Source organism: Streptomyces sp. NPDC079141, from assembly GCF_040686775.1.
In the GTDB taxonomy this organism is placed as follows: Bacteria; Actinomycetota; Actinomycetes; order Streptomycetales; family Streptomycetaceae; genus Streptomyces.
Genome location: NZ_JBFBLP010000003.1, coordinates 559,447 through 615,103, shown reverse-complemented (window position 1 = coordinate 615,103; position 55,657 = coordinate 559,447). Strand labels below are relative to the sequence as shown.

The 55,657-nt window shown below is 71.5% G+C and carries 52 protein-coding genes and 1 pseudogene (2 of these 53 running past the window's edge); 28 read left to right on the top strand and 25 right to left on the bottom strand.

What is annotated here, in order from left to right; all coding sequences use genetic code 11:
• Both AB0Q90_RS12480 and AB0Q90_RS12475 read right to left on the bottom strand, forming a co-directional pair.
• A protein-coding gene (locus AB0Q90_RS12480; protein WP_363164164.1) for an aminotransferase crosses the window boundary here: on the bottom strand, positions 1–1,259 show its start. Its footprint begins 1,693 nt before the window's first position; only the first 1,259 of its 2,952 coding nucleotides appear in the window; its start codon is at positions 1,257–1,259; its stop codon lies beyond the left edge, outside the window.
• A gap of 64 nt (positions 1,260–1,323) precedes the next feature.
• Positions 1,324–1,764 (bottom strand): Lrp/AsnC family transcriptional regulator, encoded by a 441-nt coding sequence (locus tag AB0Q90_RS12475; protein WP_363164163.1) that lies wholly within the window; start codon positions 1,762–1,764, stop codon positions 1,324–1,326.
• Positions 1,765–2,050: 286 nt separating this feature from the next.
• On the opposite strand from AB0Q90_RS12475, the gene AB0Q90_RS12470 reads away from it, so the two are divergent.
• Complete coding sequence (locus AB0Q90_RS12470; protein ID WP_363164162.1) at positions 2,051–2,794, top strand: class I SAM-dependent methyltransferase; 744 nt, start codon at positions 2,051–2,053, stop codon at positions 2,792–2,794.
• Position 2,795: 1 nt separating this feature from the next.
• On the opposite strand, the gene AB0Q90_RS12465 is transcribed toward AB0Q90_RS12470, so the two are convergent.
• Positions 2,796–3,434 (bottom strand): HD domain-containing protein, encoded by a 639-nt coding sequence (locus AB0Q90_RS12465; RefSeq protein ID WP_363164161.1) that lies wholly within the window; start codon positions 3,432–3,434, stop codon positions 2,796–2,798.
• Positions 3,435–3,574: 140 nt separating this feature from the next.
• Here AB0Q90_RS12465 and AB0Q90_RS12460 point away from each other — a divergent pair, with 140 nt between their 5' ends.
• Complete coding sequence (locus AB0Q90_RS12460; RefSeq protein ID WP_363164159.1) at positions 3,575–4,564, top strand: DJ-1/PfpI family protein; 990 nt, start codon at positions 3,575–3,577, stop codon at positions 4,562–4,564.
• A 33-nt stretch (positions 4,565–4,597) separates the two neighbouring features.
• Here AB0Q90_RS12460 and AB0Q90_RS12455 read toward each other — a convergent pair whose 3' ends face one another.
• A complete protein-coding gene (locus AB0Q90_RS12455) occupies positions 4,598–5,227 on the bottom strand; it encodes a flavin reductase family protein (protein WP_363164158.1) in 630 nt (209 codons plus the stop codon).
• An 80-nt stretch (positions 5,228–5,307) separates the two neighbouring features.
• On the opposite strand from AB0Q90_RS12455, the gene AB0Q90_RS12450 reads away from it, so the two are divergent.
• The 3 genes from AB0Q90_RS12450 (at position 5,308) to AB0Q90_RS12440 (ending at position 7,691) form a co-directional block, all read left to right on the top strand.
• Positions 5,308–6,024: a helix-turn-helix domain-containing protein gene (locus AB0Q90_RS12450; RefSeq protein WP_363164277.1), complete on the top strand. Its 717-nt coding sequence runs from the start codon at positions 5,308–5,310 to the stop codon at positions 6,022–6,024.
• Positions 6,025–6,199: 175 nt separating this feature from the next.
• On the top strand, positions 6,200–7,396 hold the full coding sequence (locus AB0Q90_RS12445) for an FAD-dependent oxidoreductase (RefSeq protein ID WP_363164157.1): 1,197 nt from the start codon (positions 6,200–6,202) through the stop codon (positions 7,394–7,396).
• Positions 7,350–7,691: a DUF6223 family protein gene (locus AB0Q90_RS12440; RefSeq protein WP_363164156.1), complete on the top strand. Its 342-nt coding sequence runs from the start codon at positions 7,350–7,352 to the stop codon at positions 7,689–7,691. Before AB0Q90_RS12445 ends, AB0Q90_RS12440 begins: the two co-directional genes overlap by 47 nt.
• A 14-nt stretch (positions 7,692–7,705) precedes the next feature.
• Here AB0Q90_RS12440 and AB0Q90_RS12435 read toward each other — a convergent pair whose 3' ends face one another.
• Positions 7,706–8,005 (bottom strand): hypothetical protein, encoded by a 300-nt coding sequence (locus tag AB0Q90_RS12435; RefSeq protein WP_363164155.1) that lies wholly within the window; start codon positions 8,003–8,005, stop codon positions 7,706–7,708.
• A gap of 311 nt (positions 8,006–8,316) precedes the next feature.
• Here AB0Q90_RS12435 and AB0Q90_RS12430 point away from each other — a divergent pair, with 311 nt between their 5' ends.
• From AB0Q90_RS12430 to AB0Q90_RS12415, 4 genes are all read left to right on the top strand, one after another.
• Positions 8,317–8,835: a toxin-antitoxin system HicB family antitoxin gene (locus AB0Q90_RS12430; protein ID WP_363164276.1), complete on the top strand. Its 519-nt coding sequence runs from the start codon at positions 8,317–8,319 to the stop codon at positions 8,833–8,835.
• An 88-nt stretch (positions 8,836–8,923) separates the two neighbouring features.
• Positions 8,924–9,766, top strand: coding sequence for a DUF4097 family beta strand repeat-containing protein (locus tag AB0Q90_RS12425; RefSeq protein ID WP_363164154.1), 843 nt, complete (start codon positions 8,924–8,926; stop codon positions 9,764–9,766).
• Positions 9,767–9,838: 72 nt separating this feature from the next.
• The gene (locus tag AB0Q90_RS12420; protein ID WP_365733132.1) at positions 9,839–10,825 is read left to right on the top strand and encodes an ATP-binding cassette domain-containing protein; all 987 of its coding nucleotides are present in this window, start codon (positions 9,839–9,841) and stop codon (positions 10,823–10,825) included.
• Positions 10,822–11,607, top strand: coding sequence for an ABC transporter permease (locus AB0Q90_RS12415; RefSeq protein ID WP_363160651.1), 786 nt, complete (start codon positions 10,822–10,824; stop codon positions 11,605–11,607). The genes AB0Q90_RS12420 and AB0Q90_RS12415 overlap by 4 nt, the downstream gene beginning before the upstream one ends.
• Here AB0Q90_RS12415 and AB0Q90_RS12410 read toward each other — a convergent pair.
• Positions 11,604–12,575, bottom strand: a complete 972-nt coding sequence (locus AB0Q90_RS12410; RefSeq protein WP_363160650.1) for a LysR family transcriptional regulator — start codon at positions 12,573–12,575, stop codon at positions 11,604–11,606. The genes AB0Q90_RS12415 and AB0Q90_RS12410 overlap by 4 nt on opposite strands.
• Before the next feature lie 101 nt (positions 12,576–12,676).
• On the opposite strand from AB0Q90_RS12410, the gene AB0Q90_RS12405 reads away from it, so the two are divergent.
• The 3 genes from AB0Q90_RS12405 to AB0Q90_RS12395 are packed head-to-tail and all read left to right on the top strand — an operon-like array spanning position 12,677 to position 15,317.
• Complete coding sequence (locus AB0Q90_RS12405) at positions 12,677–13,597, top strand: zinc-binding dehydrogenase (RefSeq protein ID WP_363160649.1); 921 nt, start codon at positions 12,677–12,679, stop codon at positions 13,595–13,597.
• Entirely contained in the window at positions 13,594–14,574 is a 981-nt protein-coding gene (locus AB0Q90_RS12400) for an alpha/beta fold hydrolase (protein ID WP_363160648.1), read from the top strand. Before AB0Q90_RS12405 ends, AB0Q90_RS12400 begins: the two co-directional genes overlap by 4 nt.
• Positions 14,571–15,317, top strand: coding sequence for an SDR family oxidoreductase (locus AB0Q90_RS12395; RefSeq protein ID WP_363160647.1), 747 nt, complete (start codon positions 14,571–14,573; stop codon positions 15,315–15,317). Before AB0Q90_RS12400 ends, AB0Q90_RS12395 begins: the two co-directional genes overlap by 4 nt.
• A gap of 34 nt (positions 15,318–15,351) precedes the next feature.
• On the opposite strand, the gene AB0Q90_RS12390 is transcribed toward AB0Q90_RS12395, so the two are convergent.
• The 5 genes from AB0Q90_RS12390 to AB0Q90_RS12370 form a co-directional block, all read right to left on the bottom strand.
• Positions 15,352–17,088 (bottom strand): trehalase family glycosidase, encoded by a 1,737-nt coding sequence (locus AB0Q90_RS12390; protein WP_363160646.1) that lies wholly within the window; start codon positions 17,086–17,088, stop codon positions 15,352–15,354.
• Positions 17,089–17,138: 50 nt separating this feature from the next.
• On the bottom strand, positions 17,139–17,963 hold the full coding sequence (locus AB0Q90_RS12385) for a carbohydrate ABC transporter permease (protein ID WP_363160645.1): 825 nt from the start codon (positions 17,961–17,963) through the stop codon (positions 17,139–17,141).
• A complete protein-coding gene (locus AB0Q90_RS12380; protein WP_363160644.1) occupies positions 17,960–18,922 on the bottom strand; it encodes a sugar ABC transporter permease in 963 nt (320 codons plus the stop codon). The genes AB0Q90_RS12385 and AB0Q90_RS12380 overlap by 4 nt, the downstream gene beginning before the upstream one ends.
• A gap of 10 nt (positions 18,923–18,932) precedes the next feature.
• Positions 18,933–20,180 carry a sugar ABC transporter substrate-binding protein gene (locus tag AB0Q90_RS12375; RefSeq protein ID WP_363160643.1) on the bottom strand — a complete coding sequence of 416 codons (1,248 nt, stop codon included), beginning with the start codon at positions 20,178–20,180 and terminating at the stop codon, positions 18,933–18,935.
• 209 nt (positions 20,181–20,389) lie between these two features.
• Positions 20,390–21,403 (bottom strand): LacI family DNA-binding transcriptional regulator, encoded by a 1,014-nt coding sequence (locus AB0Q90_RS12370; RefSeq protein ID WP_363160642.1) that lies wholly within the window; start codon positions 21,401–21,403, stop codon positions 20,390–20,392.
• A gap of 444 nt (positions 21,404–21,847) precedes the next feature.
• On the opposite strand from AB0Q90_RS12370, the gene AB0Q90_RS12365 reads away from it, so the two are divergent.
• Both AB0Q90_RS12365 and AB0Q90_RS12360 read left to right on the top strand, forming a co-directional pair.
• Positions 21,848–25,516, top strand: a complete 3,669-nt coding sequence (locus AB0Q90_RS12365; RefSeq protein ID WP_363160641.1) for a LamG-like jellyroll fold domain-containing protein — start codon at positions 21,848–21,850, stop codon at positions 25,514–25,516.
• Between the two features lie 192 nt (positions 25,517–25,708).
• Positions 25,709–26,875 carry a serine hydrolase domain-containing protein gene (locus tag AB0Q90_RS12360; protein WP_363160640.1) on the top strand — a complete coding sequence of 389 codons (1,167 nt, stop codon included), beginning with the start codon at positions 25,709–25,711 and terminating at the stop codon, positions 26,873–26,875.
• Here AB0Q90_RS12360 and AB0Q90_RS12355 read toward each other — a convergent pair.
• From AB0Q90_RS12355 to AB0Q90_RS12340, 4 genes and pseudogenes are all read right to left on the bottom strand, one after another.
• Positions 26,872–27,298 (bottom strand): annotated as a pseudogene (locus tag AB0Q90_RS12355) (SDR family oxidoreductase). The gene AB0Q90_RS12360 and the pseudogene AB0Q90_RS12355 sit on opposite strands and share 4 nt — an antisense overlap.
• Positions 27,299–27,326: 28 nt before the next feature.
• Entirely contained in the window at positions 27,327–27,860 is a 534-nt protein-coding gene (locus AB0Q90_RS12350; protein WP_363160639.1) for a DinB family protein, read from the bottom strand.
• Positions 27,861–27,866: 6 nt separating this feature from the next.
• Positions 27,867–28,046 carry a hypothetical protein gene (locus AB0Q90_RS12345; RefSeq protein WP_363160638.1) on the bottom strand — a complete coding sequence of 60 codons (180 nt, stop codon included), beginning with the start codon at positions 28,044–28,046 and terminating at the stop codon, positions 27,867–27,869.
• Positions 28,047–28,175: 129 nt separating this feature from the next.
• Complete coding sequence (locus AB0Q90_RS12340) at positions 28,176–29,057, bottom strand: LysR family transcriptional regulator (RefSeq protein WP_363160637.1); 882 nt, start codon at positions 29,055–29,057, stop codon at positions 28,176–28,178.
• A gap of 132 nt (positions 29,058–29,189) precedes the next feature.
• Between AB0Q90_RS12340 and AB0Q90_RS12335 the strand changes: the two genes are divergently transcribed.
• The 3 genes from AB0Q90_RS12335 (at position 29,190) to AB0Q90_RS12325 (ending at position 32,918) form a co-directional block, all read left to right on the top strand.
• Positions 29,190–30,218 (top strand): alcohol dehydrogenase catalytic domain-containing protein, encoded by a 1,029-nt coding sequence (locus AB0Q90_RS12335; protein ID WP_363160636.1) that lies wholly within the window; start codon positions 29,190–29,192, stop codon positions 30,216–30,218.
• Between the two features lie 69 nt (positions 30,219–30,287).
• A complete protein-coding gene (locus AB0Q90_RS12330; protein WP_363160635.1) occupies positions 30,288–31,385 on the top strand; it encodes an FAD-dependent oxidoreductase in 1,098 nt (365 codons plus the stop codon).
• A 144-nt stretch (positions 31,386–31,529) separates the two neighbouring features.
• Positions 31,530–32,918 carry an MFS transporter gene (locus tag AB0Q90_RS12325; protein ID WP_363160634.1) on the top strand — a complete coding sequence of 463 codons (1,389 nt, stop codon included), beginning with the start codon at positions 31,530–31,532 and terminating at the stop codon, positions 32,916–32,918.
• Positions 32,919–32,964: 46 nt separating this feature from the next.
• On the opposite strand, the gene AB0Q90_RS12320 is transcribed toward AB0Q90_RS12325, so the two are convergent.
• From AB0Q90_RS12320 to lnt, 4 genes are all read right to left on the bottom strand, one after another.
• Positions 32,965–34,905 (bottom strand): GAF domain-containing protein, encoded by a 1,941-nt coding sequence (locus AB0Q90_RS12320; protein WP_363160633.1) that lies wholly within the window; start codon positions 34,903–34,905, stop codon positions 32,965–32,967.
• Positions 34,906–34,982: 77 nt separating this feature from the next.
• Positions 34,983–35,783: a 3-hydroxybutyrate dehydrogenase gene (locus AB0Q90_RS12315; RefSeq protein WP_363160632.1), complete on the bottom strand. Its 801-nt coding sequence runs from the start codon at positions 35,781–35,783 to the stop codon at positions 34,983–34,985.
• 54 nt (positions 35,784–35,837) lie between these two features.
• Complete coding sequence (locus AB0Q90_RS12310) at positions 35,838–36,317, bottom strand: NUDIX domain-containing protein (RefSeq protein ID WP_363160631.1); 480 nt, start codon at positions 36,315–36,317, stop codon at positions 35,838–35,840.
• Positions 36,318–36,327: 10 nt separating this feature from the next.
• A complete protein-coding gene (gene lnt, locus AB0Q90_RS12305; protein WP_363160630.1) occupies positions 36,328–37,938 on the bottom strand; it encodes an apolipoprotein N-acyltransferase in 1,611 nt (536 codons plus the stop codon).
• Positions 37,939–38,174: 236 nt separating this feature from the next.
• Here lnt and AB0Q90_RS12300 point away from each other — a divergent pair, with 236 nt between their 5' ends.
• Positions 38,175–39,242, top strand: a complete 1,068-nt coding sequence (locus AB0Q90_RS12300) for an O-antigen ligase family protein (protein ID WP_363160629.1) — start codon at positions 38,175–38,177, stop codon at positions 39,240–39,242.
• A 42-nt stretch (positions 39,243–39,284) separates the two neighbouring features.
• Here the strand turns inward: AB0Q90_RS12300 and AB0Q90_RS12295 are convergent, their stop codons facing one another.
• On the bottom strand, positions 39,285–39,830 hold the full coding sequence (locus AB0Q90_RS12295; protein ID WP_363160628.1) for a hypothetical protein: 546 nt from the start codon (positions 39,828–39,830) through the stop codon (positions 39,285–39,287).
• Between the two features lie 94 nt (positions 39,831–39,924).
• Complete coding sequence (locus tag AB0Q90_RS12290) at positions 39,925–40,710, bottom strand: aspartate/glutamate racemase family protein (RefSeq protein WP_363160627.1); 786 nt, start codon at positions 40,708–40,710, stop codon at positions 39,925–39,927.
• A 57-nt stretch (positions 40,711–40,767) separates the two neighbouring features.
• On the opposite strand from AB0Q90_RS12290, the gene AB0Q90_RS12285 reads away from it, so the two are divergent.
• On the top strand, positions 40,768–41,943 hold the full coding sequence (locus AB0Q90_RS12285) for a glycosyltransferase (RefSeq protein ID WP_363160626.1): 1,176 nt from the start codon (positions 40,768–40,770) through the stop codon (positions 41,941–41,943).
• 4 nt (positions 41,944–41,947) lie between these two features.
• Here AB0Q90_RS12285 and AB0Q90_RS12280 read toward each other — a convergent pair whose 3' ends face one another.
• Complete coding sequence (locus AB0Q90_RS12280) at positions 41,948–43,225, bottom strand: TerD family protein (protein WP_363160658.1); 1,278 nt, start codon at positions 43,223–43,225, stop codon at positions 41,948–41,950.
• Positions 43,226–43,523: 298 nt separating this feature from the next.
• Here AB0Q90_RS12280 and AB0Q90_RS12275 point away from each other — a divergent pair, with 298 nt between their 5' ends.
• The 5 genes from AB0Q90_RS12275 to AB0Q90_RS12255 all read left to right on the top strand — a co-directional run bounded on the left by AB0Q90_RS12275 (position 43,524) and on the right by AB0Q90_RS12255 (position 48,604).
• Positions 43,524–43,955: a DUF6643 family protein gene (locus tag AB0Q90_RS12275; RefSeq protein WP_363160625.1), complete on the top strand. Its 432-nt coding sequence runs from the start codon at positions 43,524–43,526 to the stop codon at positions 43,953–43,955.
• Between the two features lie 42 nt (positions 43,956–43,997).
• Complete coding sequence (locus tag AB0Q90_RS12270; RefSeq protein ID WP_363160623.1) at positions 43,998–44,825, top strand: MOSC N-terminal beta barrel domain-containing protein; 828 nt, start codon at positions 43,998–44,000, stop codon at positions 44,823–44,825.
• Positions 44,826–45,007: 182 nt separating this feature from the next.
• Positions 45,008–45,613, top strand: coding sequence for a hypothetical protein (locus AB0Q90_RS12265; RefSeq protein ID WP_363160622.1), 606 nt, complete (start codon positions 45,008–45,010; stop codon positions 45,611–45,613).
• Between the two features lie 108 nt (positions 45,614–45,721).
• Entirely contained in the window at positions 45,722–48,145 is a 2,424-nt protein-coding gene (locus AB0Q90_RS12260) for a right-handed parallel beta-helix repeat-containing protein (RefSeq protein WP_363160621.1), read from the top strand.
• Between the two features lie 72 nt (positions 48,146–48,217).
• The gene (locus tag AB0Q90_RS12255) at positions 48,218–48,604 is read left to right on the top strand and encodes a VOC family protein (RefSeq protein WP_363160620.1); all 387 of its coding nucleotides are present in this window, start codon (positions 48,218–48,220) and stop codon (positions 48,602–48,604) included.
• Between the two features lie 22 nt (positions 48,605–48,626).
• Here AB0Q90_RS12255 and AB0Q90_RS12250 read toward each other — a convergent pair whose 3' ends face one another.
• Positions 48,627–50,936, bottom strand: a complete 2,310-nt coding sequence (locus AB0Q90_RS12250; protein WP_363160619.1) for a hypothetical protein — start codon at positions 50,934–50,936, stop codon at positions 48,627–48,629.
• A 280-nt stretch (positions 50,937–51,216) separates the two neighbouring features.
• Between AB0Q90_RS12250 and AB0Q90_RS12245 the strand changes: the two genes are divergently transcribed.
• Positions 51,217–52,053, top strand: coding sequence for a DeoR/GlpR family DNA-binding transcription regulator (locus AB0Q90_RS12245; protein ID WP_363160618.1), 837 nt, complete (start codon positions 51,217–51,219; stop codon positions 52,051–52,053).
• 63 nt (positions 52,054–52,116) lie between these two features.
• Positions 52,117–52,593, top strand: coding sequence for an SRPBCC family protein (locus tag AB0Q90_RS12240; RefSeq protein ID WP_363160617.1), 477 nt, complete (start codon positions 52,117–52,119; stop codon positions 52,591–52,593).
• 36 nt (positions 52,594–52,629) lie between these two features.
• Here the strand turns inward: AB0Q90_RS12240 and AB0Q90_RS12235 are convergent, their stop codons facing one another.
• Positions 52,630–53,754 (bottom strand): PLP-dependent cysteine synthase family protein, encoded by a 1,125-nt coding sequence (locus AB0Q90_RS12235; protein ID WP_363160616.1) that lies wholly within the window; start codon positions 53,752–53,754, stop codon positions 52,630–52,632.
• Between the two features lie 332 nt (positions 53,755–54,086).
• Here AB0Q90_RS12235 and AB0Q90_RS12230 point away from each other — a divergent pair, with 332 nt between their 5' ends.
• Positions 54,087–54,410 carry a hypothetical protein gene (locus tag AB0Q90_RS12230; protein ID WP_363160615.1) on the top strand — a complete coding sequence of 108 codons (324 nt, stop codon included), beginning with the start codon at positions 54,087–54,089 and terminating at the stop codon, positions 54,408–54,410.
• A 188-nt stretch (positions 54,411–54,598) separates the two neighbouring features.
• Entirely contained in the window at positions 54,599–55,144 is a 546-nt protein-coding gene (locus AB0Q90_RS12225; RefSeq protein WP_363160614.1) for an ATP-binding protein, read from the top strand.
• Between the two features lie 221 nt (positions 55,145–55,365).
• Here AB0Q90_RS12225 and AB0Q90_RS12220 read toward each other — a convergent pair whose 3' ends face one another.
• Positions 55,366–55,657: the 3' portion of an ABC transporter permease gene (locus tag AB0Q90_RS12220; RefSeq protein WP_363160613.1), read on the bottom strand. 2,270 nt of this gene lie beyond the right edge of the window; only the last 292 of its 2,562 coding nucleotides appear in the window; the start codon falls outside the window, past its right edge — the gene reads right to left on this strand; the stop codon is at positions 55,366–55,368.

The following is a 55,657-nucleotide window of genomic DNA, read 5'->3' as shown; positions in this document are numbered from 1 at the left end:
CGGGTGGCCACCGCGGCGGCCCCGCCGCCGAGCGCGGATGCCACCAGCCGCTCCTCGACACCGGCTTCGAGCCAGACGCCGTCGTCCGTGGACTCGGCTCCGGTGGACAGGTCGAGGACGGTGATGTCGTCCGCGGCGAGGCCCCGCAGCAGGGGCTCCGACGGCATGTGGGCCCGGGCAGGCACGTCGTCCTGGCCGCTCGCCCGCTTGATGAGGTGGGTCATCACCGGCAGCGGCAGCTGGGTGGCCTGCTCGAATATGCGCCACTCACGGTCGAGCGCCGCCGTGGCGTAGGCGTTGTCTCCGTCGACGGCGGCCTGGTGGCGACCGCTGGCGACCAGGCCGGCGGCGCGCAGGACCACGAGCGGCCACACCGCCTCCGCCTCCTGCGGGGAGAGCGGCCGGACGGCGTGGAAGGCCCGGACAGCGGGCAGCACGTGGTGGGGCTCGACACCGTCGTGATGCAGCATCGAGGAGAGTGACACGGCGAGTTCGCCGACCGCCCAACTCACGGTGAGATCACCGAAGTCGATGACCCCGTCGGGCAGCGGCAGGCAGCCGTCGGGCGAGCGGATCAGATTGTCGTCGGTGAGGTCGAGGTGCACGGCCTGCGTCGGAAGCCCGGGGGCGAGCTGCTGGATCAGGGCCCATGCCTCGGCGGTCGCGGATTCGACGGCGGTGCGCCGGTCCGGCTCGCCGATGTACCCCGCAAGCTTGGCTACGACGCGCTCCGCGTGCCGCAGGTCCCACTGCAGGACGCGCTCAAGACCGGGGTGCCGGAAGTCGCGCAGGGTGGTGCTGACCTTTGCGACGACGGCTCCCATGGACGCGACCGTCCCGGGCGACAGGTGCCGCGGCCCGGAGAGCGGGCCGCCCGGCAGGTACCGCAGCAGCCGTACGACGGCCGGCCCGCCGCCGATGTCCACCACGGCGCGGCGGAGGGAGCCGTCGGGGCGGCGCAGGACGGTGGCGATGCGGAGTTCCGGGTGAGCGGCGGCGATCAGGTCGGCGGCGGTGTCCTGGGCTTCGATCTCCGCCGCGCCGAAGGCGGGATTGGCGACCTTGAGTACCGCCACGGCCGACCCGTCGTCGGCGCGCAGCAGGAAGTTGGCGTCCTGCTGGCTTCCCAGCGCCGTGGCGTGAGCGGAGACACCGAGATGCAGGGAAGCGATGCGCGCCGCCTCCGCCGGTGTCACCTGCGGGGCGGGAAGCGCCTCTTCGGTGAAGAAGTCGATGGTGCGGTACTCGTCGTGCGGCATGCGGGGTCCTCGGCGGGTGGGCGAAGCGGGGCATGGGCGGGCTGGGCGCGGCGGCCCTGATCCCTCAGTCGACTTCCCAGAGGAAGCGGTGGGTGTGGATCCCGAAGTAGGGGAAGCTCTCCACGGCCGCGACACCCTCGACGGCCCGTACGACGTCGTTGATGAAGTCCAGAAGGTCGCGGGGCTCGCCGCACACGACCTCGGCGAACAGATCGAAGCTGCCGGCGGTCAGGACCGTGTACACGACCTCTTCATGGCGGGCGAGAGCGTCGGCCACCGCCCGCGAATCGCCGTTGACGCGCAGGCCCAGGAGCGCCATCGTCTGCCGCCCCATGGTCATGGGGTCGGTCACCCCCACGACCTGGACGGCCTTCGAGTCGATCAGCCGCTGCAGCCGGAGTCTCGCGGCCGAGGGCGAGAGCCCCACCTTCGGCCCCAGATCGGCGTAGGGGATCCGACCGTCGACCTGTAGCTCCCGCAGGATGGCCCGGTCGATGTCGTCCATGATGCGCGCCTCTCTCTTCTTGAAACGGCGGGGCACACGCTCGCTTCAAGCACGATGACGCATATCGACGCTCGAATCAACAGCTGTAACGTCAGAATCGAGCGCATGCTCGTCGGCGTCCTCGGCCGGCCGGGCGCCGGTACGCAGTGGACGGCCGCGGTCCGAGGGTGTTGGTCGATACGAGCGCGCGCACCCAACTTCTTTGTGGCATCAGCCAGTACGGCTGCCGGACCGGGCGAGGCAAGACTCTCTGCCGTACACGACGAACCGATGAAGGGGGCGGCACGTGAGCGTGCAGCAGTACGACGAGATCGGCGAGGCTTTCGAGGGGTTCAAGTCCCTGCCGCTGATGCGTTACGGGGAGGTGCCGAGCTTCCTGGGCATGGTCGGGGACGTGAGCGGCAAGTCGGTGCTCGATCTGGCGTGCGGCACGGGTTTCTACAGCAGGGAGTTCAAGCGGCGCGGCGCCTCGGATGTCTTCGGTGTCGACATCTCGGGCGAGATGATCGCTGCCGCGCGGGAGATGGAGCAGCGTGAACCGCTGGGGGTGCGCTACGAGGTCGGTGACGTGATCGAACTCGGCGTTCTCGACCGGCGCTTCGACATCGCCCTGGGCGTGCAGTGTCTCAACTACGCCCAGGACATCGCGGAGATGGAGCGGATGTGCCGCAACATCCACCAAAGCCTGGTGCCGGGTGGGGAGTTCTTCGTGCTCGCCCAGAAGCCCGACTACGGGTTCGACTGCGCGTCCCTGGAAGCGTACGGGTTCCGCTGCGAGCCGGCCGGCGAGGAAATCGAGACGGGGCCGCGCGTGCGGGTCACGGCGCTCCTCGACCCGCAGCCGATCACCATCGTGAGCTCGGCTCCGAGCCGCGAGGTCTACGAGAAGTGTCTGCGGGCGGCCGGGTTCAGTGCGGTGGAGTGGGTGCCGTTGCAGGTGTCCGAGGCGGGTATCCGTGAGTTCGGCGAGGACTTCTGGGCGGACTTCTTCGCAAGCCCGCCGCTGGAGATGCTGCGCTGCCGCGCCTGAGTCACTCCGGCCACGCCGAGTTCTCGATCACCTCCACGAAGTCGGTCCGGACGAAGTCCGGCGTGAAGTGCGCCAGCACATCCGCCTTGACGTTGCCGAAGGTCGTCGCGGGCCGGTGCTCGATGCCCTCGGTGAAGGCCCGGAGGATGCGCCGCTTGAAGTCGGGCCGCGGATGCGCGGCCACGACGGCCGCTCGCACCTCGTCCGGCAGCGCGGCGTAGTCGATGCCCAGCACGTCGTACTCCACCCCGGCGGTCACCAGCGCGATCTCGGGCTCCATGCGCGACGGGATGCCGGGTGTGGTGTGCAGGGCGATGGCCGTCCATACGATCCGCGCGCTGTCCTGTGACAGGCCGTGCCGCAGGAGGAAGTCGCGGGCCGCGTCCGCGCCGTCCAGCTCGAACCGCTGGGTGGACTTCCGATGGGCGTCCGTGAGGCCGAGGTCGTGGAACATCGCGCCGACGTAGAGCAGTTCGGGGTCGTACGCCAGGCCCCGGAGTCCGCCCTGGAGCGCGCCGAAGAGGAAGACGCGGCGGGAGTGGTCGTAGAGGAGCGGGTCGGCGGTGTCGCGGACCAGTTGGGTGGCCTCCCGGGCGAGGGCGCTGTCGGGGATCTCGATGTCGGCGATGCGTTCGGGCATGGCGGTTCGGCTCCTTGTGATCGCTGATCGGTGGCGCGGTGGGCTGACATCGACTCTCCTCGGTCGGATGCCTGCCGCGCCATGTCCGTACGGACGGCCGCGCCACACATTCGGACATCGGTTCGCGATAGCGTGGCGGCATGCGTCAGGTCCCGAGAACCATCGCCGTCCTCGGCTACGAGGGCGTCCGGCTCATGGACGTGGCCGCGCCGCTCGAAGTGTTCGGTACGGCGGCCGGGTTCGGCGCCGGGTACACCGTCGTCGTCTGTTCGCGGGACGGTGGCCCGGTGACCACGTCGACCGGTACGCGGCTGCATGCGGACGTATCGGTGGAGGCGCTCGGCGAGCCGCCGCACACGCTCGTCGTGCCCGGCTCCGACGACCTCGCGCTACGGACCACTCCCCCGGAGCTCGTCGACGCCGTCACCGCGTTGGCGAGGGGCGCTGCTCGCGTCACCTCGGTGTGCACGGGTGCCTTCGCCCTGGCCGCCGCCGGACTCCTCGACGGCGTGCGGGCCACCACGCACTGGCGGCACGCGGCCGCGCTCGCCCTGCGCCATCCGCGTGTCGCCGTCGAGCCGGACTCGATCTTCGTCGCCGACGGCCGCACCTACACCTCGGCGGGCGTCACCGCCGGCATCGACCTCGCGCTGGCCCTCGTCGAGCAGGACGAGGGCGCCGACCTCGCACGGGAGGTCGCCCGGGATCTCGTGGTCTTCCTGCGGCGCCCGGGAGGCCAGTCCCAGTTCTCCGTGGCGGCGCGCACCCCCAGCCCGCGCCATGACCTCCTGCGCGAGCTGCTCCGCGAGGTCGTTGCCGACCCGGCCGCCGACCACTCCCTGCCCTCGCTCGCACGGCGTGCACACATCACCCCGCGCCACCTGACGCGCCTGTTCAACGAGCAGGTCGGCGACACCCCGGCGCGCTATGTGGAGTCAGTACGCGTGGAGGCCGCGCAGGCCCTGCTGGAAGCCGGGGAGACAGTGACGGGCGCGGCGCGGCGCAGCGGCCTGGGCAGCGACGAGTCCTTGCGGCGCGCCTTCCTGCGCCATCTCGGGGTGACGCCATCGGAGTACCGGGCGCGCTTCCGCACGTCGGGCGTGTCCGGCGGGGTCGGACGGCGGCCGTGAGGAGGACGCCACCGGCGGCCTCGACGCCGATCCTCACTGCGTGGGCGTGAGGGGTCGAGCCGTCTCCGAACGGAAGCAATGGCCGAGCTCGGGAGCGAGGCCGTGGTAGTGGCGGAAGTTGTAGATGAGCGGGCTCCACACGCCGGGGTCGATGTACTGCGTGCCCGGTACGACGATGCGCTCGTCGGCGTGGACACGGACCACCTCGCACTCGACGGCGAAGAAGTCGCCCTCCCCGCCCGGGGTCAACGCGACGGATCTCGCCTCCAGTTGGAGCGGGCACTCGGACACCCGGGGCGGCCGTACGAGGTCGGAGGAGCGCGCCGTCAGCCCGGCGGCGGAGAACTTGTCCTGCTCGTGCCGGTACACCGCCCGCTTGCTCTCCGGCACCGGATGGGCGCCGGTGAGCGGCGCGAGGCTCTCCACCTGCTTCCACAGCTCGGGGGAGGCAAGGTTGAGCACGACCTCCGGTCGCTGCTGCAGATTGCGCACCGTCTGGCTCTCGGCGCCCAGGCCCAGGACTACGCGCTGTCCCAGGGCCCAGGCGGAGGAGATCGGAGCGAGGTTGAAGGTGCCGTCCTCGTTCTCCGTGGTGAGCAGAACCACCGGCGTGCCGAAGTAGAGGATGCTCGGGCGTATCACTTGGTGCGTGTCCGTCGTCATGCGCAGAACGCTAGGGGCGTAACGCTTCGACGGGCGCCGAAGTGTCGGCGTCGGACAATGAGCCCGTGACCAGCCCCGACATGTACGCCGAAGAGCCGGATCTCGCTGCGCTGGCCGCACTCCTGGCCGACCGCACGCGAGCCGCCTTCTGTATCGCGCTGCTGGACGGCCGGGCCTGGACGGCGACGGAACTCGCCCGTCTCGCGGGCGTCGCCCCGTCCACCGCGACGAGCCACCTGCACCGCCTGGTGGCGGGCGGCCTGCTGGTCGAGGAACGCAAGGGCCGGCACCGCCATGTCCGGCTGGCCGACCCGGACATCGCCGAGATGATCGAGGGACTCGCCGCACGGGCACCTCAGCGTGCCGTGCCGGTGCGTTCGCTCACCGCCGTACGCCGTCACCGCACGCTCGCCTTCGCCCGCATCTGTTACGACCACCTGGCCGGCTCCCTGGCCGTCGCCATCACCGACGCGATGACCGAGGAGGGGTTCCTGGCCTGGGACTACGGGCCCGCACTCACCGCTGCGGGAGCCGACTGGCTGCGGGAGCTGGGCATCGCCGACGAACCCACCGAGTCGCCGTCCCACCGCCCGCACGTGCGCACCTGCCTCGACTGGACCGAGCAACGTCTCCACCTCGCGGGCGGCGTGGGCGCGTCCGTCTTCCGCCACGCGGTCGAGAAGGCGTGGCTCGTGAACGTGAACAACACGCGCGTTGTGAGGCTGACGGATCGCGGACGCGACGCGCTGCGCCTGCACCTGCGCCTGCCGGACGCGGCGCTGAGGGCTGAGGGCTGAGGGCTGAGGGCTGACTGAGGCTCGCGCGCTGACGTCCGGCTGAGGCGGCGCGGGCCCTCCGCCGTGATCAGGGCTGCCCCGCCAATCAAGCCTGAGGTGATCCACCTCACACGCTGTCACAGCGCTGGAGGACGCGGTGTCTTGAGGCCGAACCCCTGACAACGGAGGAGACACCATGGCCGAGAACACCGAAGTCGTCGTGATCGGCGGAGGCTACGCCGGCGTCATGGCCGCCAACCGCCTGACGCAGCGCGCCGACGTGACCGTCACGCTGATCAACCCGCGCCCCACCTTCGTTCCGCGACTCCGCCTCCACCAGCTGGTGGGCGGATCCCACGACGCGGTCGTCGACTACCGCGAGGTGCTGGCCGACGGCGTACGGCTCGTGGTCGACAACGTGACCCGGATCGACGCGGCCGGGCGCAGAGTGACGCTGGCGACGGGCGGCACGGTCGGCTACGACTACCTGATCTACGCGGTGGGCAGCGGCAGCGCCGGCCCCCGCGTGCCCGGGGCGGGCGAGTTCGCGCACCCGGTCGCCACCTTGGAGGAGGCACGGCGGCTGCGCTCGCTCCTCGACGCCACGCCCGCGACGGCCCCGGTGACGGTGGTGGGAGGAGGCCCGACCCGCATCGAGACCGCCGCCGAACTGGCCGAGGCGGGGCGCACCGTGACCCTGGTGTGCGGTGGGACGCTCGGCCCGTACCTCCACCCGCGGGCGCGCCGTACGGCGGTCAAGCGGCTTACCCGGCTCGGGCTGACCGTGCTCGACGGCCCCGACACGAAGGTGACGGAGGTGACCCGCGACTCCGTGCGGCTCGCCGACGGCCGCGAGCTGCCGAGCGAAGTCACCATCTGGACCGCCGGCTTCGGCGTGCCCGACCTGGCCGCGCGCAGCGGGCTGAGCACCGATGCCGTGGGGCGCCTGCTCACGGACGAGACCCTGACCAGCGTCGACGACAAGCGCATCGTCGCGGCCGGGGACTCGTCGGCGCCGTCGGACCTGCCGTTCCGGATGAGCGCCTACGCGGCAGGCTGCCTGGGCGCGCACGCCGCCGACACCCTGCTCCACCGCATCGCCGGCGAGCAGCCGACGCCCATCGATCTGTCGTTCCCCGCCATGTGCATCAGCCTGGGGCGCCGGGCCGGCATCTTCCAGTTCGCGCACAAGGACGACACCGCGATGCGGCTCTACCTCCCCGGCCGCGCGGGCGCGAAGCTCAAGGAAATCTCCTGCGCGTTCAGCGTCAAGCACCTGGTGGTGGAGGCGAGCAAGCCCGGTTCGCACCACTGGCCGAAGGGCGACAAGCGCCGGGAGCTGCTGCGTGCGGGGCGCCGCGAGGCGGCTGCGCCGGCCGAACGGGCGGCGTAGCCACCGACCGGGATGGGTGCTGGAGAGCAACGTCGGTGAGCCCCGCTCACCCCGCGATGGACACGCCCACGAACACACACCAGAACAGGGGACGACTCTCACCATGGCCAGACAGACGACGGCGGCGGCACGCGGGCTGGCCGGCCTGTTCGTCGCCCGGCTGGCACTGGCCCGCCCCACCAGCCGCCTCAACACCGCGAACGGACCGCTCGGGGCCAGAATCGCCGTGGCAACCGGCCTGATCAGCGTGGCCCTGGGCGGCCGGGCCCTGTCTCGCGCCCGCCAGGCCGCCTGACGGCGACGCGGCCTCTATCGAACCGGACCGCACTCATCCACGATCACGGTCGGCTCCGTCAGGAAGACATCCCGATCAACCGGGCCGTAAGCGATATTGAACGTGTCGAGCCAGTAGGACCAGCCACGGAGGTCCTTCTCACCCGATCGCGGCTCGAACCCGTCATGCTCGGACATCTGGACGAAGTGAGCGAGGCCAGACGGCACCCGAGGCAGCGAGAAGCCGATCGGGACCGCGTTCCTGCGAGCGGCCGCCTCCCCGCCCCGGGACTGCTTCGTCCAGGACGTCCTGACCCACTGCACCGTGATGTCCACCGCACCCGCCCTTCGCCGAGATCCTACGAGCGGCGTGCTGTGGGCGGCATCCGGGTCTCGGCGCCACGTGGCACCAGATGGCGCCATGTGGTGCCACGTGGCGCCGGATGGCACACCGTGGCACCACTCGGCACCACTCGGCGCCGCTACGGCATCACCCCCGCCCCACATGGCGCCACAATGACGCAGATCAAAATCTTGGCATTTCCCCAGTTCAGAGGGGATACCGAGAGGGCGTCCCGCCGCCTCGCCTCACCCTAGGCGCCATTCAGGCTTGCGCATGGCGCCATAGTGGTGCCACCATGGACGCCATGGACCTCACCCCGTATGTCGACACCCTCCGCCGAGAACTCGCGGTGGCCGCCGAAGCCGGCGGCGACGAAGCGCGCGAGCTCGCCGAGCGGCTCACCGCTCCGCTGGAGTCGGCGACCCGGCTGACGATGCTCAACGTGCTCTCCGCCGCGATGGACGAGATCACCCGCGAACTCGCCCCCGGCTCGGTCGACGTACGGCTGCGTGGGCTCGACCCCGACTTCGTGGTGATGCTGCCGCCCACCCACGGCGGCGCCCCCGCGGAGCCGGCCGCGCCCCTCGAACCGCTCAGGGCACCGCTCCCGGCCGACGGCGACGAGGGGGGCACCGCCCGCGTCAACCTGCGCCTGCCGGCCCACCTCAAAGCCCGCGCCGAAGAGGCGGCGGCCCGCGAGGGCCTGTCGGTCAACGCGTGGCTGGTGCGCGCCGTGTCGGCCGCGGTCGACGGTAGCGCCCGGCCGCGGCCCACGGAGAAGTCCCAGACCGTCGGACAGAGCTTCACGGGCTGGGTGCGCTAGCCGCGCCCCCGGCCCGCACCACCTCACTTCACCCACACCACGTCCCACCAGCGGGGACGCTCCAAAGACCCAAGAGGACGGGACAGCCATGCCTTCTTTCGACACTCCCGCGACGATCTCGGTCACGGCGCGCGTGGACGCCGGTTCCATCCAGTTCACCGCGAGCGACCGCCCCGACACCGTCGTCGAAGTGCGGCCCCGCGACCGCAAGAAGGACCTCGACGTGCGGACGGCCGAGCAGACGGAGGTCACTTACGCGAGTGGCTCACTGACCATCACGACGCCCAAGTCGAATCTGTTCGGCCGCACCGGCGTCGTCGACGTGACGGTCGAACTGCCCACGGGCTCGCACATCGACATGAGCGGCGCCTGGACCCAGGTGCTCGGCGAGGGCCGGCTCGGCGAGGTCCGCGTGAAGAACTCGGCCGGCGACGTCCGCCTCGACGAGACCGGCCCGCTGAAGCTGACCGCGTCACACGGCTCGATCACCGTGGACCGGGTCAAGGGCCTCGCCGAGATCACCACCAGCTCCGGCAGCATGCGTGTCGGCCTCGTCGACGGCCCCGCCGTCCTGAAGAACTCGCACGGCACGACGACCGTCGGCGCCGCAACCGGTGAACTGCGGGTGAGCGGCGCCAACGGTGACATCGAAATCCGCCGCGCCGAGGACTCCGTCACCGCCACCACCGCCCACGGCACCCTGCGCGTGGGTGAAGTGGCCCGCGGCACGGTCCAGTTGGAGACCTCCTACGGCGCCATCGAGGTCGGCGTCCGCGAAGGCACGGCCGCCTGGCTCGACGTCAGCTCGAACTCCGGGCAGGTGCGCAACACCCTCACCGCGTCCGAGACCCCGGCGGAGACCGAGGACACCGTCAAGGTCCGCGCCCGTACCAAGTACGGCAACATCGACATCCGCCGCGCCAAGGCCTGAGCAACACACCTCCCAGATCACCCCCCCACCCCCTTCAGCCTTCGAACGGAGGGCTCCATGCCTTCATCTGTCATGCCCACGTCCAGGCGGTCCGGCGGTCCGCAGGCCCCCGCCGCCATCTCCGCCATCGGACTGCGCAAGTCCTACGGCGACAAGGTCGTCCTCGACGGCATCGATATCACCGTCCCGGAAGGCACGGTCTTCTCCCTGCTCGGCCCGAACGGCGCCGGCAAGACCACCGCCGTCAAGATCCTCTCCACGCTGATCACCGCGGACGGCGGGCAGGCCCAGGTCGCGGGTCAGGATCTGGCCGCCGATCCGCAGGCGGTGCGCGCCTCGATCGGCGTCACGGGGCAGTTCTCTGCGGTCGACGGCCTGATCACCGGCGAGGAGAACATGCTCCTCATGGCGGACCTGCACCACCTGCCCAAGCAGGAGGGCCGCCGGGTCGCCGCCGAACTGCTGGAACGCTTCGACCTGCTGGACGCCGCGAACAAGCCCGCCTCCACCTACTCCGGCGGCATGAAGCGCCGCCTCGACATCGCCATGACCCTGGTCGGCAATCCCCGGATCATCTTCCTCGACGAGCCGACCACCGGTCTGGACCCGCGCTCCCGCCACAACATGTGGCAGATCATCCGCGAACTCGTCTCCGACGGCGTCACCGTCTTCCTCACCACCCAGTACCTGGAAGAGGCCGACGAACTCGCCGACCGCATCGCCGTCCTGAACGACGGAAAGATCGCCGCCGAAGGCACCGCGGAGGAACTCAAGCGGCTCATCCCCGGCGGACACGTCCGCCTCCGCTTCACCGACCCCGACGCCTACCAGCGCGCCGCCTCCACCCTGCGCGAGACCACCCGCGACGACGTCTCGCTGTCGTTGCAGATCCCCTCGGACGGCAGCCAGCGCGAGCTGCGCGCCATCCTCGACTGGCTGGATGCCTCCGGCGTCGAGGCGGACGAACTGACCGTGCACACCCCCGACCTCGACGACGTCTTCTTCGCCCTCACCGCCGGCGCCGACGTCCCCCACCAGTCCAAGGAGACCGTCCGATGAGTTCCCTGCCCCTGGCCGTCCGCGACTCCTCCACCATGCTGCGCCGCAACCTGCTGCACGCCCGGCGCTACCCTTCCCTGACGCTCAACCTCCTCCTCACGCCGATCATGCTGTTGCTGCTGTTCGTCTATATCTTCGGCGACACGATGAGCGCGGGGATCGGCGGCGGGGACCGCTCCGACTACATCGCCTATCTCGTCCCCGGCGTACTGCTGATGACCATCGGCAGCACGGTCGTCGGCACCGCGGTCTCCGTCTCCAACGACATGACCGAGGGCATCATCGCCCGCTTCCGCACGATGGCGATCCACCGCGGATCCGTGCTCGTCGGGCACGTCGTCGGCAGCGTGCTCCAGTCGATCCTCAGCGTGGTCCTGGTCGGAGCCGTCGGCGTGGCCATCGGCTTCCGCTCCACCGACGCCACCGTCCTGGAATGGCTGGCAGCCTTCGGACTGCTCGTCCTCTTCGCCCTGGCGCTCACCTGGATCGCCGTCGGCATGGGCCTGATCAGCCCGAACGCCGAGGCCGCCAGCAACAACGCCCTGCCCCTGATCCTCCTGCCGCTCCTGTCCAGCGCCTTCGTCCCCCTCGGCTCCATGCCGGGCTGGTTCCAGCCGATCGCCGAGTACCAGCCCTTCACGCCCGCCATCGAAACTCTGCGCGGCCTGCTCCTCGGCACCGAGATCGGCCACAACGGCTGGCTCGCCCTCGCCTGGTGCCTCGGCCTCGCCGTCCTCGGCTACTTCTGGTCGACCTCGAAGTTCAACAACGACCCGCGTTAACCAGGGAACTCCCCTGGCGCGCCGCGCTGTTCGATGTCTGCCGGGCCGCTCGTGGGCGGCTCCGGCAGCCAGTCGCGTACCGGGTTGTACTCCAGCCATCGGCTCTGCCGCGCCTCCGCGGCGCAGGCGGCGGTGAGGCCGTCCAGTCCGGGGTGCCGGTTGCCGGCGTGCCACAGCAGTGACCAGGCGTACAGCGGCGTGGGGTTGATCAGGGGGACGGAGCGCAGGCCGGGGATGTCCGGCAGGGGCACATCCGCGGGCAGCAGGGCGAAGCGGTGCGGGTCGGCCGCGACCTCGGCGAGGAAGTGGCTGAGGCCCAGGTTGACGCTCGCGGCCCTGTCCTGGATGCCGAATCGGTCGGCGAACTGGTGCAGGAAGTCGAGCCGGTCCAGTGCACCGGGTGCCCACAGCACGCTGCCGCGCAACTGGTCGGGCCGTAGCGCCGGTTCGGCTGCGAGGGGATGGTCCGCGCTCAGGACGGCGTCCACCGGTTCGAGGCGGACAAGGCGGTGGGTCAGCCCGGTGTGCAGAGGGGGGTGGACCCGGCCGAAGGCGGCGTCGATGTCGCCGTGCAGCAGCGCATGAGACACCGACGGCAGATCGCGGCCGTGGCCCAGCACCAACTCCCCTGTTTGTCCGGTGACTTGGGCCAGTGTCCGCATCGGCGCGTAGAGGTGTCCCCAGACGTCGACGTGCAGCGGGCGGTCCTTCCCGAGGGCCGCTGCGACCGCGGCGTCGGCGGCGGTCAGGGTCTGTCGGGCCGGTGCGAGGAAACGCTGTCCGGCCTCGGTGAGACGGACCCCGCCGCCACCGCGCCGGAACAGCGTGACGCCGAGCAGGGATTCCAGCCGCGCGATCCTTTTGGACAGCGCCTGTTGGGAGATGGCGAGGGTCACGGCCGCCCGCCCGAAGTGCAGTTCCTCGGCAACGCGGACGAAGGCTCGTACCTGCGCCACGTCGATATCCATGGCTCCCACCATAGGTCCCACCATGGGCGACAACCGGAAGTTGTCGGTCTTGCCCAGGCGTTGTTGGATCGTGGGGCGGCCTCGGGGGTTGCATCCTCGGCATGCAAAGACTGATTCCCACGGGGGAAGCGGCGCGTCCGGTCGCCTTCGCCGAGGTCCCTCAGCCCGTCCCGGGGCCCGGTGAGGCTCTGATCAAGGTCGAGGCGTTCGCACCGAACCGGGGCGAGACGTTCCTCCTCGAACAGCCCCGCCCGAATCTGCTCCCCGGCAAGGACGTAGCGGGGCTCGTCGTACAGGCCGCGGCCGACGGCTCCGGCCCCGGCATCGGCACCCGGGTCGTCGGGCATCCGGCACAGGGCGGCTGGGCCGAGTACGCCGCCGTACCCACGCACTCTCTCGCGGTACTCCCGGACGGCATCGACAACGCACGGGCGGCGGCCCTGCCCCTGGCCGGGATCACCGCGCTGCGCCTGCTGCGTACGGCCGGTTCCCTGGCCGGCCGGCGGGTGCTGCTGACCGGCGCCTCGGGCGGGGTCGGCCACTATGTCACCGAGCTGGCCGTGGCAGCCGGAGCCGAGCTGACCGCGGTGACGGCCACGCCGGTGCGCGGCGAGCGGCTGGCGGAGCTGGGCGCCACGGTGGTGCACGAAGTAGCGGGAGCCCAGGGGCCGTTCGACGTCGTGCTGGAGTCCACGGGCGGGCCGGAGCTGCCCCTCGCCCTCTCCAAGGTGCGCCCGGGCGGCACGCTCGTCTGGTTCGGCCAGGCGAGCCGCATCCCGGTCACCCTCGACTTCTTCCACCTGCTCAGCGGGCCCGAGCGCGTCACGATCCAGCACTTCCACTACGCCGGCGCCCCTTACGGCCCCGATCTCGCCGCTCTGGTGCGCCTGGTGGAGCAGGGGAGGCTGCACCCGGAGATCGGCCGGATCGCCGACTGGTCGGAGACCGCCGGCACGCTGGTCGACCTGCGCGAGCGCCGGATCCGCGGCAAGGCCGTTCTGCTGACGGGAGAAGCACCATGAGCGCCTCCGAGTTCGCCGCCGCCCAGTGGACGCGCGCCACCGGGGCGGGCGTGGACCCCCACGAGTACCGTCGCGTCACCGACGGTCTCACCGCCGTCTCCGACTGGGGACCGTCCTTCGTGCGCACCGGACAGGCCTACCTCCGGCGCGCGGAGCAGGCCGGATCGTCCCGCTCCGCGGGTGAGCACCTGCTGATGGCGGCCCGCTGGTTCCACCTCGCCACGCTCGCGCCGCACGCGGAGGCAGGCCGTGCGGCCGCAGCGGCGGACCACGCCCTGGGCCGGGCACTCACCGCACTGGAGCCCACGGCCCGGCGCGTGAGCGGCGAAGGGTTCACCGGCTGGCTCCGCGGGCCCGCCGACGCACGCGGCACGGTGGTCGTCGTCCCCGGCCTGGACTCGGCCAAGGAGGAGTTCCTCGATCTGATGTCCGCGCTGCTGGGGCGGGGGCTGGCCGTGTTCGCCATGGACGGCCCCGGACAGGGCGTGCTCGCGGCCACCACCACCCTCAGGCCCGACTACGAGCAGGTCGTCGCCCAGGTCATCGACGCCCTCGGCGTCGCCCGCATCGCACTCGTCGGTCTCAGCCTGGGCGGCTACTTCGCGGCCCGGACCGCGGCACTGGAACCACGCGTGGCAGCGGTCGCCACGGTCAGCGGCCCCTTCCGCCTCGACTGGGAGGAACTGCCCCCGCCGGTACGGGACATCATGACCCGACGCACCGGAGGAGCCGACGCGGCCCGCGCCTTCGCCCACCACGTGGACCTCGCCGCCCTGGCGCCCCGCATCGCGGGCCCGCTGCTTGTCGTGGACGGAGGCCAGGACGTCATTCCCGGCGTGACGAACGGCGAGCCCCTGGCCCGGTCGGCGCCGCACGGCACCCACCTGTCCGTCCCGCACGGGGACCACCTTCTCGGCAACGCGCGGCCCGACTGGCTGCCCCGTCTCACCGACCACCTCGCGGGAGAGCTGTCATGAACCGCTTCACCGGCAAGACCGTCCTCATCACCGGCGGCACCAGCGGCATGGGCCTGGCGACCGCACACCGTCTCATCGCCGAGGGCGCCCATGTCGTCGTCACCGGCCGCACCCGCGCCCGGTTGGACGCCGCCGTCCAGGAGCTCGGCCCGTGCGCCTCGGGGGTCGTGGCCGACGCGGCCGACCTCGGCGCGGTGGACGCGCTGATGGAGACGGTCCGGTACCGGCACGGCCGCCTGGACAGCCTCTTCGCGAACGCGGGCACCGGCACGTTCCTGCCGTTCGAGGACATCACCGAGCCGGACTTCGACCACGGCGTCGACGTCAACCTCAAGGGGGTGTTCTTCACCGTCCAAAAGGCTCTGCCGCACCTGGCGGACGGAGGCTCGATCGTCATCAACGCCTCCTGGACCCTCCACCGCGGCAACAGCGTCCTCACCCTGTACTCGGCTACCAAGGCCGCGGTGCACAACCTGGCCCGCACCCTCGCCGCCGCGCTCGCCCCGCGCGGCATCCGCGTCAACTCCGTCAGCCCCGGGTACATCGACACCCCGATGTACCCCTACGACGCACTGAGCACGGCCGAGGCGGCGGCGCTGACCGGCCAGGTCCTGGCGGGCCGCTTCGGACGCGCGGAGGAGATCGCGGCGGCCGTGGCCTTCCTCGCCTCGTCCGACGCGTCCTACGTCAACGGCCAGGACCTCGTCGTCGACGGCGGCCTGGTCGGCGCCGTGCCCGCCTGACCACCGGCCGGCCAGCGCTCGCGACCGTCGCCGGTCAGCGCTCGCCTCGACGAGCGTGCTCCTCGGCGAGGAGGAGGTAGCTGCTGGCGGTCCAGGTGTAGGCGCGGTCGCGCAGGCCCGCCCCGGTCAGCGCGTCGAAGTTCTCGGCGAAGCCGTGGGTTTCGCACAGGGCGCGGAAGCGGGCGCCGATGTCGTCGGCCAGCCGGTCGTGGCCGGCGCGGCGCAGACCGTCGTGGATCAGGACGGTGGCGGGCGCCCAGATCGGGCCGCGCCAGTAGCCGTCGGCGAGGTAGTGCGGGGAGCTCGTCAGTTCGGTGGCGAGGCCGTACGGGGTCAGGTGGGCCTTGATGTGGTCGGCGAGGGTGCCGCTGACGTCGCCGGGCAGGTGCTCGCCCAGCACGATGGGCATCAGGTCGAGCAGGCTGGAGGTGCTCCAGGTGTCCCCGGAGGCGACTCCCCGGACGACGAACCTGTCTCCGTTCCACAGCTGGTCGAGCAGGGCCGTCTGGATCTCCTGCGCTGCTCGGCCCCATCGGTGAGCGTCGGCCTGCTGGTCCAACTGCTCGGCAAGACAGGCAAGTTCATGCAGTTGGAGGACGAGGAAGGCGGACAGGTCGGCCGTGGCGACCACGCGCTCCGGGTCGAAGGTGGTGGCGTTGTCCCAGCCGCTGTCGTTGCCGTGCTGGTAGTGGGCCAGTTGGGCGCCGGGGGTTCGCCGTGCGGTGAGCCAGAAGTCCGTCCAGCGTGTCAACCGGTCGTATGTCTCGGCCAGTTCGGCGCGGCTGGGAGGTGTCGCCAGCCGTCGGCGCAGTCGGCCGAAGGCCCAGCCGTGGATGGGCGGTTTGACGAAGTTGTGCAGGACCTCGGAGTGAGTGACCGAGTCGGGCAGGGCGCCGCTGTCGTCCTGGTGGTCGAAGGGGAGGGCGAACTGGTCCAGGGCCAGTTCGGGGCATCCGGGGGCCAGGGCAAGGGCGTTGAAGCAGTGGTCCCAACTCCACACCTTGTCCATCCAGTGCTTGGACATCAGCACGGCCGGCCGGGTGACCAGGCCCGCTGGGCGTACGGTCGCCGACCAGACGACGTACGCGGCGAGTTCGGCCGCCGGGGTGGCAGGCGAGCGCCAGGGCGCGACCGTGTCGACGAAGTCCGCGAACAGGCGCTGTGCGCGGTCCACGACCACGTCGAAGGTCGCCGAGGGCGCGTACCGCGGGCGAGCCGTGTCGAGTTCCTCGATCGCGATCTCCCAGGCGCCGCCCGCCTCCGCGGTCAGGGCGAGTCCACGGTCGGCGCTGCCCAGGGCCTGGGCTCCGGTCGTCTCGGCAATGGTGCCGGAGAGAACGGTGACGCGGTAGCGGCGGCCGGTCTCGTAGGAGGTGAACACGTGTGCGTCCGCTGCCGGGTCGTGGAAGAAGTAGGTGCCGCTGAACGGGGTCAGGGCCCGGGTCGCCGCGCCGATGCCGACGCCCAGGCCGTGCCCTCGCAGACGTACGGTGTCCGGCGACGCGTAGGCGAGGTGGATGTGCCCGGCCTCGCCGGTCCAGCTGAGCAGTCCCGGTGTCGCCTCGATGTGTGCTTCGGCGGGCTCGCCCGTCGCCAGGTCCAGGGGGACCAGGCGCAGTACGGGGTGCATGCCGTTCTGGTGCGAGACGAGGTGGAGGTGGTCGGAGTGGGTCTGCTCCGCCACCACCGGCGATATGCCGAACCAGGATCCGTGTGTGCTGAACGGGATGTCGTGGACGGAGAAGGACGGACCGGACCGGGCGACGGTCATCAGGGGGCGACTCGTTTCTTGATCAGGGGCAACGGACAACGCGGAAGGGGTCAGTCCTTGACGGCACCCGCGGTCACACCGGCGGCGACGTAGCGCTGGGCGAGGACGAGGATGACCGCGGCGGGCAGCGAGGCCACGACGGCGGTGGCGGTGATGGCGTTCCACTGCTGGTTGTTGTTGCCGATGTAGTGGTAGATGCCGAGGGTGATCGGCTCGTGGGCGCCGCCGTTGACCAGCGTGCCGGCGAAGACGAAGTCGGACCAGGACCACAGGAAGGCGAACAGGGACACCGTGACGACGGCGTTGCGGCTCATCGGCAGGATGATCGCGGAGAAGGTGCGCAACGCGCCGGCGCCGTCGGTCTTCGCGGCCTGGAGCAGTTCGCCGGGGATGCCGGACATGAACGCGGTGAAGATGAGTACGGCGAAGGGGACGGCCAGGGTGGAGTCGGCGACGATCAGGCCGGGAACGGACTGGAGCAGGCCGAGTTGGAGGTAGATGGCGTAGAAGCCCATCGCCATGATGATGCCGGGGATCATCTGGGCGGCCAGCAGGACGAAGCTCAGGATGCCGCCGCCGCGCGGGCGCAGCTTGGCCAGCGCGTATCCGGCCGGGGCGGACAGGGCCACGGTCAGGACGACGGTTCCCAGGCCGATGACGAGACTGGTGCCGAGGTAGGGCAACTGCTCTTCGAGGACGGTGCGGTAGCCGTCCAGGGTGCCGTGGGTGGGCAGCAGGTCCGGTGGACTCTTGCGCATGTCCTGGTCGCGGGTGAGGGAGACGTTGAGCATCCAGTAGACCGGGAAGAGCATGATCGCGGTCAGCAGCAGACCGAGGGCCGTCTTCCACCCCGTACGGCTGGTGCTTCGGTTCATGACAGCGTCTGCTTTCGTTCGACACGGACGTAGACCAGGCCGAGGACGAGGGCGGCGACGACCAGCAGGTTGCCTACGGCCGCGCCCGGGCCGAAGGCGGGCAGCAGGTTGCCGAAGCCGAGCTGGTAGGACCAGGTGGCGAAGGTGGTCGACGAGTCCGCCGGGCCGCCCTTGGTCATGATCCAGATGATGTCGAAGACCTTGAGCGTGTAGATCAGCCCGAGCAGCAGCGTGATCGCGGAGACCGGGCGCAGCAGCGGGAAGGTGACGCGCCAGAAGCGCTGCCAGGCGTTGGCCCCGTCGAGCGCGGCCGCCTCGTACAGGCTCTTGGGGATGGACTGCAGACCGCTGTGGAGCACCACCAGATTGAAGGGCACGCCGATCCAGATGTTGGCGATGATCACCGAGGTCAGTGACCACGACGGTGAGGTCAGCCAGTTCACCGGTCCGATGCCGAGTATGCGCAGGGCGGCGTTGACGATGCCGGAGTCGCTGTTGAGCATCCACGACCAGGTGGAGGCCGACACGATCAGCGGCAGCAGCCAGGGCACCAGGAACAGGGCGCGCAGCGTCGCCGACAGCCGGAAGTGCTGGTTGAAGTAGACCGCGAGGGCCAGGCCGACGGCGTACTGGAAGACCAGGCACACGACAGTGAACACCACGGTGTGCAGCAGGGCCGGGGCGAAGGTCGGGTCGTCGAAGACGGTCCGGTAGTTCGCCAGTCCGGTGAAGGGCGCGTCGCCCTGGACGAAGGAGCGGACGGTGTAGTGGCGCAGGCTGAGGTCGAGGTTGCGGTACAGCGGATAGGCGTAGAAGAGGACGAGGTAGAGGGTCACCGGGGTGAGGAATGCCCAGGCGGCCCACTGCGGGGAGGCCGGGCGGCGGGCCGGGGCGGCCGGGGGTGGCGCGAGGAACGCCGGTCCGGGCCGGTGTTCCGGCGGACGGGTCGTCTGCTTCATCGGACCCACGTCACTTGACCGCGGCCTGCGCCGAAGTGAGCGCGTCCTCGGGCGACTTGGATCCGCTGAGGGCGGACTGGACGGCCTTCCACAACTGCTCGGAGATCCTGGGGTACTTGGTGCCCAGGTCGTCGCTGGTGCGTCCCTTGGCCGACTTGACGGCGTCGACCCACGGCTTCAACTCGGCGTTCGCGGCCACCTGTTTGTCCTGGACCTCGCCGGTGGGGGCCACGTAGGACAGCGTGGTGTCGGTGTCGTAGAGGTTGTCGGTGCTGGTCAGGCAGGTCGCCAGCTTCTGGGAGGTGGCGTGGCGGCCGGAGTCCTCCTGGATGGGGAGGGTGACGAACTCGCCGCCGGTCGGGGCGGCGGCGTTGCCGCCGTCGGCGCCGGGTATGGGCAGGACGCCGTACTCGAAGCCGGCCTCCTTGGCGCCGGCGAGCTGCCAGGTGCCGTTCTCCGCGAAGGCGTAGTCGCCGCTGGTGAACTCCTGCCAGCTGGTCGTCTGGGTGTTGTTGAGCACCGAGTTCGGGGCGTGGCCCTGTTGCAGCCAGTCCTTCCACAGGGTCAGGGCGGACACGGCCCGGTCGGAGTCGAGTGCGGTCAGCTCGGCGCCCGCGCCCCAGAACCACGGCAGGAACTGGAAGCTGCCCTCCTCCGTGCCGATCGCGGAGAAGGTGATGCCCTTCTTGCCCGCCTTCTTGACCTTCTCCAGCGCCGCCGTCAGCGATGCCCAGTCCTTGACCGAGGCGATGTCCACCCCGGCCTCCTTCAGCACCTCCTTGTTGTAGTAGAGGGCAAGGGTGTTGGCGCCGATCGGGGTGCCGTAGGTCTTGCCGCCCGACTGGCCGGCCGCGAGGAGGTTGGGGTCGACCTTGGAGGTGTCCAGCTTGTTCTCGTCGGTCGTGGTGAGCACGCCCGCCTCGGCCAGGGTCGACACCACCGGGTTGTCGACGACGAGGACGTCCGGGGAGTTGCCCTGCTGTGCCGCCAGCAGCGTCTTGTTGGCCAGGTCGCTGGTGTCGAAGCCGGTCCGCTCGACCTTGACGCCGGCCTCGGCGCCGCACTTGTCCAGCAGCTTCACCCACGCCGAGTCCTTGTCGAACTGCGGGTAGGGGTCCCAGATGCTGTACGTGCCGCTGCCGGCGCCCTCGGCGTCGGTGCTGCCCGAGTCGGAGGAGCAGGCGGTGGCGCTGACGGTCACGGCCAGGGCGGTCAGGGCTGCGGCGGCCAGACGGCGTTGTCCGGAGGAGTTGTTCATCGAGGTTCCCTTGTTCTGGGCATGAGGTCTTTGGCATACGGCTTTGGGCATGCCGCTTTTGGCGTGCGGCTTTTGGCGTGCGGCTTTTGACATGCGGGTGCCGTGGACATGGCAGTGCGGGCAGGGGCGGGCACGCCGAACAGCACCGGTGGCGCTTCAAGCGGTCGGCGGAAGGAAGAACAGGCGCGGGGGCTACCCGGCCGGTGCGGTCAGGACGACGCCATGGGCCCGGTGCTGGCCCGCAGTGAGATCGGCGGCGCGAGGAGATGGTGCCGGGGCTGGGCGTCGGGATGGTCGAGCCGCTCCACGAGCAGTTCGACGGCACGCCGGCCCATTTCCTCGGCCGGCACGTCGGCCGCGGTGAGCTGCGGGGTCACCGTCTCCGCCCAGCGGCCGGCCACGACCCCGGTGACGGAGAAGTCGCGCGGCACATGGCGGCCCGCCTGGGCGAGCCCTCGGTAGAGGCCGCCCAGAGCGGCCTCGTTGAGGGTGACCAGGGCCGTGGTCGCGGGATCGTCGTGCAGGATCCGTTCCACGCACGCCTGGCCCGAGGCGGCGTCGTCCCCGCAGCAGTACGTCCGCACCGTCAGCCCGCGCTCGGCGGCGGCCTTGGTGAAGCCGTCCAGGCCGCGGTGGGCGGACTCGTAACCCGCCCGCAGCAGTTGCTCGGGCCGGTTGACGAAGGCGACCCTGCGATGGCCGAGGTCGGCCAGGTGATGGACGCACGCCGCCGCCAGCGCGGTGTGGTCCAGGCCGACCCACCAGCCGCCCTCGGGGTGCGCGGTGCGGCCGATGGCGACGGCGGGAAAGTCCAGTGCGGCCAGGTGATCGACCCGGTCGTCCTCCAGTCTGATCTCCATCAGGATGGCGCCGTCGACCCGCCGCTCCCCCAACAGCCGCTGGAAGGAGCGGTCGCTGTCCACACCGCTCGGTGACAGCAGCACGTCGTAGTCGTAGGCCGCGGCGGCCTCCACCACGCTGCCGATGAAATCCAGCTGCATCCCCGTGTAGTGGTTCCCGGCCGGCGGGAAGACCAGACCGAGGGTGCTGGTGCGTCCATTGGCCAGGGCACGGGCACTGGCGCTGGGCCGGTAGCCCAGCTCGTCGACGACCTGCTGGATCTTCCGGCGCGTCTCCTGCGACACCGAGCGCTTGCCGCTCAGCGCGTAGGACACGGTGCTCCGCGAGACACCGGCCCGCTTGGCGATCTCACCGATGTTCACGGGAACTCCTTGCTCGAACCGGTTCGCTGTTCCGGGAGGAACATATCGCCGGTCGCGTGAGGCGGGGAACGGTGAAGAGGCGATCCCGATTGTCGAACCGGTTCGCATGAAGCGAAGGTAGGAACAGCCCGAGGGCCTGTCAACACCGTCGACCGCTTTTCCGGAACCCCGGTCAGAGGCCGAAAGACCGTCACGTCGAGGGGATTGCTGGCCCGGGGTCCCGGTGCTAGCTTCGCCGAACCGGTTCGATCAGCCACCCTTCCGGCCCATTGCGGGCCGACCTCGCGCAGCCCCTGCGGCTCACGGCTGCCACCCTCCCACCTGCGAACTTCCCTCACCTCCGCCTATCGCACCCGATCGAATCGGTTCGACACATGTCTGGGCCGCCCGCAACCCGCCGCTGAAGGCCCGTATCCCGCTACTGAAGGATTGAGGACGCAATCCATGCCATCCGCTGACAGATCCGCCCGGCGCCGCGCCCCGGTCGCCGTGGCCCTGACTCTCGGCGCGGGCCTGCTGGCCGCACCCGCCGTCCCCGCGCAGGCGGCCGAGGCGCCGCAGCCCGCCGCCCGGTACACCTTCGACATGGACGACTTCACCTCCGGCAAGATCGCCGACAGCTCCGGCAACGGCCTCACGGCGAGCCTGGTCAACAGCTCCACCGCCGGTTCCGTCGCGGGCACGGACGGCGGCCGGGCGCTGGCCCTGCCCGGCGGGGCACCCACCTCCGACGGCGCCTACGTCCGCCTGCCCCGCGAAGTACTCGGCGACGCAAGCGACTTGACCGTCTCCGCCCGCCTGAAGTGGAGCGGCGACACGTCGTCCTGGCAGCGCATCTTCGACCTGGGCACCGGCACCACCAAGTACCTCTTCACCACCCCCTCCAACGGCAACGAGGTGCTGCGCACCGCCCTGACCACCGGCGGAGGGGGAGCCGAAGCACAGGTCTCCGGGTACGCGCCACTGCCCGCGGACGCATGGCGGACGGTCACCGTCACCCTCGACACCTCCGCGCGCCGGCTCACCACCTACCTGGACGGCGTGCCGGTCTCCTCGGCCGAGACCACCGTCAAGGCCCGTGATCTGCTGGACAGTTCGGCCACGGCCGCCGGCTACATCGGCAAGTCCTTCTACCCGGACCCGCTGCTCAAGGGCGCGATCGACGACTTCACGGTGTGGCACACGGCGCTCAGCGCCGAGCAGGTGGCCGGACTGGTCCCGGCCGTGCCGACCGTCCAGGAGCTGTCGAGGACGGCCTTCGAGGTCCGTACGACGACCGGGACCGCCCCGTCCCTGCCCGGCGCCGTCCGTTCCTCCTTCTCCGACGGATACGACCGCGACACGCCGGTCACCTGGGACGCCGTACCGTCCGAGCGGTACGCCCGGCCGGGCACGTTCACCGTTGCGGGTACGGCGGCCGGGCGCGCGGTGAAGGCGACCGTCACCGTGGTCCGCGAGGGTGAGCTGACCGTCGACCTCGGCTCGGACACCGGCGCGTTCCACGGCGGCGCCTCCGGCACGCTCTACGGCGTGTACGGACCGGACGTCCCCACCAACAACCTCATCGAGGGCATGGGCCTGCGCACGGTGTCCACGAAGGCGCAGGACGGTCCGCAGCACCCCGGCGCCGACGCGCTGGAGGTGGTCGAGCCGCTGGCCGACTCCACCGACGGCGATGTGTACATCTACATGACCGACATCCACCGCGGCTTCCCGTACCAGTGGCCGGGCGACACTCCCGAGGAGAAGCTCAAGCTCTACAAGGGGAAGATCGCGGATCAGGTCGACCAGGTCCTGCGGCTGCCGGAGCGGTACCAGGACAACATCGTCTTCGTGCCGTTCAACGAGCCCGAGGGCAACATGTTCGGCACCGGCGAGTGGAGCTACAACAAGGTCAGTTGGCTGAGCGACCCCGACGACTACTTCGCCGCCTGGGACGACGTCCACAAGCTCATCAGGAGCAAGATGCCGGCCGCCCGCATAGCGGGCCCCAACACCAGCGTCCTGTACACCCAGGTGAAGGGCTTCCTCACCCACACCCTGGCCGCCGGCACCCTCCCGGACGTCATCACCTGGCACGAGCTCAGCCACCCGGAGGCGGTGCGCCAGAGTGTCGCCAAGTACCGCGCGTGGGAGAGGGAGTTGTTCAAGGGCACGGACCGGGAAGGCACCCAACTCCCCATCAACATCAACGAGTACGCCTTCAACTACCACACCTCCGTCCCCGGCCAGATGATCCAGTGGGTGTCCGCGATCGAGGAGTCCAAGGTGGACGCCGACATCGCGTACTGGAACATCGACGGCAACCTCTCCGACTCCGCGGTGCAGTCCAACCGCGGCAACGGCCAGTGGTGGCTGCTGAACTCCTACGCCTCGATGAGCGGGCACACGGTGCAGGTGACGCCGCCGTTCCCCGGCCAGAACTACACCATGCAGGGCGTGGCCACGCTCGATGCGTCCAAGCGGCAGGCCCGGCTGATCTTCGGCGGCTCCACCGGCAAGGGTCACATCACCTTCGCGGACGTCCCGAAGAACGTCTTCGGGGACCAAGTGCACGCCTGGGTCAGGGAGATCGACTGGAGCGGGCAGCTCGGCGACTCCTCCGGCCCGAAGCTGCTCGCCGAGCAGAACCTGAAGGTCGCTGACGACGGCACGGTGGTCGTCGACTTCGGCGAGGGCCGGCTGCCGGAACTCAGGGAATCCTCGGCCTACGAGATAGTCCTCAGCCCGGCCGGGGAGGCGAGGGGCACGCAGTCTCCGCCCGTGCGCTGGCAGGGATCGTACGAGGCGGAGGACGCCGCCCACACCGGGGCCGGTTACTCCAAGAACGGCCCGGAGGGCTCGCCGCGCGACGTCTCGAAGTTCTACACCTCCGGCGGCTACAACGTCGGCGGCCTGCGCACCGGTTCCGACGTCACGCTCGACTTCAGCGTGGACGTACCCGAGGACGGCACCTACGACCTGAGCGTCTTCGCCAACTCCCTCAACACCGTCGACCGGGTGAAGGAACAGGGCCCCACCAACGTCTACCTACGGGTGGACGGCGAGGCGGACAGCGAGCAGGAGCTGCACCTGCCGCTCGGCTACAAGTGGGTGGTGTGGGACCACGCCGACACCGAGGTACGGCTGACCAAGGGCAAACACACTCTGACGCTCGCCGCGAAGAGCCTCGACGGCAAGCGCGCCACCAAGGGCGACGCCATCGTGGACCGCCTCACCCTCTCCCTGCCCGAGGCATCAGCAGCGGCCCAGGTGTACGAGGGCGAACTGGCCTGGCTGAACGGCGGGGCACGGCCTGTCTACGACCTGCCCGAGCGGTCCGGCACCCCGGCCACCGGCTCGGGCGCGGCCCGGCTCGCCAAGGACCAGACCGCCACGTTCTGGGTCTACTCCCCCACCGACCGCGAGGCCACCCTCAAGGTCGACACGCTCGGCGCCGCGAACGCCCGGCTCGCCGTGAACGGACATGACGTCCTGCGCCTGGCCAAGGGCAAGCGCAGCGCGGCCGTCTCCCTCTCGGGCGGACTCAACAAGGTGACGGTGACCGGCAGTTCGTCCGCCACCCTCGTCGACCGTCTCACGGTCACGTTCACCGAGGGCACGCTCCCCACGCGAACCTACGAGGCGGGCGCCGCCGAACTCGCAGGCTCGGCCACGCTCTCCCCGCTGTCCCTGGCCACCGACGGTACGGCGATCACCGGCATCGGCGGTGACCCGGGCAACGGCAACACGGCGACGTTCACCGTCGAGGCCGACCGGACCGGCCTGCACGCGCTGCGCGTGCGCTACTCCAACCCCGAGCAGTCCGAGGCCACGCACTACAACCCGGACCCGCTCGTCCGCCACGCCGACATCACCGTGGGCGGCGGTGAGACGCGGCGCGTCAGCTTCCCGCACAGTTTCCACCAGAACAACTTCTGGGAACTGACCGTCCCGGTCCACCTCAAGAAGGGCCAGAACACCATCACCTTCCGCTCCGAGGAACTGCCGAACTTCGACGGCACCACATACGCCTCGGACACCTTCCCCGGCGTGCTGCTCCGCTCCCGCCAGGCGCCGTTGATCGACCGGATCGCTGTCGCGCCCTATGCGAGGGAGGTGCGAGAGGGATAGCCCGTCAGGCCGGGCGGGGCGCACGGCCCCGCCCGGCACCGGGTTCTGCTGTTCGATACGGCGCGTCTCCTTACGGCCGGGGGCAAGCCCCACCACCGATCCGGATGATCACCCCATCGCACCGACTCGCACTCCGCGGACATCGTGGGACGCACACCCGACACCAGGACCCTCACGATCCAGGAGGCATACATGATCAAGCACGGGCGTGCGCTGGCCGGCGTGTTCACCCTGGCCGTGGCGGCAGGTATCGCGGGGAGCGTACCGAACAACGCTGCCGCCGCCTCCGCCGCTCAGTCCGCAAAGGCCGTTGACCACACCCGGCTGCACGAACTCCTGGAGCGGCTCACCACGATCGACGGCGCACCCGGTGCGCTCGTCGAGGTGCGCGACCGGCGCGGCAGCACGGTGCTGACCAGCGGCGTCGGGAACGTGAAGAGCCACGCTCCGGTCCACCCCGACAGCAGGTTCCGGATCGGCAGCATGACCAAACCGTTCACGGCGACGGTCATGCTTCAGCTGGTCGGGGAGCGTCGCGTCGCCCTCGACGCACCGGTGGAACGCTATCTGCCCGGTGTCGTCCGCGGACACGGCAACGACGGACGGACGATCACCGTCCGTCAGCTGCTCCAACACACCAGCGGCCTGCCCGACTTCCTCGACCACTTCAATCCGCAGGAGATCCTCAAGGACCCGCTGGCCCACTACGACCCCCTCGACCTCGTGAACATCGCGCTCGCCCACCCCCCGACCTTTGAGCCCGGCACCGACTGGAGTTACTCCAACACCGGCTACCTGCTGGCCGGCCTGATCATCGAGAAGGTGACCGGCCACACGTACGGCGAGGAGATCAGCAAGCGCATCATCGAACCGCTGCACCTGCACGAGACGTATGTGCCGGGCGATGCCTCGGTGATCCCCGGACCGCACCCACGCGGGTACGTGCAGCCGGGCAAGGACGCGCCGCTCATGGACATCACGAGGATCAACCCCTCCGTCGGGGGCGCGGCGGGCGGCATGATCTCCAGCGGCACCGACGCCAACCGCTTCCTGGACGCGCTCGTACGCGGCAAGCTGCTGCGCCCGGCCCAGCTCCGGGACATGATGAACACCCGGCCCACCGGCGACTCGGACGGCCGGGCCTACGGCCTCGGCCTGGAGAGCAAGCCACTGCCCTGCGGCGGCCTCTACTGGGGGCACACCGGCGACTTCCTCGGCTACGAGACGGCGGGCGGCGCCACGGTCGGCGGCAGGCAGGCGACGGTCATGGTGAACCTCGGCCCGGGGAGTTCGGACGCGCAGAGCGACGACATCGAGGCCGCCGTGCAGACGGCGCTCTGCGAAGACCGGGCAGGTTAGTTGCGGCCGGCCATGACGCCGCCGTCGACGTCCCACACCGCGCCGGTGACCCAGTCGGTCCTGTCCGACAGCAGGAAGGCCACGGTGGCGGCCACGTCGTCGGGCGTGCCGGTCCGGCCGAGCGGGTGGAAGTCGTCGAAGCCGTCGAGGGCGGAGTCGACGTCCGACTTCGGGATGAACTCCTCGTAGATCGGGGTGCGTACGACGGCGGGGGCGACCGCGTTGACGCGGATGCCGGCCGAAGGCCTTGCCGTGGGTGGACAGGGCCGCCGCGGCCTCGTCGGCACCCGCCTTCGTGCGGCCGGTGACGACGGCGGTGCCACCGGCGTCGAGGACGTGGCGGGCGACGGCGTAGCCCATGCCGCTGGTGCCGCCGATGACGACGACCTTCTGGCCGGTGAAGTCGAGGGTGGTGCTGGACATTTGGTGCTCCTGCGAGGGAGTGGGATGGTCAGGCGTAGGGGTTGCAGACGAGATAGCCGTCGACGCGGCTGAGCCAGTCCGCTTCCGGGTCGGGCGGCAGCGCGTGGCCGAGGTTCTCGGCACGGACCTCGCTGATCCACTGGTCGTGCTGGTACTCGTGGTTGATCAGCGCGGTCAGCAAGTGGCCGGCGACGATGGTCAGTTGGGTGGGGGCGCCGACCTTTCCGGCGGCGATGTCACCGATGCGGGCGTGGACGCGTTCGGCGACGGTGTCGCGGAACACGCCGAGCCGTTCGACGGTCGGCAGTGCGCCGCGGAACTTCTCCGGGTTCGCCGAGTCCATGAGGCCATCCAGTTCCGGATCGGGGCTGGGCTCGGCCGCGGTGAGGTTGCGGATCATGAAGTGGGCGACGTGGGCCTGGTGGCCGAGATGCCAGCCGATGGCGCTGGAGTTCTCGTGCGGGCGCCAGGTCACCTCGTCCGGGGTGAGGTCCTTCCACAGCTCGTCGGTGTAGGTGCGGGCCCGGTCGTACTCACGGAGCAGTGCTTCGAGTTCGTACATGAGCACTCAGACCGCGTCGTAGACGCGCACCTCGGGTGCCGCCTTCAGCAACGGGGACAGACCGCCGACCACATCGCGGGTGAACAGCTCGCTCGCCAGGAACGACTGCTTGTACTTCTCGTACACCCCTGCGGCCGCGACCCGGTTGACCGGGTCCACCTGAAGGGTGATCTGAAGATACGCCATGGTTATGCCTCACTCATTCGGCGGGGAGGGGCGAAGCGGTGGACGCCCCGACGTGCCTGCCAAGTTAGGCACTCCGAGTGGACTCCGGTAGAGGATCTCGCTGAATCCGGCTATAAGCGATGCGTATGGCTAGCGGGCTGCCGCGAGGCTGTCGGCGAGGCGGAGCAGGTCCGGCCCGAGCGGAGAGTCGGCGCTCCACACGGCTTCGAAGGAGATCTGCACCTCACGGCCCTGGTTCATCAGCGGCCGGTGGGGCACGTCGGGCGAGGTGAGCTTGGAGCGCGGGACCATGGCCGAGCCCAGGCCCAGCCTGGTCCAGTCCTCCAGGACCTGGTAGCTGGCGGCCTCGCCGGGATAGGCGCGCAGCGGCAGCTCGTTCGCCTGGAAGAGCTGCGTGGTGAACGTGGTCAGACCGCAGGTGTCCGGAACGAGGATGAACTGCTCCTGGCCGGCCTCCTCCAGTTCCAGGGGCGCACTCTCTTCGGTTTCGGGACTGACGACGACGATCGGCTCGACGTCGATGACCCGGTGCTCGAAGCGCGGCATCGCCGCCACGGCCGGGATCAGGATGATGTCGAGCCGGCCGGCCAGCAGGCATTCGCGCAGGTCATACATGTTCGCCTCGCGCAGCACGAGGTCGCGGGGCACGGGCAGGTCCTGGACCCTGCCGAACGCCCGGGCGACCAGGTGGGAGCCGATCAGCGGCGAGAGGCCCATACGGACCTTCTGCTCGCCGGGCTCCTTCAGCCGCCGCGCCTCGGCCGCGACGGCGTCGAGCGCGCCCAGCGCCCGCTCGATCAGCGGCAGGATCCGGGCGCCGAAGGCGGTCTGTGTGACACCGCGCGGCGACCGGTCGAACAGCTTGTCACCGAGCCGCTCCTCCAGCTTGGCGATCCCGTTCGACAGGGCGGGCTGTGTGACCCCGTACGCCCGCGCGGCGGCGCTGAACGACTTGGTCTCCGCGACCGCCTGCGCGTACCGGAGCCCTTCGGGATTCAGGCGATCGCTCATAGCCATGGCTTATAACTCCATTCACCGACGTCCCCTACCAGGCTGTTCTTGCTCTGCCTACGGTGGGGAACCTGCTCATTCAGCATAACCAGCAGCTATAAGCATCATCCTGTTCGGAATGGAAAATGCACCATGACAGACACCGCCGTGACCATGGTCGTGACCGAGCCCAGAGGCCCTCTGCACCCCGCCACGGCCGAGACGACCTCGCCGCCCACCGGGTGGGTCCGCGTGTCCGTCACCGCGAGCGGCGTGTGCAACGCCGACATCGGAACGGCCGCCGCCACCGGTCGGGGCACCTCCTTCCCGGTCACCCCGGGGCACGAGGTCGGGGGCGTCATCGCCGAGATCGGCGAGCAGGTCGAGGGCTGGGCGGTCGGCGACCGCGTGGCCGTCGGATGGTTCGGCGGCAGCTGCGGCCACTGCGACTTCTGCCGGGCGGGCGACGTCGTGCACTGCCCCGAACGCAAGGTGCCCGGCCTGTCCTACCCGGGCGGCTGGGCCCAGAGCATCACCGTCCCGGCCGACGCGCTCGTACGCGTCCCCGACGAGCTCGACCTCTTCGACGCGGCCGTGTTCGGCTGCGCGGGCGTGACGACCTTCAACGCCGTGCGCAAGGCCGGCATCCGCGCCGGCGGACGGGTCGCCGTCTTCGGCATCGGCGGCCTGGGACACCTCGCCGTACAGTTCGCGGCCGGGCTCGGCTACGAGACCGTCGCCATCGCCCGCGGCGGCGACCGCGAGAAGCTCGCCCGCGACCTCGGCGCCCACCACTACATCGACAGCGACGCCCAGGCCCCCGGAGCAGCCCTCAAGGCACTCGGCGGCGCCGACCTCATCGTCTACACCGCCTCCTCCACGACCCCCGTCGACGAACTGCTCACCGGCCTGAACGTGCACGGGCAGCTCACACTCGTCGGCGTCGACGCCGGATCCGTGACCGTCCCGGCGGCCCGGCTCGTCATGAACGGCCACACCCTCACCGGACACCTCACCGGCAGCGCCCGCGAGACGGAGGAGGCGATGGCGTTCGCCGTCACCAACGGCGTACGGCCCATGATCGAGCGCATGCCGTTGGAGCGGGCCGGCGAGGCCGTCACCCGGCTGCAGTCCGGAGCTCCGCGCTTCCGCATCGTCCTGGACACCACGGACGGCCGGTGACCCGCGGGCACACCCCGCAGCCGTACCCCGAACACCGGGCCTCGGCCTGACCAGAAAGGAAAGCCCCACATGTCCCACGGGGACAGCCACGACGTGATCGTGATTGGCGCCGGCGCCTCAGGACTGGCCGCGGCCACCGCTCTGCACGCCGCGGGCCGCGACACCGTCTGCCTGGAGGCCCGCGACCGCATCGGCGGACGCCTGCTGTCCGCCGACCCCGAGCAGGCCCTCGACCTGGGCGCCACCTGGTTCTGGGACGGCGAGGAACGCGTACGGACCCTGGCCGCGACCAGCGGCATCGAGACCTTCGACCAGCACCTCGCCGGCGACACCATGTTCCAGGACACCACCGGCGTACGCCGCCTCACCGGCAACCTGCTCGATGCCCCCTCCCACCGTTTCGCCACCGGATCCCAGAGCATCGCCACCGCCCTCGCCGCCGCACTACCCGCCGAGCACCTGCGACTGAACACGCCCGTCACCGCCATCCACCCCAACCGCCAGGGCGGCCTTGAGGTGCGCACCCCGACCGGCACTCTCCACGCCGAGCACGTCATCGTGGCCCTCCCCCCGGCCCTGGCCATGGAGCGCATCGACTTCGCCGACGCACTCCCCGCCGACCTCGTGCGCCTCGCCCGCTCCACACCGGTCTGGATGGGGGCCGTCGCCAAGGTCGTGGCCCAATACCCTTCCGCCTTCTGGCGCGAGGCGGGACTGGCCGGAGCCGCGTTCAGCCGGACCGGCCCGCTCCAGGAGATCCACGACATGTCCGGGCCCGACGGCGAGCCAGCCGCCCTCTTCGGCTTCGCACACGCGCGCACCGTCCGCCCGGGCTTCGAGCAGGCCGTCACCACACAACTCGCCCAGCTCTTCGGCCCGGCCGCCGCCACCCCGGACGCCCTGCACGTGCAGAACTGGAGCGCCGAACGGTGGACCTCCCCGTCCACCGTCCAGCACCTCGCCGACTACTCGCTCTTCGGCCACCCCTCGTATCTCCAACCGGCCCTCGACGGCCGCCTGTACTGGGCGTCCACCGAGACGGCCACCGACCACGCCGGTCACATCGAGGGCGCGCTGGCGGCAGGAGAGCGAGCAGCGCAGGCGGTACTGGCAGCGCACGGCGCCCCGAGCAACCGCGGCACCACCGTGGCCACCCCGAGCCGATAGCGGGCGCCCCTCCTGTGGGCATGGTGGCCCCACGCATAGCCGCGCCCCGAACTATGTTGCCCCACCACATGTGCCCCTGACGTGCGACTTCCTACCGTGTGCCAGCACGTACCCGTCCCCACCGCACACGAGGAAGTGGCGAACATGGCCTCCGCAGCATCCGCTCCCCCAACGCCAGGCAACCTGAAGCGCATCGTCGCCGCCAGCCTCATCGGCACCACCATCGAGTGGTACGACTTCTTCCTCTACGGCTCCGCAGCCGCGCTCGTCTTCAACAAGCTGTTCTTCCCGAACTCCGACCCGCTCGTCGGCACCCTGCTGTCCTTCCTGACGTACGCCGTCGGTTTCGCCGCCCGCCCGCTGGGCGCCCTCGTCTTCGGGCACTACGGCGACCGGCTCGGGCGCAAGAAGCTGCTGGTGCTGAGCCTGCTGCTGATGGGCGGGGCCACGTTCGCCATCGGTCTGCTGCCGACGCACGCGACGATCGGCACGGCCGCTCCCGTGCTGCTGACCGTGCTGCGGCTGGTGCAGGGCTTTGCGCTCGGTGGTGAGTGGGGCGGGGCCGTGCTGCTGGTGTCCGAGCACGGGGACGCGCGGCGACGCGGTTTCTGGGCCTCGTGGCCGCAGACCGGCGCGCCCGCGGGCCAGTTGCTCGCGACCGGTGTGCTGTCGCTGCTCACGGCGGTGCTCTCGGAGAGCGCCTTCAACAGCTGGGGCTGGCGCATCCCCTTCCTGCTCTCGGGCGTGCTGGTGATCGTCGGTTTGTGGATTCGTCTGTCTGTCGATGAATCGCCCGTCTTCAAGCAGGCGTTGGCGCAGGCGGAGGCCCGCAAGTCCGATGCGGCGGCGGCCACCGAGAAGATCCCGCTCGTGTCCGTGCTGCGCCACCACTGGCGTGACGTGCTGGTGGCGATGGGCGCGCGCATGGCCGAGAACATCAGCTACTACGTCATCACCGCGTTCATCCTCGTCTACGCCGTCAGCGCGGCCGACGTCTCCAAGCAGACCGCGCTCAACGCCGTACTCATCGCCTCGGCCATCCACTTCGCGGTCATACCGGGCTGGGGCGCGCTGTCCGACCGGGTCGGGCGCCGTCCCGTCTACCTGCTCGGCGCGGCCGGTGTGGGCCTGTGGATGTTCCCGTTCTTCGCCCTGATCGACACCGGAAGCTTCGGCAACCTGGTCCTCGCGGTGACCGTGGGCCTGGTCCTGCACGGGGCGATGTACGCGCCCCAGGCCGCCTTCTTCTCCGAGATGTTCGCCACCCGCATGCGCTACTCCGGCGCCTCCATCGGCGCCCAGTTCGCGTCGGTGGCGGCGGGCGCCCCGGCCCCCCTGATCGCCACCGCCCTGCTCAACAGCCACGGCAACTCCACGTGGATCTCCATCTACGTCATCGCCGCGGCCGTGGTGACGCTGATTGCGGTCGGCGTGGCCAAGGAGACCCGTAACCGGGACCTGTCCGACATCGAGTCCCTGCCCGAGGACGAGGAGCCGGCCACGGCCCGCACGGCGGACGCCCGCTCCCTCTGACCCCGCCCCTTCGCAGCCGGCCCCCGTGCGTCCGTGCGTACGGGGGTCAGCGCGTCGGCGGCGCCGACAACCGGTGCAGTCGCAGCGCGAGTTGGATCTCCAGGGCGCGGGCCGGGCTCTGCCAGTCGTCGCCGAGGAGGCGGCCGACGCGTTCCAGGCGCTGGGCGACCGTGTTCACGTGGACGTGCAGGTCGTCCTTGGTGCGGGCCGGGCTCATCCCGCAGGCGAAGTAGGCGTCGAGGGTGCGCACCAGATCGGTGCCGCGGCGCTCGTCGTAGGTGACGACCGGGCCGATGGTGCGCTCGACGAAGCCGGTGATGTCCCGGTCGCCGGCCAGCAGGAGTCCGACGAAGCCGAAGTCCTCGGCCGCGGCGCCATCTCCGCAGCGGCCGAGCAGCCGTAGGGCGTCGAGGCAGCGCTGGCCCTCTTCGTAGGCGGCGGCGACGGTGTCCGGGTGGGCGGCGAGGTTCTCCACGGGGGCGGAGGCGCCGACGGTGACCGCTTCGTGGACGGCGGTGCCCAGCTGGTGGGCGGTGCGGCGGGCCAGGTCGGTGGCGGTGTCGCCGTGTTCCAGGGGCAGCAGCAGGACGGTGCCGCCGTCCCTGGCGGCGGCCAGGCCGTGCCGGGTGGCCGCCAGATGGGACGCGGCCGACCACAGGCGCCGCCGGGCGGCGGCCTCCTGGTCGGCGTCGGCCACGGGGCCCTCCAGGCGGGCGGCGAGGACGACGTGGGTGGCGTCGAGGTCGGCGTCCAGCCGGGCGGCGCGCTCGCGCAGCAGGCGCGGGTCGCGGTCCCGGGCGTCCAGCAGGTCGTCCAGCAGCTCGCCGCGCACGCGCTGTTCGGCCTCGGAGGCGGAGCGCCGGGCGAGCAGCAGCAGCGAGGTGACCATGGCGGCGCGCTCCAGGGTGCGCTGGTCGACGGGGTCGAGTCCGGGGTGGCCGCGCAGCACGAGGGCGCCGAGGAGTTCGCCGCCGGCGGCCACGGCGGCGATCCAGTCGTCCTGGTGCCGTACGGCGTGTCCGTCGGCGCGCGAGGTCTCCACCGCGTCGGCCGGGGCGGACTCGGTGAACTCGACGGTGCCGTCGAGGACTTCGGAGACGGCGGCGGCCACGTCGTGCACCCCGCCGCCGCGCAGCACCAGCTCGGCCAGCCGGTCATGGACGTCGGAGGCGCGCTCGATGACGCCGCTGCGGTCCTGGATGATCTCGTTGGCGCGTTCCAGGTCGGCGAGGGCCGAGCGGGTCTCGGTGAGCAGGTTCGCGGTGTCGATGGCGGCGGCGGCCAGGGCGGCGAAGGAGCCGAGCAGTGCGATCTGCTCCCGCTCGAAGACCCTGGCCCGCCGGTCGGCCGCGAACAGCACGCCGATGACGTGGTGGCCCAGCATCAGGGGCACCCCGCAGATGGCCACCAGTCCCTCGTCCCGGACCCCGGCGTCGATGCTGCGGGTGTGCTGGAAGCGGTCGTCGTGGAAGTAGTCGTCGGTGACGTAGGGGCGGGCCGTCTGGGCGACCAGGCCGCCGAGCCCCTCCCCCAGGCCGAGCCGCAGCTGCTGGAAGCGCGCGGCGACCGAGCCCTCGGTGACCCGCATGTACGTGTCGCCGCGCGCCGGGTCGTTCAGGCTGAGGTAGGCGACATCGGTGCCGAGCAGCGAACGGGCGCGCTGCACGATCGCCTGCAGGACGGCGTCGAGGTCCCTGAGGCCGGCCAGGTCGTGGGCCGTCTCGAAGAGGGCGGACAGCTCCGCCTCGCGCCTGCGCCGTCCCTCCAGTTCGGAGCGCACGCGCAGGGCGAGCCGCTTGGCGGACTCCAGCGCGGCGAGCCGGTCGGCGGGCTGCCCTTCGGCGCGGGCGAGCAGCTGCGGCTGCTCGTAGGCGTCGGCGGAGGCACCCCGGGCCAGCAGCTCCAGGAACGGCGCCTCCGCGCCGCCGCCCGGCGCTGCGGCAGCGGCGGCGGAGCGTTCGGCGGGCTGGACGTGATCGCGAGACATGCTCACAGGATTCCTCATGGCACGACCGTCCGGTCAGCCCCTGTGGACAACTCGGGGGGCCGAGGGCCGGCTGCGGTTCAGTGCGCGGTCCAGCCGCCGTCGAGGACGAGCGAGGTGCCGGTCACGAAGGAGGCCTGCGGACTGCACAGGTAGGCGACGGCCTCGGCGACCTCGTCGGGTTCGATGAGCCGTTTGAGGGCGCTGTCCTTGAGCAGTACGTCGGTCAGGACGCGCTCCTCGGGGATTCCGTGCACCTGGGCCTGGTCGGCGATCTGCTTCTCGACCAGGGGGGTGCGCACATAGGCGGCGCACACACAGTTCGAGGTGACGCCATGGGGTGCGCCCTCCAGGGCGGCGGTCTTGGAGAGTCCTTCCAGGCCGTGCTTGGCGGACACATAGGCCGACTTGTAGGCCGAGGCGCGCAGGCCGTGGACCGAGGAGATGTTGACGATGCGGCCCCAGCCCTGGCCGTACATGTGGGGCAGGGCGCCGCGGATGAGCCGGAACGGGGCCTCCAGCATCACGGTGAGCATCGTGTGGAAGACGTCGGGCGGGAACTCCTCCAGCGGGCGCACCAGTTGCATCCCGGCGTTGTTGACCAGGACGTCGGTGCCGGCCGCGGCGAGCTCGGTGGCGTCCAGGTCGGTGAGGTCGAGGGCGTGGGGCTCGACGGCGCCCGCGAGGCCGCGGGCCTGCTCGACGAGCGCCTCCAGGCCCGCGGCGTCCCGGTCGACGGCTCTGACCTTGGCCCCGGCGGCGGCGAGCCGCAGGACGCAGGCGCTGCCGATGCCACCGGCGGCGCCGGTGACGAGGGCGGTGCGGCCGCCGAGGTCGGGCGTGGGGGCGTGGGAGCCCGGGAGGGCGCTGGGCGGGGTCATGCCCCGACCCTAGGCAGCGCTCCCGCCTCGCCCCATGTGGTCAGAGCCCATACTTCATTCGGGAGTCGTGGGCTCGAACCATGTGGGTTCATCGGACAGGGCCTGTTTGATCCGGAACTGCTGGCCTGCGCTCATCGGGGGCATGGCGTCCACCTCGAACCAGCCCACTTCCAGGGATTCGTCGTCGTTCACGCGCGCCTCGCCGCCGACGGCCCGGCAGCGGAAGGTGATGTCCATGAACTGGCACTTGTCGCCGTTGGGGTAGGCGATCTCTTTCCCGGACCGGATGAGGACCACCCGCTCGACGACGCAGTGCACTCCCGTCTCCTCGTACACCTCCCGGACGGCGGCCGCGGCGGGCTGCTCACCGGGGTCCGGGATGCCCGAGATCACCGTCCACTTGTGGTTGTCCGCGCGCTGCCCGAGCAGCACCCGCCCCGCGTCGTCGAGGACGACGGCGCTGACTCCGGGCAGCCACAGGAGCTGCTGCCCGGCGGCGGCCCGGATCGTACGAATGAAGTCAGGAGTAGGCATGCCCCCGACCCTAACGGGCCGGTGTTTCCTGCCTCTTGCGCCTGCCCGCCCCGATCGCCCAGCCCAGTCCGCCCGCGGCGACCAGCACCAGGGCCATCTCGGGCAGGATGCCCAGCCGCGTGGCGGGGGTCTGCGAGGAGCGCAGCGGCACTTCCTGCACCAGGGAGTCGGCCACGAACATGCCGGTCTTCTGGGTGATCGTCCCGTCCGGCATGATGATCGCGCTGACTCCGCTGGTCACCGGCACCGTGACGGTACGGCTGTGCTCGACGGCACGGACCCGGGACATGGCGAGCTGCTGGTAGGTCATCTCGCTGCGGTCGAAGGTGGCGTTGTTGCTCGGCACGGAGATCATCTGCGCGCCGTCGGTGACGGTGTCGCGCACCGCCCAGTCGAAGGCGGCCTCGTAGCAGGTGGCGAGGCCGACCTTGGTGCCGTCGATGGTGAACACGCCGGGCTTGCTGCCGCGGCTGAAGTCCTGGCGGACCATCGAGGTCCAGTCCGAGTTGATCGCCCCGATGAGGGAACGCAGCGGCAGGTACTCGCCGAACGGCTGGATCTGCCGCTTGTCGTACGTCTGGAGCGGGCCCTTGACCGGGTCCCACAGGATCTGCTCGTTGAGCAGCTTGCCGTCGCGCTCCACGACACCGCCCACGGAGATCGGCACGCCGATCGCCTTGGCCGCCGTGTCGATGACCTGGCGCGCGTCGGGGTTGGCGAAGGGGTCGATGTCGGAGGAGTTCTCCGGCCACAGCACGAAGTCGGGCTTGGCGACCTTCCCTGCCTTGACCTCGGCGGCAAGGCGCTCGGTCTCGCGCGCGTGGTAGTCGAGCACGGCCCGGCGCTGGGCGTTGAACTCCAGCCCCGCGCGCGGCACGTTGCCCTGGATGACCGCCACGGCCACGGTGCCGTTCTCGGCCTTGTCGCTCACCAGCGGCCGGGCGGCCAGGGCGCCGACCACGGGGACCGCCACGCTGAGCAGGGCGACGGCCGCGGCGGAGCGCTGCACGGCCCGGGTGCGCCGCCGTTCGACGGCGAGGCGCACCACCTCGTAGAGGCCGAAGCCGCACAGGACGACGGCGAAGCCCAGGACGGGTGTGCCGCCCACCGCGGCGAGCGGGAGGAAGACGCCGTCGGCCTGGCCGAAGGCGATCTTGCCCCAGGGGAAGCCGCTGAACGGCGCACGCGCGCGTGCCGCCTCCATCGCGATCCACAGGGCCGCCGCCCACACGGGCCCGCCCGGCAGCTTCGACATCGCGGCGGCGCCCGCGCCGAACAGCGCGACGAAGACCGCCTCGATCACGACCAGCGCGAGCCAGGGTCCGGGGCCCACCTCCACGCCCGTCCACACCAGCAGTGGCAGCAGGAAGCCCAGGCCGAAGAGGTAGCCGAGGCCGAGGCCCGCCTTCCAGGTGCGGCCGCGCAGTACCCAGCCGAAGCCCGCGAAGGCCGGCAGGGCCAGCCACCACAGGGTGCGCGGCGGGAAGCTGACGTAGAGCAGCACTCCGGAGAGCGCCGCGGTGAGAGCCGGTACCAGGCGCACGAGTCGCGCCCCGCGCAGGGCGGGCGCGAGCGGCTTCACCTGGTCCGACTCGTCCACGGAGGTTGCGGTGACGGTCACTCCGGGAGTGTACGGCGGCAGGATGAGAGGCCGACAGCGCGGCCCCCTGGGCCGGGGGCGGTCCGCGGCGCCCCCACCTGCCGCATCGTTCCTGCGCAATACGTCCACAAACCGCCCATCAGCCGTTACGGTGTGCCGGAGCATGTGTCGTACGAGCCGGTCGGGGCTGGGCGGGAAGGGGTCCCGCGCAGGTCGGGGGCGACCGGGTTTCGGGGGTCGGGGTGGGTGCCACGGGGATGACGTCTGTGTCCGGTCCAACGGACGAAAGCGACAGACGAAACGTTTCTGATACGGCGGGCGTCGTAGTGCTCGGCGCCTGTGCGAGCTGGGCCCTGATCACCGCCGGGGTGCGGGACGGGCGCCCCGAGGGCGTGCTGCTGGCCCTCCTGGCCGTGGCCGCCGGTTATGCCGCGGGCCGGATCTGCGGGGCTCTGCTGCCGGTCGCCGCGCCCTGTGCGGCGGCCGTGGCCGGCGTGGGCCTGGCCGTCTCCTTCCCCCATCTCGCCCCGGGCCCGCAGTTGGACGCGCCGCTCGGCCACGCCGGGGCCATGGCCGCCCTGCTCACCCTGGCCACGGGCGCCGCCTGCTGCGCCGCCTGGGCCGCCTCCGCGCCCGCGCTGCGGCTGGCCCTGCGCACGCTGGCCGCCGGGGTCGTGGTGAGCGCGGCCGTCCTCGGTTCGACCACGGGTTTCGTCGTGTGCTCCGTGGTGCTGCTGTGCTCCCTCGCCGCCGGCCGGATGCACAGCCGCGGCCTGGGCATCGCGGGCCTGGCCCTGGCCACAGCCCTGGTGACCGGTCTGGCCTGGGCGGTCGCCGGAGCCGCGGTGCCCGACGGGCTGTCCTCGTCGCTGGAGGGCCAGCTGACCCGGCACCGTCTTCAGCTGTGGCACGACGCCCTGCACCTGGCCCGGCAGGACGCCGCCCTGGGCGTGGGCCCGGGGCGCTTCGGCGAGCTCAGCACCACGGCGACCAGCACCCTGCTGTCCGACGGCAAGCCGCATTCGGCGCCGTTGCAGCAGGCGGCCGAGCAGGGTGTCGTGGGGGTGGCCCTGCTGGCGGCGGCCTTCTGCTGGGTGCTGTACGCGCTGTGGCGCGCACCCCGCCCGACGCCCGTCGCGCTCACCGCGGGCGCGGCACTGACCGGGCTCGCGGCGATCGCCACGGTCGGCAACGCGCTCAGTTTCACCACGGTGTCGGTGGGCGCGGGCCTGCTGGCCGGGCTGGCCACGGCCCGCCCGCTGGCCGACGAGTCACCCGCGCCCGAGTGGCAGGCACGAACTCGCGGCGACCGGCTGGCTCCGTGACCTCAGTGCGCCGTACCGGACGAGCTCTCCGGCTCGGTGATGTCAGTGCGCCGTACCGGGCGTGCCCGCGCGCAGCCGGTCCCTGATGACGCGCACCGCGGCCTCGGCGTCGTCGATGGTGATGGTGAACGTGTGGCCGTCCCACAGCCGCAGCACGATTCCCTCGCCGCGGCGTACGACGACGGCGGTGCCCTTCTCGGGCCGCCAGCGGTAGCCCCAGCCGCCCCACTGGCGCGGGGTGACGACGGGGGCGAAGTCGGCGCCCGCGACATGCGACAGGGGGATGCGGCGGCGCGGGACGCCCATGTGCCCGCAGCGCACTTCGAGGGACTCCTTGTCGACCTTCAGGGCGACGTGCACGAAGGCGAGCGTGCCGAAGAGCACCAGCAGCCCGGCCGCGATGCAGCCGACGACGGCCATGGCGAGCGGGGCGACGCCGGACGTCCAGGCGGAGTCGACGGCCAGCTCGATACCGAGCGCCATGCAGGCGGCGCCGACGAGCGCCAGCAGCCACTGGATCCGGTTCGTGGCGCGCCCGGTCCAGACGTCGGGATGCGGCGTCTGCTCGCCGTGGGGGTGGTCCCTCATGGCTATGAGCGTACTCAGGTTTCGCTGTGCGGGTACCGCGTTGCACAGGGTGACTGGGCCGACCGGGCCCGGCCGACCGAAAACGTCCGTCAGGTCACCGGGCGGGGGCGGCGGCCCCCAGCAGCCGCCCCTCCTCGTAGGTCAGGGCGGCCTCGGGCAGGGCGCCCTCGCGTCCGCTCAGCAGCACCGTCACGGTGCCGTCGGGGTCGGCCTCGGGTGCGGGCAGCTCGCCGATCCGGCGCAGCGCCTGGGCCGCGACCGCTCCCGCGGAGCCGTGCAGGACGAGCGGCGGGCGGCCGGGGCGCTGCACGGCGGCGCGGATGCGTTCGACGACCAGTTCGTAGTGCGTACAGCCCAGGACAACGGTGGTCACGTCGTCGGGGGTCAGGGCGGCGGCCGCGGCCACGGCGGCGTCGATGGCGTCCTCGTCGGCGTGCTCCACGGCCTCGGCGAGACCGTGGCACGGCACCTCGGTGGCGGACACGCCGTCGGCGAACTGCTCGATGAGTCCGCGCTGGTAGGGGCTGCCGGTGGTGGCGGGCGTCGCCCAGATCGCGAAGGGGCCGCCGCCGGCCGCGGCCGGCTTGATCGCCGGGACCGTGCCGATCACCGGGACGGCGGGTTCCAGCCGGGCGCGCAGGGCGGGCAGGGCGTGCACGGTCGCGGTGTTGCAGCCGACGATCAAGGCGTCGGGCCGGCGGGCGGCGGCGGCCTCGGCGACGGCCACCGCGCGCGCGGTGAGGTCCTCGGGGGTGCGCGGGCCCCAGGGCATGCCGTCCGGGTCGAGGGAGAGAACGAGATCTGCGTCGGGTCGCAGTCGTCGTACCGCGGCGGTGGCCGCCAACAAGCCGATTCCGGAGTCCATCAGCGCGATCTTCACCCGGCCACGATAGACGATGGCCCCTTGTGGGCCCCTTCCGTGGGGCAGACTGCGCGAGTGAGCGCCTTCGTGTGGATCGCCGTGGGATCACTCGCCGCCTGGCTGTGGCTGCTGCTCTGCCAGGGCTTCTTCTGGCGTACGGATGTACGCCTGCCCGCCCGGCGGGAACCGGCGCGCTGGCCGGACGTGTGTGTCGTGGTCCCCGCGCGCGACGAGGCGGCGGTGCTGGCCGACAGCCTGCCGTCACTGCTCGCCCAGGACTATCCGGGCCGGGCGGAGGTCTTCCTCGTCGACGACGGCAGTACGGACGGCACCGGCCGGCTGGCGCGGGAGCTCGCCGAGCGACATGGCGGGCTGCCGCTGACCGTGGACTCCCCGGGCGAGCCCCCGGCGGGCTGGACGGGCAAGCTGTGGGCGGTGCGTCACGGCATCGGCCTGGCACGCGCGCGTGAGCCCGAGTATCTGCTGCTGACGGACGCCGACATCGCCCATGCGCCCGACAGCCTCCGGGAGCTGGTGGCCGCGGCGGACACCGGGGGCTTCGACGTCGTCTCGCAGATGGCCCGGCTGCGGGTGGCGAGCGTCTGGGAGCGGCTGGTCGTGCCCGCCTTCGTCTACTTCTTCGCGCAGCTGTATCCGTTCCGCCGGATCGGCCGGAAGGGGACGCGGACGGCGGCCGCGGCGGGCGGCTGCGTCCTGCTGCGGGCGGAGGCGGCCGAGCGGGCCCGTGTCCCGGACGCCATCCGGCACGCCGTCATCGACGACGTGGCGCTGGCGCGGGCGGTGAAGGGCGGCGGCGGGCACATCTGGCTCGGACTGGCCGACCGGGTGGACAGCGTGCGCCCCTATCCGCGGCTGCACGACCTGTGGCGGATGGTCTCGCGCAGCGCGTACGCGCAGCTGCGGCACAACCCCGTGCTGCTGGCCGGTACGGTCGCCGGGCTCGCGCTCGTGTACCTGGTGCCGCCTGTGGCCCTGGTCGCGGGCGCTGCGGCCGGGAGTACGGCGACGGCGGCGGCCGGCGGCCTCGCATGGCTGGTGATGGCGGGGACGTACGTCCCGATGCTCCGCTACTACCGCCAGCCGCTGTGGCTGGCTCCCCTGCTGCCGTTCACCGCGTTCCTGTATCTGCTGATGACGGTGGATTCCGCGGTGCAGCACTACCGGGGGCGCGGCGCGGCCTGGAAGGGCCGCACCTACGCGCGTCCGGAAGCGGTTTCCGACGAAGGGTGAGCACTCACTTGCGGCCGGGGGTCCAGTTCATGCCCCACCCGTAGGCGTAGTCGACGGTCCGCTGCGGGCTCACCCCACGCTCGGGCACCAGGTAGCGGGCCTCGCGCTGGACGACGAGGTCGCCGCCGTTGTTGGTGATCAGGGCGAGGGCGCAGACCGTCGAGGGGACCGTGCACTCGTCGAGGGAGAAGTCGATCGGGGCGCCGAACTGCGGGGTCAGGGTGACCGTGGCGTGCAGGTCGGCGAAGGAGCGGGCGCCCTCGTAGATGGTCACGAAGACGAGGATGCGCCGGAAGTACTGCTGGTGGTCGAGGCTGACGCTGAGGTTCTCGCCGCTCGCCACGGCGCCGGTGCGGTCGTCGCCGTCGAGGTGGATGAACGGCGGCTGGTGGAGCGCGCCGAAGGCGTTGCCGAGGGCCTGGACGACGCCCTTGCTGCCGTCGCTGAGCTCGTACAGGGCGCACAGGTCGAGGTCGAGGTCGTTGTGCATGGCGACCGGGCGGCCCAGTTTGCTCGCCCACCCCGAGAACTGCTTGCGCACCTCCCAGTTGAGGTTCACGTGCAGGGTGCCGGAGGTTCCGCCCTGCTTGGTCAGCGAGACCGTGGGGGCCGCCTTGGTCAGCGTCACCTTGGAGAGGCTGACCGGGGCGGTGGGCGGCGGCGGTGCCTGCGGCATGGGCGGGGCGGCCGGAGGGGGCATTGTGGCCGCGGGTGCGGGAGCCATGGGCGCCGGGGGTGCGGGGGCCGCGGGGGCCGCCTGCTGGGGTTCGTCCACCGTGATGCCGTAGTCGGTGGCCAGGCCCTCCAGGCCGGTGCTGTAGCCCTGGCCGACCGCGCGGAACTTCCACGCGCCCTGACGGCGGTAGAACTCACCGAGCACGAAGGCCGTTTCGACGCTCGCGCCCGCGCTGTCGAAGCGGGCGGCCACGGCGCCCTGGGCGGCGTCCTTCACCTCGATGTAGAGGTCGGGGACCTGGCCGAAAGCACCGCCGTCCGAGGAGGCGGCGAGGATCACCGTCTCGATCTCGGGCTCCACGCGCGCGAGGTCCACCAGGAGGGTGTCGGTCACCCGGCCGCCGGCGTCCCGCTTGCCCTCGTGGCGGACCGCCCCGGAGGAGTGCTCCGGCTGGTTGTAGAAGACGAAGTCCCCGTCGGAGCGGACCTTGCCGCCGACGAGCAGCAGCGCCGAGGCGTCGGCGTCGGGGACTCCCGGTCCCGAGCGCCAGCCCAATTCGACGCGCAGCGCCGTCGTCGGCACCGGAACATTCGATCCTTTCGGCATTGACATGTCCGCCCCCATCACGTGTCGGCACGCCAGATCGCGCCCCGGCAGTCCATTCGTTTCTGTCGAGGGTCAACCTATTGCCCGGCGCGGCGAAGTCCCATGAGGGGCGCAGAAAGATCGATGGCCAACCGCCGGTAACCCGCCCGGAACTCGGCCTTTACCCGATCTGAACGCCGATCGACGCCCCTTTTTGCCAAGTTCGCTCGCATTGGGGATCCCGAGTCACTGCCGACACGGAAAACAACCCTCTTATCGGTCTCCCCAACCAGCACATCGTGGGCTTAACTTATGTGCCATGACCTCCCCCCGCTCCACTTATGGCGGCGGCTACTACTCCGCCTCCTTCCCGGACACTCCGATCTACGACTCGCTCGTGGCCGAGCGGGGCACCCCGCAGATCGCCCCGATCCGGGTCCCCGCCGCCTACGACATGGGCAGCAGCCACCTGCCCGCGCTCCCGTCGGCTCTGCCCGCCCTCCCGGCAGCCCCGTCCCAGCCCTCGTACGGCTACCCGCAGGCGGCGCAGCCCGCCCCGCTGCAGCAGGCGCCCGCCGCCTACATCCCGCAGCAGGCGTCCGCGCCCCGCGGCTATCCCGGGCCGCAGGCCCAGCAGCCGCGCCCGGTGGCGCCCGGCACGGGCTACGAGGCGATGCGCCCCGCGGCTCCCCGCCCCGCGCCGACGCACTATCAGGACCCGTACAACAACCAGCAGTACCGCGGTTACTGATCTCCCCTCCGGCTCATCGGTGCCTGCTGGCACGATGTGCTCATGGGGAACGCAAAACTGCATTCGATTCATGTCCATCCGGTCAAGGCGTTCCGGGGCACCTCGCTCCCGGAGGCCGACGTGGAGCCCTGGGGGCTGGCCGGAGACCGCCGCTGGGTGGTGATCGACGACGGGGGAAAGGTCGTCACGCAACGCCAGCAGCCGCACCTCGCGAAGGCCGTCGCCGAGCTCCAGCCCGGCGGCGGCCTTCGGCTGTCCGCGCCCGGCATGGAGCCGCTGGCCGTGCCGGTGCCGCGCCCGGTCGGCACCCTGCCGATCCAGGTCTTCCGCGACAAGGTCGAGGCGGTCCTCGCCGAGGACGACGCCGCGCACGCCTGGTGCAGCGCCTACCTCGGCGCCGACGTGCGGCTGGTGCACATGGACGACCCGGCCACCCGCCGGCCCGTCGATCCCGACTACGCGCTGCCCGGCGAGACCGTCAACTTCGCCGACGGCTATCCGGTGCTGCTCACCTCCACCGCCTCCCTCGACGCCCTCAACTCCCTGATCGCCCAGGGTGAGCACGCCGCCGAGGGCCCGCTGCCCATGAACCGTTTCCGGCCGAACGTGGTCGTGTCGGGCACGCCCGCCTGGGCCGAGGACGACTGGTCGCGCATCGCCATCGGCGACGTCACCTTCCGCGCCGCCAGGAAGTGCGGACGCTGCGTCGTCACCACCACCGACCAGACCACCGCCGAACGCGGCAGGGAGCCCCTGTACTCCCTGGGACAGCACCGGCGCATCGGCGGCAGGCTCCTGTTCGGACAGAACCTGGTGCCGCTGACCCGCGGCACGATCCGGGTCGGCGACCCGGTCAGGATCCTCGACTAGCCGAAGATCCCCCGCGAACTTCCGGGTACGGGAACCACCGCCGCGGGGCCGGTCGTTGAGTGAGGCGCGAGCAGTTCATGAGAAGCTCCGGCCGCAGGTGATTTCGCTCTCTCTTCGACCGGGCTCGCGCGTGAACGGCTCCGCGGGGGGTTATCACGGAGCGGGAAGGGGGTGCCGGGACGGTGCGAGCACTCAGCGGACTCTGGCGCTGGCGGCACAACCCACTGCGCCGCGCGACCGATATGGCCGAGGCCTGGCTGGCCCTGGCCACGCTGCTGATCGTGCTGGTCGCGGCCCCCGTGACCGGCGCCCTAGTCGGCGGCCTCGCCCAGGACGCGCTGCAGGAGTCCGTGCGCGAACAGCGGGCCTCGCGCCACCTGGTGACGGCCACCGTGGTCGACGAGGTGGACGGCGGCCCCCTGGACGCCGATCCCGAGGCCGCGGCGGGCCGGGACGTGCGCACCCGCGTCATCGCCGACTGGACCGCCCCGGACGGCACCGGGCGGCACGGCGCGGTCACGGCCGCCCTCGACGACCCGCAGCCGGGCGAACGCTTCACGATATGGACCGACCGTCAGGGCCGCCTGGCGGCCCGCCCGCTGGACTCCGCGACCGCCACGACCCACGCCGTGCTCGCCGGGTTCGGCGCGGCCCTGGTGACCATGGGTCTGGTCGAGACCGCCCGGCGGTTGATCGTCTGGCGCATGGTCCGCCGCCGGTACGCGCGTTGGGACCAGGCCTGGGACCGCGCGGGCCCCGACTGGGGCAGGACGGGCACCGGCAGCTGACAGCCTTCCGTCTCTGGTCAACCCGACGCGTGCGCGCACGCTACGGTGGACCGGCCGAGGTCCTCGGCGACAAACCCGCGTACCACGAGGTGGGGGCACAGCAACGCCATGGCACAGGGCACGGTCCAGGTGACGCACACCGGCACGTCGCGGTGGCGGCGCCGCACGGGTGAGTACGCATCGCTCGCCGCAGCCCTGGAGGCCGCGGCCGACGGTGACGTCCTCACCGTCGCCCCCGGCACCTACCGGGAGAACCTCGTCGTGCAGCGGGCGGTGACCCTGCGCGGCCCCGAGGGCTCCCCCGGCTCGGTGCGGATCGCGCCGGTGGACGGAGTGCCGCTGACCGTGCGGGCCTCGGCGGTGGTCCAGGACCTGCATGTGGAGGGCCAGGACGCGGCCGCGCCCGCCCTGCTCGTCGAGGAGGGCACACCGGAGCTCGTCGACATCCGGATCGTCACCCGGTCCGCGGCCGGCATCGAGGTGCGCGGTGGCGCCCGCCCCACCGTGCGGCGCTGCACGGTCGACAACCCCGCGGGCATCGGCATCGCCGTACTGGACGGCGGGGGCGGGGTGTTCGAGGAGTGCGAGGTCGTCGCGGCCGGCCAGTCCGGCGTCGCGGTGCGCGGCGGGGCGCACCCCCGCCTGGAGCGCTGCCGGGTGCACCACACCTCGGGCGCGGGCCTGAGCGCGACCGGTGAGAACTCCGCGCTGGAAGCGGTCGGTTGCGAGATCTACGAGGTGCGCGGCAGCGGTGTGCAGATCACCGGCCGGGGCACCGGGCACCTCACCGACTGCGATGTGCACCGCACCACGGCGGACGGCGTCACGCTCGACACCGACGCCGTCCTGACGCTGGCCGACTGCCGCATCCACGACATCCCGGAGAACGCGGTCGACCTGCGCTCCCGCTCCGTGCTGACCCTGACCCGCACCAGCGTGCGGCAGTTCGGGCGCAACGGCCTGTCCGTGTGGGACCCGGGCACCCGTGTCGACGCCAACCAGTGCGAGATCTTCGACAGCACCGGCGACTACCCGGCCGTCTGGGTCAGCGACGGCGCGACCGCGGTGCTGGACTCCTGCCGGGTGCACGACGTGCCGGACGCCCTGTTCGTGCTGGACCGCGGCTCGCGCGCGGACGTCGTCGACAGCGACCTGTCCCAGGTGCGCAACACGGCCGTGTCGGTGAGCGACGGCGCCACCGCGCAGCTCGACGACTGCCGCATCCGGGAAGCGGCGACCGGGGCCTGGTTCCGCGACCACGGCAGCGGCGGCACCCTCAACAACTGCTCCCTGGACGGCATGCAGACCGGCGTGATCGTCACCAAGGGCGCCGACCCCACCATCGAGCGGTGCACCGTCGACTCCCCCGCCGAGGCCGGCTTCTACGTCTCCGCGGGCGGCCGGGGCAGCTTCCTCAACTGCCGGGTCACCGGCAGCGCCGGCTACGGCTTCCATGTCCTCGACGGCTGCCGTACGACGTTGAAGAAGTGCCGTACGGAGCGCTGCGCACGCGGCGGTTACGAGTTCGCCGACGGCGGCCCGGACCCGGCGTCCGGGACCGGACCCGTGGTGGAGGACTGCACCAGCGACGAGAGCGGCGGCCTCAGGCAGCCGGCCGCGGCGCACGAGACGGCCGTGCAGACGGCCACCCGGACGCCGGGCCTGCTCAGCTCGGTCCCCGTCCCGCGCGCGAGCGAACCGGAGGCGCCGACGGAACCGGTCCGCACCTCCAAGGACGTGCTCGGCGAACTGGACGCGCTGGTCGGCCTGGACAGCGTCAAGCGCGAGGTGCGCGCGCTCACCGACATGATCGAGGTGGGCCGGCGCCGCCAGCAGGCGGGCCTGAAGGCGGCCTCCGTCAAGCGGCACCTGGTCTTCACCGGCTCCCCGGGCACCGGCAAGACGACCGTCGCCCGGCTCTACGGCGAGATCCTCGCCTCCCTCGGAGTGCTGGCCAAGGGCCATCTCGTCGAGGTGTCCCGGGTCGATCTGGTCGGTGAGCACATCGGTTCCACGGCGATCCGCACCCAGGAGGCGTTCGACAGGGCGCGCGGCGGGGTGCTGTTCATCGACGAGGCGTACGCGCTGTCGCCGGAGGACTCGGGCCGGGACTTCGGCAAGGAGGCCATCGACACGCTGGTGAAGCTGATGGAGGACCACCGGGACGCGGTCGTGGTGATCGTCGCGGGCTACACGGCGGAGATGGAGCGGTTCCTCTCCGTCAACCCCGGTGTGGCGTCCCGCTTTTCCCGCACCATCACCTTCTGCGACTACGACGCCGGTGAACTCCTGCGGATCGTGGAGCAGCAGGCCGAGGAGCACGAGTACCGGCTGACACCGGGCGCCTCGGAAGCCCTGCTGAAGTACTTCACGGCCCTGCCCAAGGGGCCCGCGTTCGGCAATGGCCGTACCGCGCGGCAGACGTTCGAGGCGATGGTGGAACGGCACGCGGGCAGGGTCGCCCAGGTGGCGGAGCCCAGCACGGACGACCTGACCCTGCTCTACGCCGAGGACCTGCCCGAGTCGCCCTGAGCGCCCCCTCCTGAAACCATGGTCGCCGTGACGACGTGACCGCGCAGAGCGCACACACGGAAAGGCACGGTCATGCTGGGAGAGAGCAAGGCATTCAGCGGTTTCTCGGTGGACGACATCGCCAGGGCGAAGGAGTTCTACGGCGGCACCCTCGGCATCAGGGTGTCCGAGGCGCACGGGCTGCTGACCCTGCACCTCGGCGGGGACACGGAGGTGTTCGTGTACCCGAAGGACGATCACACGCCGGCCACGTTCACGATCCTCAACTTTCCCGTGGACGACATCGACAAGGCCGTCGCCGAGCTCGGCGCGCGGGGTGTGACGTTCGAGCGGTACGAGGGTTTCGGGCAGGACGACCAGGGCATTGCCCGCGGCGCCCATGAGGGCCGGGGGCCGGACATCGCCTGGTTCAAGGACCCGGCAGGCAACGTCCTGTCCGTGCTGTCGGGATCGATGTAACGCTCGGTGCGGGCCCGGTGGCTCACGGCTCGGCCCGCGGGACCGGCAGGCCGGGCCGCAGCCGGGCCAGCAGCCGGCGGCGTTCCTCGGCGAAGGCCGGGTCGGCCTGGTAGTCGGAGTGGCCGAGGATCGGCGCGGGCAGCGGATGCAGGTCGGTACGGCCGTACGCCATCGGGTCCTTCAGGGCGTCGCGGTCCACCTCGGGGCCGCAGGCGCCGGGCAGCAGGACCGGGCCGCCGATGGGGTCGGTGGGCCTGTGCAGATTGCGCCAGCAGTCGACCTCGTGGTGCAGGGCGCTGAGCGCGGCCGGGCCGAAGTGGGCCGGGAACCAGCGGCCGTAGAGGCGTTCCAGCGGGGAGCCGTAGGTCAGCAGGGCGACCCGTTTGCGGACGGAGGGCTTCAGCTGCCAGGCGGCGGCCGCGGCGAGCACGCTGCCCTGGGAGTGGCCGGACAGCACGAGCCGGCCGCCGGTGGCGCGGGTCCAGGTCGCCATCCGCCAGGTCAGGTCGGGCACGGCGCGCTCGGCGTAGCAGGGCGGGGCGAAGGGGTGGGCGGCGCGCGGCCAGAAGGTGCCGACGTCCCAGAGGATGCCGATGGTGCGCCGGGCGGAGGCGTCCTTGTAGGCGCGTCGGCCCCAGGTGACGAACAGTATGAAGCCCAGGCCGATCAGCCAGGAGCCGAGGGCCTGCGCGGTCTCCGCGGCGCCTTGGACGAAGTGGTGCGCCGATTCGGCGGCCTCGGCGGGTGTCTCGTCGCTCGCCAGGGCGCCTACGAGGGCGCCCGCGCCCAGCACCAGGGTGGTGGCGGAGACGGCGGCGACGAGGAGGGGGCCCCGGTCGGTGAGGGCGGCCATCGCGCGGGTGCGCGCGATACGGCGGGTGCGCGCGGGGTCCTTGGGTTCGTCCGGGTAGTCGCGTTCGACGACGGCCCGTTCGGCGCGGCCCAGCCGCCAGGTGCGCCGGCCGAGCCACAGGCACACCAGGAGGACCAGCAGCACCAGCGGCGGGATCACGGACGCCTGCCAGGTCAGCACGACCGGCGGTCCGTCGATGGACGCGCCCGTGCCGTCCAGCCAGTCGGCCACCCGCTGGGCGACACCGCCGGACATCACTCCGCCGAGCGCGCAGGCCAGCAGGGCGACGGCGGGCCCGCCCTGGCCGTGCATCGCGGCCCGCGGATCGGGGTGGGTGCGGTGCAGGACATGGGCGATCACACCCAGGACGATGACGAGCAGGCCCTGGGCGAAGGCGAGGGCGCCGAAGGCCGCGTCGCCCGGCAGCCGTCCGCCGGACTCCCACCCCGGGCGCTCCCAGCCTGCGTACACCAGGGTCAGGGCCAGCAGGACGAGCGAGGCGAGCGGCAGACGTCGTACGAGCCGCTGGTCGAGTTCCTGGTCGAGGCGCCGCTCGCTGCGGCCCCGGCGGCAGACCACCCACACCACGACGGCCGCGCCGGCGACGAGTGCGGCCTCCAGGAGGCGGCCCAGGGTGTCGAGGGCCGCCGGGCCGCCGGAGCGGTGGTCGAAGCGCGCCGCCGCGGTGCCGACCGCCGCGGCGACGGTGAGCAGCCCGGCGGCGGTGTGAGCGGCGCGCAGCCGGGCGACCAGGCGGCGGCCGTACCAGAAGCCGGGGCGGCCGAGCGCGGTGCGGTCGGTGTCCTCGTCGGGTCGCCGCTCGTGGGTCAGGGGCTGCTGGGACTCGTAGGCGCTCCAGGTGCGGTGGGAGAGGTACCAGAGCAGGCCGGTGAGGGCGAGGGGGACCAGCGCGGCGAGGGCGAGGCGGCGGCCGGGGCGGCTCCACCAGCCGCCGTCGGAGGCCTCGGGGGTGAGGAAGCCCAGCCAGGAGTGCCGCTCGGCGCATGCGGGGGTGCCCGCGCACTGCCAGGCCGTCAGGTCGAGGGCCACCTCGCAGGCCGCCGCGACCAGCAGGACCGTCAGGGAGAGTCCGGCGAGGCGCACCAGCAGGCCGTACAGGCGGACCGTGCGGGCCCGGCCGCGGGCGCTGGGGCGCATCCAGTGGGCGAGGTTCACCACCATGAACGGCAGGAGCAGCAGCCACAGGGCGCGGGCGCCGTTGCCGGAGGTGAGGTTGCACCAGACGTACGCCTCGGGCACCGGTCTGCCGCGGTGGTCCTCCGGCCGGGACTCGGCGTCGACGTCGTCGGCGCGCCGGAAGACGGCCGCCGTGTCGTCGCCGGTGATCCGCACCGTGCGCGGATCGTCCAGCATCTTTTCGGGTGTGGTGCCCCCGACCCCGTGGACCAGGAGCTCCAGGGCGGTGTCCGCTTCTTCGGTCCGCGGGGCGGTCGAGGCGTCTTCCGGCGCACGCTCCACTGTTCGCACTTCCCCCGTGACGAGCCGTCGGCTTGTGTCCGTGCGGGCACCAGGATCTCCGCTGAGCGGGCGGCGTACACCCCTCGTCACGGAATCTCCCCGATCCGTGTGACAGAGGACGGGTGGGTGACATGCGCGCGTCGGGCCGGTCGGTGGCGCGTCATGTACCACGGCGTGCGAGGATGGGACGCCCGCGCACCGCGATAGGCGAGAATCTCCTTGTCGGAGCAGGTGCGCAGGGCGTGTCGGACGGCCTGAGGCGAAAGGAACCGGAGCGTACGTGAGTGAGAATCAGAACCTCCTCGCGGAGCAGCGGCGCGCCCTGATCCTGGACGAGGTCCGGCGCCGCGGCGGGGTCCGGGTCAACGAGCTCACCCGCAAACTCGGCGTGTCGGACATGACCGTGCGCCGTGACCTCGATGCGCTGGCCCGGCAGGGCGTGCTGGAGAAGGTGCACGGCGGCGCGGTGCCGGTGGTCGAGGCGAGCACCCATGAGCCGGGCTTCGAGGCCAAGTCGGGCCTGGAGCTGACGGCCAAGGAGGACATCGCGCGGGCCGCGGCACAGCTGGTGGCCCCGGGCGCGGCGATCGCGCTGTCGGGCGGTACGACGACGTATGCGCTGGCGCATCAGCTGGTCGACGTGCCCGACCTCACCGTGGTCACCAACTCGGTGCGGGTCGCCGATGTCTTCCATGTCGCGCAGCGCACCTCGGGCCCGCGTCAGGGGGCGGCCACGGTCGTCCTGACCGGCGGGGTGCGCACCCCGTCCGACTCGCTGGTCGGCCCGGTGGCCGACCAGGCCATCGCGGCGCTCCACTTCGACGTGCTGTTCCTCGGTGTGCACGGCATATCGGTCGAGGCCGGGCTGTCCACGCCGAACCTGGCCGAGGCGGAGACCAACCGCCGTCTGGTGCAGTCCGCGCGCCGCGTGGTGGTGGTCGCCGACCACACCAAGTGGGGTGTGGTGGGCCTGAGTTCGTTCGCGGCGCTGGAGCAGGTCGACACGCTGGTGACGGATGGCGGTCTTGCGGCCGAGGCCCGCGCGGAGATCTCGGAGCATCTGCGGCGGGTGATGGTCGCGGGTGAGGCCGAGGCCGAGGAGGGTACAGACAGCTGACGTGTCGTCAGCTAGGGTGACGCCTCCGACCGTCATCCGCCCGGCGCGAAGGGGGTTGCGTCCATGCTCCGCCAACTCCGGCCCGAGGGACACGACTTCGTCGAGTCCGCCCCGGTACGGCTCGTCTTCGCCCGGGAGATCTCCGCACCGCCCGAGGCCGTCTTCCGCGCCCTCGCCGAGGACACGCCCGGCTGGGCGGAGTGGTTCTCGGCGGTGACGCGGGCGCGGTCGATCGAGGACACCCTCCCCGGGCGCGACATCACGCTGCGGGGTGGCATCCGCTTCCTGGAGCACGTTCTCGCGACGAAGAGCCCCGAGGTGTACGCCTACGGCGTCGCCTCGACCAACGCACCGGGCCTGCGGGCACTCGTCGAGGAGTGGCGGCTGGCGCCGGCGGGGACGGGCACGCGGGTGCAGTGGACCTTCGCGGCGGACGGCACGGCGACGTTCCGGTTCCTTCTGAAGTCCGCCCGACCGGGACTCGGGCGTGCCTTCCGCGACGCGGTCAGCGCACTGGACCGGAGGCTGGCCGGTCGGTGAGTCGGGACGGGTGGGGTGTCCCTGCCGCGCGCCCGCTCAGGACGGCCAGACGCCCGTCTCCAGGAGGGACTCGATCGCTGCCGTGTACGGCTCGATGTCCAGGCCCTGCTCGGTGAGCCAGGCATCGGAGTAGTACTTGTCGAGGTAGCGGTCGCCCGGGTCGCACAGCAGGGTGACCACGCTCCCCCGGCGTCCCTCGGCCACCATCTCGGCGACGATCTTCAGGGCGCTCCACAGTCCGGTGCCGGTCGAGCCGCCCGCCTTCCGGCCGATGGCCTGCTCCAGTGCCCGTACGGCGGCGACGCTCGCCGCGTCCGGCACCTTCATCATCCGGTCGATCGCGCCGGGCACGAAGCTCGGCTCCATGCGCGGTCTGCCGATGCCCTCGATGCGGGAGCCGCAGTCGCAGGTGACGTCCGGATCGCCGGTGGTCCAGCCCTCGAAGAAACACGAGTTCTCCGGATCTGCGACACAAATGCGAGTGTCGTGCTGCATGTAGTGGACGTAGCGGGCGATGGTCGCCGACGTGCCGCCGGTGCCGGCCGTGGCCACGATCCACGCCGGCTCGGGAAACCGTTCCAACTCCAGCTGCCGGAAGATGGATTCGGCGATGTTGTTGTTGCCGCGCCAGTCCGTGGCCCGTTCCGCGTAGGTGAACTGGTCCATGTAGTGGCCGCCGGTCTCCACCGCGAGGCGGGCGGACTCCTCGTACATCGTGCGCGGGTCGTCCACGAAGTGGCACTGCCCGCCGTGGAACTCGATCAGGCGGATCTTCTCGGCGCTGGTCGTGCGCGGCATGACGGCGATGAAGGGCACGCCGATCAGCTTCGCGAAGTACGCCTCGGAGACGGCCGTCGAGCCGCTGGACGCCTCGATCACCGGGCGGCCCGGCCTGATCCAGCCATTGCACAGGCCGTAGAGGAAGAGCGAGCGGGCCAGCCGGTGCTTGAGGCTGCCGGTCGGGTGGGTCGACTCGTCCTTCAGATACAGGTCGATCCCCCACTTCTCCGGCAGCGGGAAGCGGAGCAAGTGCGTGTCCGCCGATCGATTTGCGTCGGCCTGCACTTTGCGCACGGCTTCTTTCAGCCAGCCGCGATAGACGACGTCACTGTGGTCGGCATCGAGGGTTGCGCCGGTCCGGGTCTGCTGAGGGGTGCTCACGGCGGGGCTCCTTACGCTTCGCGCCGACGACGCCTCGTGCGGCCGACGCCCCGATCATAAACACCTTCCGCACGCTTCTCACCTGCATAAACACGACTTTGAGCACCTCAAAGACCACCCTGGGGTCAAGCATTCGCGCGCGCCTGGGGGCGCATTCGCACGAGTGCTCCCGCAGATCCCCTGCCCGGGACGCCGTGCGTACTGGTGCTGGACGCCGGGGGCGTGCAGACTGCACCGAACGGGGGCGCACACTGGATCACGACACGAGCCGGACCTCGACCCACGCGGAGCGGCGGTCCGGGACACCGACGCGCACAAGGGGGCGGGGCGGCATGGCGGAGCCGGAGTTCACGGCCACGGGCGTGCGGATCGGGAAGCGGCTGCGCTCGCTCACCCGGGCCGGGCAGGTCCGGATCAGCGGTGGTCGGCTCGAACTGCTCACCAGCTACGGCAGCGAGATCGACAGCGCGCCCGTGCAGGCGGTACGGGCCTCCAAGCCCTGGTTCGCCGCGGACGACCGGGCACTCGCGGACCTCAACGGCAAGCGGTACCTGCTGACGCTGGGCGATCACGACCCGGCACCGGGCGAGCCCGGGCCACCCGCCGCACGCCGGTTCATCGAGGCCGTACGGAAGGCCGCGGGGCGTAGTCACTGAGCCACCGCGAGTTGCGGGGCTTCGTCCCTTGCGTCACGCTGGTTTCACGTCACTCTGGGTTTACCGGCGATAACGCTGCGAACCAGCCCGCCGGCCACGACAGCAGGCGGCCGTTGTACGCAGGCACCCTGCTGGTTCGATCCGAACTCCGTGTTCTTCCGGACCTCTCAAGTCGGGGAGTCGCAGCCGTGATCAGTCACCCAAGCAGGCACTGCACGGTGGAGCTTCAAGCCCTGCCGTCGCGGATCGGCCAGGTCCGCAGAATCCTTTCAGCGCAATTGCGCTACTGGCATCTGGATCCCCTGATAGACCGGGCGGCGCTCGGTGTGACCGAGCTCTTGACCAACGTCCACCAACACGCCCAGCCCGACAAGACGTGCACCGTGGAGATCGAGCTGCTGCTCGACCGGCTCATGGTCTCCGTGCACGACCACGACCCGCGTCTGCCGGTCGTGGAGGACATCGAGGACGTCGCACCGCTCGCCACCTGCGGGCGCGGCCTCGCGATGGTCGCCGCCGTCAGCGAGAGCTGGGGCGTACGACCGGACGGCGAGTCGGGCAAGGTCGTGTGGTTCACGCTGCCGACCCCCGCGTCGGCGCGGGCCAAGGCCGCACGACCGCCGCACCGCGCCACCGCCGAGAAGCCCGTGCACAGGTTCACGGACATCGAACACCGCGTCGACCTGCGCCGCAGGCCGGAACATACTCCCGCCCGGTCAGCCGTTCCCGGCTGACCGGGCGGTGATGCACCTTCTTTGCTCGGTCGCCTGCGGGGCGCTTTTAGCCGGTGTCGAGAGGGCGATCGTGCTCAGCGCTTCGCGCCTCCGCGCGTTCGCCCTCTCGACACCGGCGCGCCCCTTCGGCTCCCTCGGGCCGGTGGCCTTGGGACAGGAGCCCTTGGTGGGCCTGTGCCGATCCTCGGTCGTTCAGTCGTCGTTGGTCCGCGTGTGTGCCGTTACTCGGTGGCTATGGCCCTCAGAATGTCCAGGCGTGCCGCTCGCCTTGCTGGGCGTAGGCCCGCCAGGGCTCCTGCGGTGAGGCCTACCAGGGCCACCGCCAGGAGCTGTGCGGGCGGCATCGCGAAGGCGAAGGCGCTGTCGCTGGCGCCGTCGGAGGCCTTCACGAGGACCCAGCCCAGGAAGGCGCCGAGGGCGAGGCCGCCGGCCGTGCCGAAGGCGGCGACCAGGATGGACTCCCAGCGGACCATGGCCCTCAGTTGGGACCGGGTCTGGCCTACGGCGCGAAGC

Excerpts from the sequence above, each read along its gene's own strand:
- AB0Q90_RS12325 (WP_363160634.1), top strand. The coding sequence starts at position 31,530 with ATGGCCTCCGCAGCATCCGCTCCCCCAACGCCAGGCAACCTGAAGCGC.
- AB0Q90_RS12455 (WP_363164158.1), bottom strand. The coding sequence starts at position 5,227 with ATGACGACGGACACGCACCAAGTGATACGCCCGAGCATCCTCTACTTC.
- AB0Q90_RS12345 (WP_363160638.1), bottom strand. The coding sequence starts at position 28,046 with ATGGCGTATCTTCAGATCACCCTTCAGGTGGACCCGGTCAACCGGGTC.
- AB0Q90_RS12365 (WP_363160641.1), top strand. The coding sequence starts at position 21,848 with ATGCCATCCGCTGACAGATCCGCCCGGCGCCGCGCCCCGGTCGCCGTG.
- AB0Q90_RS12335 (WP_363160636.1), top strand. The coding sequence starts at position 29,190 with ATGACAGACACCGCCGTGACCATGGTCGTGACCGAGCCCAGAGGCCCT.
- AB0Q90_RS12230 (WP_363160615.1), top strand. The coding sequence starts at position 54,087 with ATGGCGGAGCCGGAGTTCACGGCCACGGGCGTGCGGATCGGGAAGCGG.
- AB0Q90_RS12450 (WP_363164277.1), top strand. The coding sequence starts at position 5,308 with ATGTACGCCGAAGAGCCGGATCTCGCTGCGCTGGCCGCACTCCTGGCC.
- AB0Q90_RS12295 (WP_363160628.1), bottom strand. The coding sequence starts at position 39,830 with ATGAGGGACCACCCCCACGGCGAGCAGACGCCGCATCCCGACGTCTGG.
- AB0Q90_RS12280 (WP_363160658.1), bottom strand. The coding sequence starts at position 43,225 with ATGCCGAAAGGATCGAATGTTCCGGTGCCGACGACGGCGCTGCGCGTC.
- AB0Q90_RS12360 (WP_363160640.1), top strand. The coding sequence starts at position 25,709 with ATGATCAAGCACGGGCGTGCGCTGGCCGGCGTGTTCACCCTGGCCGTG.
- AB0Q90_RS12395 (WP_363160647.1), top strand. The coding sequence starts at position 14,571 with ATGAACCGCTTCACCGGCAAGACCGTCCTCATCACCGGCGGCACCAGC.
- AB0Q90_RS12415 (WP_363160651.1), top strand. The coding sequence starts at position 10,822 with ATGAGTTCCCTGCCCCTGGCCGTCCGCGACTCCTCCACCATGCTGCGC.
- AB0Q90_RS12475 (WP_363164163.1), bottom strand. The coding sequence starts at position 1,764 with ATGGACGACATCGACCGGGCCATCCTGCGGGAGCTACAGGTCGACGGT.
- AB0Q90_RS12275 (WP_363160625.1), top strand. The coding sequence starts at position 43,524 with ATGACCTCCCCCCGCTCCACTTATGGCGGCGGCTACTACTCCGCCTCC.
- AB0Q90_RS12300 (WP_363160629.1), top strand. The coding sequence starts at position 38,175 with ATGACGTCTGTGTCCGGTCCAACGGACGAAAGCGACAGACGAAACGTT.
- AB0Q90_RS12240 (WP_363160617.1), top strand. The coding sequence starts at position 52,117 with ATGCTCCGCCAACTCCGGCCCGAGGGACACGACTTCGTCGAGTCCGCC.
- AB0Q90_RS12350 (WP_363160639.1), bottom strand. The coding sequence starts at position 27,860 with ATGTACGAACTCGAAGCACTGCTCCGTGAGTACGACCGGGCCCGCACC.
- AB0Q90_RS12460 (WP_363164159.1), top strand. The coding sequence starts at position 3,575 with ATGCGTCAGGTCCCGAGAACCATCGCCGTCCTCGGCTACGAGGGCGTC.
- AB0Q90_RS12270 (WP_363160623.1), top strand. The coding sequence starts at position 43,998 with ATGGGGAACGCAAAACTGCATTCGATTCATGTCCATCCGGTCAAGGCG.
- AB0Q90_RS12310 (WP_363160631.1), bottom strand. The coding sequence starts at position 36,317 with ATGCCTACTCCTGACTTCATTCGTACGATCCGGGCCGCCGCCGGGCAG.
- AB0Q90_RS12430 (WP_363164276.1), top strand. The coding sequence starts at position 8,317 with ATGGACCTCACCCCGTATGTCGACACCCTCCGCCGAGAACTCGCGGTG.
- AB0Q90_RS12380 (WP_363160644.1), bottom strand. The coding sequence starts at position 18,922 with ATGAAGCAGACGACCCGTCCGCCGGAACACCGGCCCGGACCGGCGTTC.
- AB0Q90_RS12405 (WP_363160649.1), top strand. The coding sequence starts at position 12,677 with ATGCAAAGACTGATTCCCACGGGGGAAGCGGCGCGTCCGGTCGCCTTC.
- AB0Q90_RS12255 (WP_363160620.1), top strand. The coding sequence starts at position 48,218 with ATGCTGGGAGAGAGCAAGGCATTCAGCGGTTTCTCGGTGGACGACATC.
- AB0Q90_RS12410 (WP_363160650.1), bottom strand. The coding sequence starts at position 12,575 with ATGGATATCGACGTGGCGCAGGTACGAGCCTTCGTCCGCGTTGCCGAG.
- AB0Q90_RS12465 (WP_363164161.1), bottom strand. The coding sequence starts at position 3,434 with ATGCCCGAACGCATCGCCGACATCGAGATCCCCGACAGCGCCCTCGCC.
- AB0Q90_RS12390 (WP_363160646.1), bottom strand. The coding sequence starts at position 17,088 with ATGACCGTCGCCCGGTCCGGTCCGTCCTTCTCCGTCCACGACATCCCG.
- AB0Q90_RS12315 (WP_363160632.1), bottom strand. The coding sequence starts at position 35,783 with ATGACCCCGCCCAGCGCCCTCCCGGGCTCCCACGCCCCCACGCCCGAC.
- AB0Q90_RS12385 (WP_363160645.1), bottom strand. The coding sequence starts at position 17,963 with ATGAACCGAAGCACCAGCCGTACGGGGTGGAAGACGGCCCTCGGTCTG.
- AB0Q90_RS12340 (WP_363160637.1), bottom strand. The coding sequence starts at position 29,057 with ATGAGCGATCGCCTGAATCCCGAAGGGCTCCGGTACGCGCAGGCGGTC.
- AB0Q90_RS12425 (WP_363164154.1), top strand. The coding sequence starts at position 8,924 with ATGCCTTCTTTCGACACTCCCGCGACGATCTCGGTCACGGCGCGCGTG.
- AB0Q90_RS12320 (WP_363160633.1), bottom strand. The coding sequence starts at position 34,905 with ATGTCTCGCGATCACGTCCAGCCCGCCGAACGCTCCGCCGCCGCTGCC.
- AB0Q90_RS12400 (WP_363160648.1), top strand. The coding sequence starts at position 13,594 with ATGAGCGCCTCCGAGTTCGCCGCCGCCCAGTGGACGCGCGCCACCGGG.
- AB0Q90_RS12330 (WP_363160635.1), top strand. The coding sequence starts at position 30,288 with ATGTCCCACGGGGACAGCCACGACGTGATCGTGATTGGCGCCGGCGCC.
- AB0Q90_RS12445 (WP_363164157.1), top strand. The coding sequence starts at position 6,200 with ATGGCCGAGAACACCGAAGTCGTCGTGATCGGCGGAGGCTACGCCGGC.
- AB0Q90_RS12420 (WP_365733132.1), top strand. The coding sequence starts at position 9,839 with ATGCCCACGTCCAGGCGGTCCGGCGGTCCGCAGGCCCCCGCCGCCATC.
- AB0Q90_RS12375 (WP_363160643.1), bottom strand. The coding sequence starts at position 20,180 with ATGAACAACTCCTCCGGACAACGCCGTCTGGCCGCCGCAGCCCTGACC.
- AB0Q90_RS12260 (WP_363160621.1), top strand. The coding sequence starts at position 45,722 with ATGGCACAGGGCACGGTCCAGGTGACGCACACCGGCACGTCGCGGTGG.